Genomic DNA, 57,671 nt, shown 5'->3' with positions numbered 1-57,671 from the left:
CCTAATTTAATTTTAATTATAATTTATCCTCTGACTGGCAAAACGATCGCAAACTCAGTCCCAACTCCTGGCTCGGCATTCACCTCGATAGTTCCACCATGTTTTTCTACCACAATCTGATGGGCAATTGCCAACCCCAATCCCGTTCCTTTCCCGACAGCTTTCGTCGTGAACAAATGGTCGAATATCTGCTTTTTCACTTCTTCTGACATCCCAGTTCCGTTATCAGTAATTGTAACTTTAATGTACTCTTCCCCCATTACATCAGTGGAAATGCTGATGCGGTTGGGCTTGACGGAAATTTCGTTAAAACTGCGTCCTAGATTTGATTCTTCTAAGGCATCGATCGCATTAGCAAGCAAGTTCATAAAAACTTGATTCAATTGACCAGGAAAACATTCAATTTTAGGGAGATTGCCGTATTTAGCGATCGCTTCAATCTGCGGACGGTGTTCATTAGCTTTGAGGCGGTGTTTCAAAATTAAAATAGCGCTATCAATGCCATCGTGAATATTAAAAGAAACTTTGTAGTCTTTGTCGCCCCTGGAGAAGGTGCGGAGGCTAGTGCTAATGCTGGAAATGCGATCGCACCCGACTTGCATGGAATCAATCATCTTCGGTAAATCTGCTAACAGATAATCGATATCTATCTCTTCCGCGTGGTCGGCAATTTCCGATTTCGGTGCATCGGAGCGATACAAATTCAAGTGTTCCATAACATCCTCGAAACATCTTTTAGCTTCGTTCAAATTTCCAGCAATAAACCCAATCGGATTGTTTATTTCGTGGGCGACTCCGGCGACCAAATTACCCAAAGCCGACATTTTCTCGCTTTGTACGATTTGTAATTGTGCTTGCTGTAAATCTTTTAAAGTTCGTTCTAGGCATTGATTTTGCTCTTGCAAAAGCTCATTTGAGCGCTTGCGATCTGTGGCATCAACACCCAAACCAATAATTCCGATCGTCTCGTCATCGTAATTTTTCAACGGCACTTTTGTGACTTCTAAATAGTGTTGTTTTCCGTCAACCAATGTGAGAGTTTCGCTGGAGTAATGGGGCGAATCTTGGGCAAGGCAGGCGGCATCTGAAACCAGGCAGTTCGCTGCATTTTCCCCCAGTATATCTTTGTAATGCTCGACAGCTAGGAAAGCGCTCAGAGGCACGCCCACATCTTGACAAAATGTCTTGTTGAAAAATTGTACTTTACCCTTGGGATTAACCATCCAAATCCAAATCGGAGCGACATCAAGAATCGCTTGCAGCATTTGTTTCTGCTCGGCAAGCTGAGCTTCGGCTCGACTGAATTTTGTTAGCAATCGCTCTAATTTTTGGCTGTAATCCTGAGATTTTTGATATAGCAGAGCATTTTGCAAACTGATGGCTGCTTGGAAACATAGGAGATTCAGCCGTTGCAGACGATCGCGGGTAAAAACTCTTGCGGTTAACCGATTTTCTAGATACAAAATGCCGATTAATTTACCTTGATCGAGAATCGGCCAACACAACAAGCTTTGTGGTTGGTATTTGAGGATGTAGGAATCGGAATCCCAATCAATTTTTTGAGCGATGTCCCGCAAAATCACAGGTTTCAACAATTTTTCAACACAATCAACAATTTTTAGGGGCAGGATATCACTATTTTCATCGAGTGTTGCGGATGATAAGTCGATCGCCCGATCGACACCCAAATTATCGATCGCCCTTGCAGAAGCAATTTCCCATTGATTACCCTTTTGCAAAATCAGCACTCCTTTGTCAACGCCTGTATTTTTGATCGCCAGTTGTATCAGTTTGGCAATTAGTTGATCCAGATCTCTTTCACTAGAAAGCGCTTGACAAGCTTTTAGCAGAGTTGAAAAATTCCCGAAATCTGAGACTGTCGCCGACACAGACGGATTAATTAATGAAGGTACAGATTGATTTTGTTTGACAGGTATTGCGAAAGTTGCTAATGAATCTGTAGCGAGTTTTGCGGGCTGCCCGATCGGTGACAACAATTGAGAATAGGCTTTTTCTAAGTCGTCAATTTTGCCTCGATCTCCCCAGCGGACATAACAATTATAGGCGTCTATCATGTAGACTCTGGCAATTTTTTCTCTTCCCAATGACAGGTAAAACTTAGCAGCTAGTTCGCAAGCAAGAGCTTCTTCATTCAAATATTCGTTAGCGTTAGCTCCGGCAATAGCTCTATCGTAAAATTCCATTGCTTCTATAGTCTTCCCCAAAACACGGAGCCATTCTGCCTCAACCAAATCGAACTTGTGCTGGTGATCGATCGGGGTATGGTGCGCACATTCTTTGAGTTTTTCCTGACTTGTCTCAACGCGCTCAAGGATTTTTTGGCGCTCCATCGGTGTGGCACCGGCATAGATTTCCAAATCTGCCAACGCATCGTAAAAGTTGTGCATCATAGTTACTAGCATTGCAACACAATTATCCAAATAAATTTTATTTGTATCCCCCTCTCGAACTGTTTCGGATTGCGGCTGGAATATATTGCCAATCCGTCGCCTATTTTTGATACATTTTATCCCGATTTATCTGGTTAATTACTATAAATAAAATTCCCTAAATAGGAAGGTTTCATATATTGGTAAATAACTGGCCTCCGTTCTAGTTGGTCGAGAATATCTGTTTGCTTGAGGACTGTTTCGAGCGATGCAATTAACTGCCACTGATGCAACTCGATCGCATTCTGGCAGCACAGCCTCGCGGAAAGCCACGACAAACAGGTAACTGCGAGCGTAGCGTTTTATACTGCGCGTATAAATTTTGCCGGGAAGAGCGAGATTTTTGACCGTTGTGGCGAAACTGCAAGAGTTTGCGGAGGGCTAGTTGCCCGTCTCGATCGCCCACATCCCCGAAAGCGGTTCCATAATAGGTGTAAAATTGCGCGATCGGGAGCTCTCCAGGCATCACCGCAGTCAAATCTACAACATTTACTGTTGCATCCATATCGGCTGATCCCAAGCCAAACATTAGCTGGGAAATAGTTAGTGTATCTATCTTACGGCATAAACAGCAGAATTTTCAATCTCTCGATCTAAAATCCCAATGTTCTGCTACGGAACTACATTTTATACTGGGTCGAGCGGGATCAGAGATGATTACTTGCGTATAAGTTTCTGCGATCAATATTAAATGCGTTATAGCCTTTCTCAGAAAGATCAGGTACGCGAACGGCATAGGGGATATGGCATAGGGCATAGGGCATAGGGCATAGGGCATAGGGCATAGGGCATAGGGCATTGGGCATAGGGCATAGGGCATAGGGCATAGGGCATAGGGCATTGGGCATACCTCACTTTTTTGAGAACCGATATAACCCAATACGGTTCACTTAAGACAGATCTCGCCTAACCCCCCTTAAAAAAGGGGGGGAGAAGAATGCCCTCAAAGTCCCCCTTGCTTTCGGGGGATGCGAGGGGATCTCCGGGGTATAAATAGTGTTAAGTGAACCGTATTGCGATATAACCCAAATCATGAAATCTTCGTCGAATTCTTTCTGATGAAAGTAGTTCTTCCTCACTGTTACTGAATTGTTCAATTAGTTATCGAAATCCTCTACCTTCACAATTTCTGTTTCAACAACTCCCGCACCAGCGCAAAAGCCCTCCCCCGCCACTCCATCGGCAGCAGCGACAATCCCAAACCCGCCCACATTTTCGCCTCAAAAACCGACTTTCCAGCCCGCACCATCCGCCGCCCTTTTGCAGTTTCACCTACCTCAATCAGCCGCAAACCTAGCGCTAATTGAGTTTCTGCAATCCTCTTGAGCCTGACTGTTTCCAACTTCTCGGAATCAAACTCGTAGCTGGTCAAATAGCGCAATTTATCGCTTAAATAGGGAATTGCCCGATCGCATCCTTGCTGTCCTGCGTGAAATCGATACTCCATCAACAGCTCCGGCAAGTAATAGCACCTTTTGCCCGCAATAGCAAGTCTCACAAACAAATCGTTATCTTCGCAATTTTGCCAATTCGGCCGCAGAAAGCCGACTGATTCCAGGGCGCGGCGGCGAAACAAAGTCGCGCCTATTTGCAAACTCTGTCTCACAAAAACTGTGGATAGCAAATCTTCAATAATTCCGGCCGACAATTCGGTGCGGCCCCACCGCTGCGAATTGAGTTTTGTCAGGTTTTCGTCAATATTATTGTGAATGTCGATCGCCCAATGGTCGGTACTGACAAAATCAATATTGGGGTTTTTATCCAAAATAGCAGATGTTCGCTCTAGAAATTGCGCGCTCAGGCGATCGTCATCGTCAAATTTAATAAAATATTCGCCCCTTGCCGCCGCAAAGCCCGATCGCATATTATTACTTTTCCCGATATGCTGCGGGTGGCGAATGTAGCGAATCGGGCGATGGCGTCCCGCCCCGCAAGCTACGACAAATTCCGACATCAACAGCGGAGTGCTGTCCGTCGAACCGTCATCGCAGACAATTAATTCAAAATCCGTATAAGTTTGATCTAGCACGCTGGCGATCGCACTAGCGAGCAAATGCACTCGATTGCAAGTAGGAATGCAAACGCTAATTTTCGGCACAAACTGAGACCATCTTAGATTGTAGATTGTATGTAGATTGTAGATTGCTAAAAATTAAAGTCTTCCTTCTTCCTTCTTCCTTCTTCCTTCTTCCTTCTTCCTTCTTCCTTCTTCCTTCGGTCAACTGTCAACTGTCAACTGTCAACTGTCAACTGTTCCTTGTTGACTTCAATTCAAACGAGCCGTACATTCAAGAATTAACTTTTGATTCACCAAAGCAAAAGGTTGAATTTCCAAAGCGCGGCGAAAAGCTCGAATCGCACTTCTGTATTCTCCCAGAGCAGCGTAGCACAAACCCAGACCGTGCAACGCCCCAAAATGCACCGGATTTAGTTGGAGCACGGTTTCGCAGTCATGGATCGACTTTTTATAATTTCCTTGGGTATAGTGAAGTACGGCGCGCCGGTTCCAAGCTTCAGCAAAATCTGGCGCTTCCGCAATCAGTTTCGTCAGCAAATCCAAAGCGTGCCGAACATCACCCGAATCTAGCGAAACTTGCGATCGCCTGAGAACTTGCATCCCATACTCACCCTTCTGGTTAAACCAAGTGCGCCAGAGTTCTGTAGTAGCCCGATCGCGCACGCTTTCATCAGACTTTTTCAAGTCTTCGAGCAGCGCCTTCATAGATAATTCGTCCATAGGTGGGAGGATTGTTAAACAGGTTTTATCAATCAATTTTATCGCGACAGCGGCAACTTTATTTATCCAACATCCCATGCAAATTTTGATGCTTTCCTCGACTTTTCCCTATCCGCCAAGCCGCGGCGGAACTCAGGTAAGGACGTTTAATTTATTGCAATACTTGAGCCGACGGCATGATGTAATTCTCGGTACTGTGCGATCGCCCGATGTCACCGATGCACAAATCGACGCATTACGAGGGCAAGTTACAGAATTAGCAGTTTTCGAGACTCCTGGAACAGTTTCAACCGGGATATCTGGAAAAATTCGGCGTTTTAGTCAATTTTTGTTATCCGGGACACCTCCCAACGTATTCTCCAGCTACTCTCAAGCAATGCAGAATTGGGCAGACGATTTAGTCACAGCCGGCAAATGCGAAGCTGTTACCTGCGAACACAGCGTTAACGAAATTTATGTGCGCCCAGAATGGCGACAAAAACTGCTGACAGTCGCAAATATTCACAGTTCGGTTTGGGGAACTTGCAGGGAAATGTTAGCCACCGGGACTTCCCAAAACCCCCTGCGCGATCGACTAAATTTACCCCTACTCGCCCGCTACGAAACACGCTACTGTGCCAAATTCTCCCGTATTGTCGCCACCACATCCACAGACAAGCAGCAACTCCTAGAATTGCTGTCGCCACCGAGGCTGCGAGGGAAAGCAGATTTTTTTGAACCCACCATTGATGTCATTCCTAACGGCGTGGATTTGACAGAATTTCCGTATCGCGCGATCGATCCGGGAGGACACACCTTAATTTTTGCAGGCGCCATGAACAATTTGCCCAATATAGACGCAGCCAGGTTTCTTAGTTTGCAGATACTCCCAAAGTTGCAGCAGCGCTATCCCGATGCTAGCCTCAGCCTAGTCGGCGCCTCGCCAGTCCCCGAAGTCCTCTCCTTGGGGAAACTTCCGGGAATTCAAGTCGTAGGCCGGGTGCAAAGAGTGGCAGAATATTTGCATCAGGCTGCTGTTTGTGTGGTGCCCATGCGGATTGGTTTTGGGATAAAAAATAAAACTTTGGAGGCGATGGCTGCGGGAACTCCCGTGGTGGCGAGCGATCGAGGTTTGGAAGGTTTAGCCGTCGATGGTCGCACCCCACCACCGATCGAGGCCTTGCGGGCAAACGAAGTTCAGGAGTATGTTGAAGCGATTACCAGTTTGTTTGAAAATCATCAGCTAAGACAGGAGTTGTCTCTGAACGCGCGATCGCGAATTGAAAGCCAATACACCTGGGATATCATAGGTCGGCAGTACGATCGGCTATTCCAATTTTAAACTCTAAATTCTAAAATCTAAATTCTAAAAATTCGACGATGGAACACAAAATAAACTCCTCAAAAAATCGAGCCAAACCCCCAGAAAATTCCAAAATTGCTCCTGCTCCGACCAGACGCCGCCGCCAAAACCGACGCCCCAAAAAACTGCAAGAGTCCCAGCTTCCGATAGCTGGTACCCCAACTCCCGCCAGATATCCCTGGAAAAGATTAATAGCTAATTTGACCGCCCTCAGCGTCTTGTGTGGCTTTTCCGCTTTGATGGGAGGCGGCGCTTGGTTGAGTTACCAGCTAATTGTCGATCCCAACGGTAACAAATTAGTCTCTCAGTTTGTACCCGGATGGTCGCGCCTGCCTACAGGTAGCAGAGATACGATCCAAACTCTCGATCAAATCAAAGCCAGCATCCGCAAATTGGGATTCATCACTGGCGAACCCCTGCCGCTTCCTATTGAGAAATCGGGCGATAATTTTATTTCCGACTTGCTGTTGCCGGTGATGGTGGAAAGGAATGTTAATGCTTCTACTGTTTGCAAAAATCCTTGCCGTCAAATTGTCGAACTTCGCGTGTACAAGCGCGTGCAACTTCCCGATCGCGATTCCGAAAAAGAGCAGTATTTTCAGCTAGCAAGTTCCGTGAATGTAGAAGGCCCTGCGGAATCTTTTGTGATTGCTTCTTTGGATGACTCTACATCTAACAATCAAGCCTCAAATCAGTCGCTACCGCTGACAGAACTGCGCCGCTTTGACGGAAAAGCCCCCGCCGAGGGCATTTGGTTTAATGTCAGCGGTCAACTGGTGCGGGGCGACAAGAAAATTCCCTACGGACAAGTCGTTCGCTACAACCCCAGCCAAAATCATTTAATCTCGCTGTTGGATTGGGCGAGTGTTGCTGGACAACCGCCGAATTGGCAGCAAATTGTTAAGGGGAAAAACCCGCAATTGGCGATCGACCAAACAATTGGTTTAGAGCCGCAATTTACCATTTATCAAATAGGCCCGCGCAAATTTATCCCGAACCCAGTTCAATTAACCGCGATTTCCTTAGAAGAATTTGCCTTCAATGACGAGACTTATAAAAATGGGCTGCGGCTGGCAAAAAGCGGACTTTGGTCTCCGGGATTAAATGTCATGCGTATTGCTAAGGGGAAAGCCGGCCAGAATTGGCCTGCTGCCGCGCAAGCTCAGCTAGAAACGATCGAATTTCACGCTAAAATTACTCGAGCTCAGGCGATCGCATCTTGGGCCAGTCCCAGCCAACAAGTGCTCGCAGAATTGATCGACGGCCGCTGGAGTCAAGCTTTGCAAGTATTTGAAGCCGATCCTAGCAACACTCACGAAATTGCCACAACCCTCAAAAATGAAGGCGGGCGGATCATGAACCGCGTAGACGCCGCCTTGAGAGTCAACGCATCTGACGCCGATGTCAAGGCTTGGGGCGCGCTGATTGTAGCATCTCAAGACGGAACTCGCGAGGCGATGAATTGGCTCGACCAGCAATTAGATACTGACAGCGAAAGTCGAACTCGTATTCGGAATTTGGTCAATAAACTTGAGGAAGCAGTTTCTGTGGCTCAAACTTTAGAAGACCACAAGAGTCAAATTATGGGTTCTGCTACCGTAATTAGCAGTATCAATCCCACTGAGTGGCTGGAACCAGAACCCAAAAACGAGTTAAAATTGACCGAAGAACAAGTTTGGTATCAGGTGCAGGTAGCGAGTTTTTACGACGGAACCCGCTGGGTTAATCCGCCCTTTACAGATGTAGAAGTCCGCTCTTTTCCTGCTACTCAAGTCAAGTGGCTTTGGGGGCGGCTGGGCTTGCAGGCTGACCCCAAGATTAAGATTGAAGTAGCGATGGCTAACGGTCAACAAAGAGTCGCTGTGGGAACCGTCAAAGCCGTGCAGATTCAAGACGGAAATCTACGCTTGCTAGCGGCGGTTGACAAGCGATCTTGACAGTTGACAGTTGACAGTTGACAGTTGAGGGCGACCTCTACCTGGAAGTCCGAGGATTCGAGTAATGAATAGTCTTGTTTTAATTTCTCCCTAGAAGGAAGAGGCTTTAAACCAATTCTTTCTGGTAATCTGGGATCGAGCATTCGGTAGAAGGAACAGTCCGGGATGCACTCTTGACACAAAGAAACCGGGTTTTTTTACCATTTCTGCCGATCGCAACAGAAGTATTTTCGTAAAAAAACCCGGCTTCCTTCCACCCGTGGGTCCAGAACTAGGAATCAGGAAAATGCTTTCTTCTCCCCCTCCCGCAACTCCGAAAGAGGCGCAATCTCAAAACTCTTCCCCTCCCCACTTATCGCTCTTGGACAACAATGCAGACAAAAATTTTGTTAATTAAATTAACACAAGTTGCACACAAAAAACCCAGAGATGTCAAATCGCGCCCTTTTTAGAGAGTGCTGCAATCATCTGCCGTTTCACCGCTTTAGCCCAAAGCTCAAACTCCAAACTGTTGATATCGTTAATTGTCACTTCCTCAACAGGCTGAGTTGGGGCTTCTTTCTGTGCTGTAGTCTCCATTGTTTTTTTCCTCGTCCAAGAATTGTTAGTAGTCGATCGCAAGCAGTCAGCATCATACCTCTATTTTATCTACTAATTACTGCCATTAATTACACTAAAGGCAGAGATTTGATCGATAAAATGCAGTAAATACATCTAGATAATGCAATTTGCGAATTTAATGTAAGAAAACCCTACAACTATTGTTATATATAGGCTTTTCCTGACATTAAAATTTTACAATTTACATTGTATGGCACTATCAAACCAATGCTTATGTTAGTAAACTTATTTTTAAATGAATGTATTGCCATATACAGCAGAAAATGATTTTATTCAATTTACAGAGTACCGTAAAGGCGATCGGCAGCATCTCCCAGTCCGGGTCAAATAAGCCCTATGGAAACACATATCCGACCCCAACAGCCTCCCGACCGGTCTCGCTCGCTGTCTCGCACTTCGGAACAGTCCGCTAACACAGATCCGGAGTTTCGCACCAGAATCTTCCGGAACATGGACCAACAGATATGAATCTTAGAAAGTATCAGCAGAAAACCAGTTTACTAGATAAATTAACTAATCAAAAAAACTGATCTAGGTACTGCAATTGAAAAAAATAGCTTGGATTCAACGGCTTTTTTATCTTTCAAGATGACCGCCGTCATATCCAAGTTAAAAAACATTACCTAAATTCAATTGCATTTCTTTAATCTGCTTAACACACAACTCAACTTATTAAGGAGAACATCCATGAAGTTTATAAAACTCTTGGTAGCGACAGCATTAATGACGGCTTCTATCAGCCCCGCATTTGCTGCTACTCCGTCAGTTCAAATATTAGGTGCCAGCTACGGCGGTAGCGGTTGCCCAGACCGCTCCGCCAGCGTCAGCGTCAGCCCCGACGGTCAAGAACTCACCATCCTATTTGATAAGTTTGCAGCCCAGGGAAATGTCTCAACAGAAAGGCGTAAAAGCTGCAATCTGAGCATTCCCATCAAAGTACCCCAAGGCTTCCAAATTTCTCTCTACGATGCTGATTACCGCGGCTACGTTGCTCCTAGCACCACAGGCAACTTGCGAGCAGAATACTTTTTCGCAGGAAGCCGCGGCCCAGTTTTTAATCGGAATTTAAGCGGAGAAACTAACTACAATGTGCGAGATAGTTTAGTCACTGTAGCTGATGTTTGGTCTCGCTGCGGCGACAGTGTAAATATGCGGGTGAATGCCTCGATGACAGCCAGTGGTGCCGGCGCAGCCACCGTGGACTCTTTCGATTTGGCTCATCGCGGTTTAGTTTATCACATCAAATATCGCACTTGCCGCTAAACACAGAACCAGCAAAAAAACATAACACCTATGACCTGGTTTCGTAAAGGAACCGGGTTTTTTCCTGCGCTAATCACAACGTTCTAATTAAGATCAAGTTATTAGTATTCGTAGAATGCGTCGCCTGAAAAAAATCCCAAAAACTATCGACAATCCGAGCGCGACGCACCTGACAAACAGGGTTGAGGAAACAAACCCAACACTTCTGATGTAGCAAGACTTTTTCAAATTAGGATCAGGTGCGTCGCTGTAAAATTGTAGATTTTTTTAGGGATTTTCCTTCTTCCTTCTTCCTTCCTTCTTCCTTCTTCCTTCCTTCTTCCTTCTTCCTTCTTCCTTCTTCCTTCTTCTAAAACACAGTACCATCACTTTCAATCTGAATTGGCGGCACTCCACCAGCCCTCAATTCCCCGGCAATTTTTCGCCCAGCCGCCCAAGTTCCCCCTTGCAAAATCTTCACCAGCGGCAATTCTGTCGCACTCAAGTGCAGCTTTTCTCGCATAGCTGCGGCAATTTTATCTAAAAGAATCACAGTTAGCGATCGCCATTCTACTATAATTTCCGAACCAGGCAAATAACTCTGCTCAAAAATAACCACATCTTTTGCCCGCATCAGCCCAATATCCAAACATAAACCGCCGTTGCGGTACTCCGGCAATCCCGTTAACTCATCCAATCCGGCGACGACTAAACCAAGTTCTTGCAGCGGTTCCAACAGCGAATAAGTCAACCACTGCGAGAGTTTGTGAAACGGCACAAATTCATCTGCCAGATTTTCTCCTTGTAATGCCGGATGTCGCCAAACATCGCCTAAATTAACACCAGCAATGGCATATCTTCCCGGCCAAATTTCCCCAAAACCTGTCAAAACAGCCCTCAATACTTCAACAGCCTTCACAGTTTTGACTCCATCAACCAGACTGTCAAGCAAATATTGTGCCAAATTGCCGGGACGCGGATTGTCGCTACCAAACAATAATGGATGCTGGCAAATTGCACTCCCCAAACGCTGCAACAATTCTAATCTGCCTGTTAAACCAATTAGCGGATTGTCTCGACTTACCTGAAATCCGGCTGCTAAGGTTTCTAGTTTTAATTGAGAAAGTCCGCGAGAATCAGCAGAAAAAGGAAAATCGGGATTGCTGGAAAAAATACCTTGACAAAACATCCGAAAAGTGGCTATTGCTAATCCTTCAGAACGGCGGTAAACCTGTCCTGTTTCGGCTTCGCAATACTGCCAATCGGCACCGGCGCCGGCATCGAGCAAAACGCTGATAATTGCTAAATCAAATTTGATCTTAGCTTGTTCTATGAGTGTAAATTGTGCTAACGCTGTATTTAATTCGGCGAGGCGCGGTTGGTTGCCGGCTTCAAAATGCCGCCAGCGACTGTGAAAGGGAATGTTGAAATCGGGATACTGTTGGCGCGTTGTGTCGATTACATAATTTGCTGCTTTGTCGAGTTGGGATAAATCGACGCGGAAGTAGCGCAGTTTATTTTCGGAGGCTAAATTAAAAAGCCGATCGCACTTTTGGCGAATCGCAGCCGGCGTTCTCAGATATTCTACAGCCTCAAGTTCAATATTGTGCAACTTCATACAACCAAACACCGGTAAACATCATTTTCCTTAAAAAAGTCAAACTGACTGTAATCTAAAAGATTATCTAAAATCACATTTCTATCAATTTTGATCAGCTTATATTCCCACTTCGAGCCACTGACTTCACGTTTTATTTGATCGGAAACTATCACCGAATTCTTTTCTGTACCCGGAGATACTATTTTACTTAAATCTTCCAGCCTGTCGGCGATGTTAATATCTTTGCCGTAAGTACAAGAGCGAAATATATACAAATTTCCTTTAGCAATTCCCACCGACAAGCCGCAAGGTATTTGATTGCCGTGAATAAACAGTTTCCAATTTTCGCACAAACTTTCCATTGCCGCTAAGGCTGCGTGAGCTTCTGGGAAAGTCAACAAATGCGAATCGCCAACAATACTCCGAATTGTGCCACCGTATTCTTCGCAAATGGTTTTTTCAAAAGTATCGAAGTTGGTGATCAAATATTCAACGTCTCTAATAGAATTAGATTCTTGATAAGCAATAAAACCTCTCAAATCAGCTTTAATTATTGCTTGATTTTCAACAATTCGCGTTTTATAACTTTGGTCAACTTTGTAAACCTTTTCAGGTTCGCTCATCCCTTTCAAAGAAAACTCATTGACAAAAGATGTTTGCACTTCTGCTTTGTTGAGCGCCAGCCATGCTGCTTGGGACAAATATATTTCATCCGGCGGAGTTACTGATTCTATGCGCGCTGTTAAATTCACCGTATCGCCAAAAATATCTTTATCTTGATGCAAGACATCTCCCAATGTAATCGACACGCGAATAGCCAATCGTTCGTCGTTGGATTTGCTAGATTGTTGCGATCTCAATTCTTGCTGCATTTCTATGGCTGCCATCGCCGCTGCTGTGACGCTGGGAAAAATCATCCAAAAGGAATCACCTTCCCCTTTGATCAGGCTGCCTTCATTTCTGGTGCTAATCTCTGAAATAAAATTTTTATGCTCATTTAACAAACTACTTAATTCCGACTGAACTAATTTTTTAACTCTGGCGGTATATCCGCAAATATCTGTTTTTACGATCACAGTAGAACGCAAATTAGCCATAACCTACCCTGACTGATCAAAAACCAGCAATAAATTTTATTTGGCAAAGACGCGATCGATCGCGTCTTTGCCCTCTCAATCTCCTAAATCGCGTCCGATCGCTTCTGCAAGAATTGTAGCATCTGGCACGGGGTCTGGCGTGTAGTAGCCAGCGGCTTTTTTGGCGACGATTTCGACTTGTGCGTCTGCGGGAATCCAATCTTCGGGAATGGGGATGCGATCGACTACTTGAATGCCAGAATTGATAATTGCATTGTATTTGAGATCGCTCATAGAAACTAAACTGTCAATTCGAGAGATACCCAACCAGTGCAAAACATCTGGCATGAGTTCTTGAAACCGCATATCTTGAACTCCGGCGACACATTCAGTGCGAGTAAAATAGGCATCAGCGCGATCGCCACCTGCCTGCCGTTTTCTGGCATTGTACACTAAAAACTTAGTTACTTCGCCCAAAGCTCTGCCTTCCTTGCGGAAATAAACAACTACCCCAGAACCGCCAGATTGTGCCGTTTGGATGCAAATTTCAATCCCGTGTACCAAATAAGGACGGCAAGTGCAGATATCCGAACTAAACACGTCAGAACCGTTGCATTCATCATGTACCCGTACCGCCAACTGCTTCTGTGGGTCAGAAATATTCGCGACATCGCCAATAATATAAACCGTAGTTCCGCCAATTGGGGGCAATAAAACGTGCAAATCCAGTCGCGTCACCAAATCCGAGAACATACCGCCTGTTTGCTCGAACAAGACACGGCGGAGAACACTTTCTTCAACACCGATCCGCCTCGCAATTCCTGGCAAATACCACACCGGATCGATCGCAATTTTAGTTACTGCTAAATTACCGCCTGCTTTGACTATTTTGCCATCAATTTGCACCCGCCCCTTAGCGATGGCATCTTGTAATTCCGGCATATTCATGTGAGCTTTAGTGACAGCAATTGTCGGTCGAATATCGTATCCCTGCTGAGAAAATGAAGTATAAATTTCGCTAACCAAAGCCCCAAACGGATCGAGAGAAACAATCAAATTGCGATCGCCCCAACTCGGATGTGGCCCAATGTTTGCGGCTGGAGATGTGTTGGTAAAATCGGGGCGGTGATCTGCTTGGAGTGCGCCGGAAGCAACTGCTAGCGCTCGATAAACAGAGTAGGAACCCGAATGAGTGCCGATCGCATTTCGGTGAGACGATTTGCTAAGACTACCAATCACAGGCCCCCGTTTCAGGGGATCGATTTCTCCCCAGTAAATGGGAAGAGGTTTTGTGCCGGATCTGTCTGGATGGGATGTTAAAACTATATGCTTGGGTTTTGACACAGTTTTTGGGCTCTTGCTATAGATTCTGCTGCTAGTTGAAAGCGAAATTGCCATTTGAAGCAGTGATTTATGATAGCAACAGGATTCAGGCTTTGGAACTATTCGGCATAGCAAAACTGGTGGCGCTGACTGGCGCGTTTTTCTCAACAATCTAAAAATTTTGCATTTGTGGTTCAGGGCTGGGGCTGCATTGCTAATATAAAAGCTACATATTTAACCTAATTTTATATAGCAATTTTATTTGATTTGTCAATAATACTTTTTAAAATAACCGCAGAGGACTCAGAACGAGAAAAGAGGGAAACAGGGAAAGAGAAATATTCACAATTCCTGCAAGGGGTGCTATAGTTAGAACTGGTAGCGCTGAATTTTTAAGAAAATACTAACTCACAAATTTAATGTTGCCAAGTACATCTAATTATTTCCTCAAAAATGGTCGCGTACCCGCGTCTATTCTAGAGATGAAATCGATCGCCCCTAACGCTATTACTGTCCCAACTAGACAAGCTGAGAACGGTTTTTGTGCGGTGGATGTGGAAATTGCAGCGGGTACGATCGCCCAAATCATCCCCACAGGTACGCAACCTTTATCCCAACTTCCAGATATCCCAGTTGTAGACTTGCAAGGTGGTTTAGTTTTCCCGTGTTTTGTAGATATGCACACGCATTTGGACAAAGGACACATTTGGGAACGATCGCCCAATCCCGATGGAACTTTTGGCGGTGCGCTCGAAGCAGTGGGGGCTGACGCTCAAAAAAACTGGAATGCAGAGGATGTTTACCAGCGGATGCAGTTCGGGCTCAAGTGCAGCTACGCCCACGGAACCAAGGCGATCCGCACTCACATCGACAGCGCCGGGGAACAGGCAACGGTTAGTTTAGCAGTATTTGCAGCATTGCAGGACGAATGGCGCGATCGGCTAATTTTGCAAGCAGTTTCCCTAGTTTCCCTCGACTATTACCTGACACCCGCCGGCGAAAAATTAGCAGACAAAATTGCTCAAATCGGCGGCATCCTCGGCGGAGTCGCCTACATGAACCCGGATTTAGGCAAACAACTCGATCGCGTTTTCAGCTTAGCCCAAGAACGCGGTTTAAACCTCGACTTCCACACCGACGAAACCGACGATCCAGAATCAGTAACATTGCGGGAAGTCGCAAAAACCGCCATCCGCCATAAATTTAGCGGTCAAATTATCTGCGGGCACTGCTGTAGTTTAGCCGTACAACCGCCGGATTTAGTAACAGAAATAATCGCATTAGTCAAGGAAGCAAATATTGGCATTGTCAGCTTACCGATGTGCAACCTTTATTTGCAAGACAGAGAATCTGGGCGTACACCGCGCTGGCGGGGAGTGACGCTGCTGCACGAACTCAAAGCAGCAGGAATTCCCGTCACAGTTGCTAGCGATAATTGTCGCGATCCGTTTTACGGATTTGGCGACCACGATGTTTTAGAAGTGTTTAATATGTCAGTCCGCATTGCCCATTTAGACAGGCCTTGGGAAGATTGGCCGCGCACAGTCACAACAACACCAGCAGATTTAATGGGATTGCCGAATGTAGGACGAATAGGAGTTGGTTTACCAGCAGATTTGATTTTGTTTAAGGCGCGGAATTTCAGCGAATTGTTATCTAGGTCGCAGCGCGATCGCACAGTTTTGCGGCAGGGTAGAGAAATTGATACAACTTTGCCCGATTACCGCGAACTAGATGATTTGTTGCAAGGAAGAAGACTCGGCGGTTGAAACCGCGTCTATACAAACAAAACCCGGATGGTGCGCGGGTTGAAGAAAACTCTGCGGTTAAAATTATTTTATCTTCTTCATTTTTGTAGACGCGGTTTCAACCGTACGTCCTCGTTTTTGTAGACGCGGTTTCAACCGTCGTCTCATCTTGTCAAGTGACAAAGAATTTGATATAAATATAAACGCTGATGCGATCGAGGATGTTTTAAGTGAAAGCAGTTATTTTATTGTCGGGAGGGCTAGATTCCTCAACAGTTTTATATCAAGCCAAAGCCGACGGCTGCGAATGTTACGCGATTTCCTTTGACTACCAACAAAGACATCGGCGGGAGTTGGAATCAGCAAGGGCGATCGCACTTTCAGCGGATATTAAGGCGCATCAGGTGATAAACTTTGACTTGACGCTGTGGGGCGGTTCGGCTTTGACGGATAATGAGATGGAATTGCCGATCGATCGCAACCTGGCAGAAATGTCGCAAAACATCCCCATTACCTACGTTCCAGCTAGAAATACGATTTTTCTCAGTTTTGCCCTCGCCTACGCAGAAACCCTCGGAGCTCAGCGGATTTACATCGGTGTCAACGCTTTAGATTATTCTGGATATCCCGACTGTCGCCTCGATTACATCCAAGCAATGCAGGAAGTCTTTCGGTTGGGAACCAAGCAGGGAAGGGAAGGAGAAGCTATTAAGATTGTAACACCTTTAATCGAACTTAAAAAAACAGAAATTATTGAATTGGGGAACAATTTGGGAGTACCTTGGGAGCAAACTTGGTCTTGTTATGCAGGCGGCGAAACTGCGTGTGGCGTTTGCGATTCTTGTCGGCTGCGGCTGGCGGCTTTTGAGGAATTGGGGTTGCAAGATCCGGTGACTTACGGTTAAACATGACTTGCGCGCGACGGCCCAGAAACCGGGTTTTTTCGCGTCTACTTCGCTGCCGCTGAATTTACGCCCCAAAGGCCCGACGTTAGATGATTTAGTACGCAGCGACTTCGAGCGAGTAGATTATATAGGCATTAGCTAAAAGATACTTAACTAGAAAATCTCGCCACACTACTCAACCCGCTATTCTTTCGCCCTTTTCCCACAACTTCCCCACCTGTGGCTGCAACTTCACCCAAAACTCGATCGCCCGCCGCCCCATCCAGCAACTGAATTTGAATTTGATCCAAGCGCGGCCCGATCGCCGAAACCACCGTAAGTTCCGCATTGTCGCCGCGCCAAACTTCCCCAACAGCCGGCATTCTTTGCAACTGATAGCTCAAAAAACCTCCGATTGTCTGATATTCGTCAGCTATCGGCAAATCCAAATTCAATATTTGATTCACATCATCTACATTTAACTGCGCTTGTACCAAAAAAGTGCGATCGTCCAATACTTGCACAGCAATTTCTTTACTGTCGGGCGAGTGGTAAGTGCGGCCGATAATTTCCGCTATCAAATCCCTCAGCGTCACTAACCCGGAAATGCCGCCAAATTCATCAACTACGATCGCAATTTCTTCCGACGAACTCTGCATCAAAGGTAGCAATTCCCCCAGCAGCATCATCTCCGGCACAAACCTCACCGCAACCATCCAAGTTACAATTTCTGTGTCGGGAGATAGCAAACCTTCAGCTAGAGGTTTTGCAAGTTGTTTGAAACCAATAATGCCAATAATATCGTCTAAAGAATCTCCCGTCACGGGATAGAGGGAATGGTTGGAAATTGCCATTTCGTCGAGCAAAGTTTGAAAGGTAGCCGTCTTCGGAAGTGCGATAATGTTCGGCCTGGGCACCATCACTTCTTCTACCCAAACTTCGCCAAATTCAAACACGTTATTGAGCAATTCTCGCTCTTCTGCTTCCAAGCCGCTTGATTCGCTGGAAGTAGCTATAATTAATTGCAGTTCTTCGGGAGTAACCGGCCGGTGTTTGAGGTCGTATTCGATTCCCGCAAACCGCAAGAGCGATCGCGTGGATTGATTGAGAAATGACACAAAGGGATTGAACAAACGAGAAATTAATAAACTCGGAGGCCCTAAACTTCTGGCTAGCTGTTCGGAATAAAGTAACGCTACAGATTTGGGAAACAGTTCGCCGAGTACGATTTGCAGGTAAGCTAGCAGGAAAAAAGTTACTATTGATATTCCCAAAGAATGGGCGAGGGCCGACTTGATGTAAAGTGGCAGCGGCAAACTGGCGATCGACATTCGGACTAGCACGGCGATCGTATCTTCCCCAATCCAGCCGAGAGCTAAACTAGAAAGAGTGATTCCCAACTGCATTGTTGAGAGCAATCGCTCGATACTTTTTTGCAAAGATTGAACAGTTAGAGCTGCAATGTCGCCAGCCTCTACTAACTGATTGATGCGCGATCGGCGTACCGTCACCATCGAAAACTCAGCCGCCACAAAAAAAGCATTGATTGCAATCAGCAGCAGCACTGACAGCAACCGCGACAGCACCTCTGTCGGAGTCATCGCGGGTAAATCAGCTATCTCCTGCACTCTCGTCCCTAAAAGTGACACAATGCTCCCTAGAACAACTTTCTCGATCGAACCTGAGAATCGGTCTGGAGGTTTTGCTCCTGATTGTCTTACTTCGCCACTGGAATGCCAGATATTTGCAACTGGAGTTTTTGACCTGGATAATCTGTCAGCGTCAGCGAAACTTCCTTAGCATTTTCCAGCAAAGCGGTGGGAATACTCACCGTACCGTAATACACCTGCCCGTTGGGGGGCAGTTCCGCCGGCAAATCCTCGGCAGTCGCCGAAAGGGCCCGCCCTTGATTGTCAGTGACGTTCAAGAAACTGTAGAGAAACCTCACAGCTTGGGAACCTTCGTTTTTCATGCTCACGTCTAGCAGCATGGAGTTGCTGCGCTGACTGGTGGCGCTTACTTCCAGAGTTACTCCCCCATCGCGACTGTTGAGCGGAAACTTGGCGCTGGCATTTGTCGCGCCCGGTTTTTTGGCTGTGGCTGATTTAGAGCTTGCCTTGTCTGCTTTAGTATTTGCTCCGACCGTTTTTTTGTCAGGATCGCGACCTTCTATCCGCGCTTTGACGGTTTTGAGAATGTCTGTTTCTTTCAAAATGCTCACTTGCTCTTTGCTAGCGGCAGTTCTCTGCTTGCCAGTGCCAGCATTGTTGCTGGGGCGAACATCGGGTTGAGTCGTTCCTTTCAAGGCTTCGCGACCTGTAGTAAATCCCAAAACAGAACTCGTCACACCTGCTCCAAACATCAGAGTGAGCAGAATTAGAGTCAGCACTACTGTTGAATTCACTGCCATTGCCTATAATTTTATGCCGAGGGAATAGAAACTGCTTTGTCCGGTCGAGCCCGATAGCGCAGGTGCGTTCCAGGCGATCGGGACTAAACAGATCTAAAGATTTTGATTTTTGTTCTCTAGTTCTAGCACGGACTGGGAAATTATGTTATAATTGATTTTCAGTTGGATCGAACAAATCGATTTAACGGCAGTTGGCCGAGCGGTTTAGGCAGCGAACTCATAATTCGCCCCAGGCAGGTTCAACTCCTGCACTGCCGATTTTCAATAAATTAGGACGCTCCGCGCGTGGGGCCAAAACCCGGTTTCTTCTCTGATACCAGTTCTGGCTCCCGTGGGGCTAAGCTTTTGCTCATATCGATTGTGTATGGCTATTGAGGGGGAGAGTGGGAGAAGGGGAGAGGGGGAGAGGAATTGACGATTTTTGATTGTCATCAAAATCTACAATTTAAATGCACAAGAGCTTAGAAACCGGGTTTCTACGAAAAATTTGTGACGAGTCACGAAAAATATAGGAAGAAACCCGGTTTCTGAGGCTAGGGGGCGATCGCGATCTCCTGAGATGGATCGCGATCTCTTAAGCTCGCACGCTCACTCCCAAAATTATGATTCCGATCGTTGGTCAACATATCAACCCTTAATCAATTCCACTCCGTAGCGCCCATCGTACTCTTGAACGTAAACCTTAACTTGTTCTTCCTTTGCAGTCGGCAACTTTTTACCCGTAAAATCCGGCTGAATCGGTACTTCTCGGTGGCCGCGATCGACTAATACCGCCAACCAAATTTTCTCCGGCCGCCCGTAATCGTTTACCGCATTCAAAGCCGCTCGAATTGTTCTACCTTTATATATAACGTCATCTACCAACACCACCGTTTTGCCAGTCAAATCGAAAGGAATTTCTGTTTTAGCCGGTGTTCGCATCGCAACTCGATCCAAGTCATCTCGGTAAAACGTAATATCCAAAGCGCCCACCGGTACTTTGACTTGTTCGAGGACTTCAATTTGAGCTGCCAACATTTGAGCTAGCGGCACTCCTCTAGTATGAATTCCCAACAGCACTAACTCCGAGGGAGCCCCTGATTTTTCGACAATCTGGGAAGCGACGCGGGTGAGAGTTCGCCTCACTTCATCCGGGGATAAAATTTTGATAATTTTAGTCATTGCTTGCTGGGAGCTAATGGTTGGCTGTTGGCGAATCGAACAATTTGAGATTTGGGATTTGAGATTTGAGATTTGAGACTGACTTGACAAATGAGACATCTTGCATTCCCAAGCTCTCAAGACTGGAAATTATCTGCGTTGCATCTGTGTTGATCTGCCATTATCTGCGGTTTATGTATCAATCAAAGATTTGTGCAATTGCTCGTCTATGAATCTGGGAGTGGAACGATTTGGGATTTGAGCTTTGAGATTGAATAATTGACTTGATAGATGAATCTGGGGGTGGGAACTACTAACGTCAAAACTTTTTGGGATCTGGCAGACTCCTGTCGGAGGGCTGTATCTGTCTGCGGGTGAGGTCAGCAGTTAGCGGCTCAAACATAATAAGGTATAAAAAAGCAATGATAGTCCCAACCAAATCAGAAAGCAATACCGAGTTAACTTTAATGCTCGGTCAATTTGCTGCGGTGCGATCGCCCGAATCGGCTCTCCTAGCAGCGGTTTGTGTTTGATCACTCCGCGATAGGAATTTGTACCTCCTAGTTGTACTCCCAAGATGGCGGCGTAGACGCACTCACTCCAACCGGAATTGGGACTGGCATCTTTAACTGCATCTCTCTGACAAATCTGCCAAATGTACATCGGTTTGCCAGATATCAAGGCTAAAGTAATCACTGTTAGTCGGCAAGGAATCCATGTCAACACGTCATCTAGTTTGGCGCTAAACCATCCTAAATCAGTGTATGGCGCTTCTTTGTAGCCGACGGTAGAATCTAATGTGCTGGCTGCTTTGTAGGCGATCGCACAGGGGACGATCGCCATCGCCCACATCGAGTTAGGAGCGATCGGCAAATTGGTAACAGTTAATAATAGATGCGGCAGAGCGAACCCAACTAGGGCATAAAATAGCGGTGCTGTCACGCCATCAACGGCATTCTCTGTTACAGTTTCTAACAATGCTCGCAGAATTTCTGGCTCGGATAAGTTTTCAGTATCCCGGCCGACGTAAAGGCTCAACCGTTCTCGCGCTTTGACTAAATCTCCAATATTTAAAGGTGCGAGCACGTCTTCAGCCGCCGCCCTTAAACTCCTACCGGCAAAACAGCTAGCCAGCAAAATGGTCTGTAGGGCAATGCCTAAAATAGGATGCACCCAACTAGCAGCTTGGACGATCGACCAACTGACAGTATAACTGCCTAGAATCAACCCGATCGCTAGTATTGTACCAGCACATCGTAGCAGCAGTTTGTGCCGATCGCCTGCCGGACGATCGCCCGCAGGAGCCATTTTGTCTGCGGGATTATTCCATATACTAAAGACAATTCGAGTATAGCGGTCGATCGCCCAACCCATCGCCTGCACGGGATGCGGCCAACCCCAAGGATCGCCGATCGCATAATCTAATACCGCAGCTAAAATCAAAACAGCAAATTGATCGAGCACCATTATATATTGTGCCAAACTTGATAGTCCGTCCGAGTATGAGCGATCGTGTTTCTAGCACAGCTTTTAACTGTGGCTACCATTGTGGACTTGGATTTTTGATCCCTGATTTTAACTGCTGAGATTACTTTAGTCGCCCAGCAAGTGTACGTTCTGCTCCCAATCAACACCGTCAAAGGGTAGAATCTGAAATTTGGAAACGGCATCTGAGTCAAGACAGCGGACGTTGACATCGAATTGATCGGGATGCGATCGGGGGCGATAGAACGAGTGAATACCACAAATTCGGCAGAAAGTATGTTTGGCAATTCCTGTATTAAACGTATAAGTTGTCAAAACATCTTCGCCACACATTAATGTAAAACGTTCCGGCGGCACAATTAGGTGCAAAAATCCCTTCTTTTTACAGATAGAGCAGTTGCAGTCTGATGCTTCGTGTTTGTCAACCGTGACTGTGAAGCGGACAGCACCGCAATGACAGCCACCGGAGTAGGTAACAAGTGTTTCGTCCATGTGTGCAAGCTGGCGATCGAATAAATGAACTTACCATCTAAATGATAAAGCTAGTTTCTTCCCCAAGAGCCGCTTGCCAACTGCGGACATCATAGTATAAGTCTTCGAGGGAAATACTGTATAGCGCTTCGGCCAGTTTTTTGTGCAATCGGTTCCACAAACTGAATGTTACCCAGTCCTCTGCTTGAGTCGCGTCAGGAGAATGTCGAGGTAAAGGTTCAATAGTTTCCCCTACAGCCTCTAAGATTTGTCCTAAAGAGATTTGAGCGGGTTCGCGGGCCAATTGATATCCTCCCTGGGAACCCCGAACTGATTGGACTAAACCGGCTCGTCGCATTTCAATCAGCAATTTTTCTAGATATGGAGCCGGTAACTCCTGTCGGTTCGCGATCGATTTCACCGATGTCGGGCCAAAGCGAGGTTGCAAACTTAGATCCAGTAATGCTTTGACACTGTAGTGTCCGCGTGTGGTTAACTTCATGGGATTTTCAGATGGGGGCAAATATTCAGCTAGCTGATAGCTGATAGCTTATGCTAGCGAGTTTAGAGATTGCTCGCTTGCCTTGCAGCTACTCCTCAAGAAAGACTGCACGTTGTTAAAAATATTTAGACAATAGTGGTTAACAATTGAGCCGATCGGTGTAATATGGTTTTACGACCAGCTATAAAGCTAAAGTTTCTTGGTCAAACCAAAAACCAACCGAGAAAAAATCCGTACACCAGTTGAATATTTCAGGACTCAGTAAATGGCTAAAAAGAAAAATATCGAACCCCTTGAAGGCGAAGGTCTGATCAAAAAGGTCAAAGACCTAGAGAACCTTACCAAGGAAGAAAAAGCTAGAGCCTGTGGCTACTACACCATTACCAAAAATGGCGTAGAACGGGTGAACATGATGAAATTCCTGAATGCGCTGATTGATGCAGAAGGCATTCAGCTTGACGGGAAGCAAAATGGTAATGGACGTGGCGGACGCTCAGCTAGCTATCGGATTAGCGTTCAATCTAACGGCAACTTACTGATTGGAGCCGCCTACACCAAGCAGATGGAACTTCAGCCGGGAGATGAATTTGAAATCTCTCTGGGACGCAAGCACATTCACCTGCGCCAAATCGATCGCGAAGAAGTATCCTAGGCTTTTACGACTTGCTTTGACTTCTTGCTTGAACTGGTTGGTTTGACTTCAAGCATTGAATGCAGGCAGAGAGTTGGCTCTGAAATTTTTCAGTGCGCCTAAAACAGTATGGCTTCTATAGATGGCAATGGCTCGACAAAAGCCACTGCCACTACTTTATATTTTCCGAGAATACCTATTCTCGCCCCTCGCTATATCCGTTTGGACAAGCGGGGATTTTCCGTGTAACTGTTGAGTTGACAGTTGGCAGTTGGCAGTTGACAGTTGGCAGTTGACAGTTGACAGTTGCTCGAACGAAGAGGGAAGAAGGAAGAGGTTCGAGGGAAGTTCGGCAACGGATTTTATAACGGATTTAACGGATGTCACGGATGAGGTTCGGCAGCGGATTTTATAACGGATTTAACGGATGTCACGGGTGAGGTTTGAGGCAATAAGCAGGTTTGGTTGAGGTGAGAAACTGCACTTCGCCAAGAAAATGGCGGACGTATTCTCAAAATCTAAAATCTAAAATCTAAAATCTAAAATCGAGTGACTGGAAGTAAACAAGCTCGATCGCCCTACGTGAAATTAGAGGCCGAAACAGTTACAGTGAAAGGGAGCAATTAGTCCCCAGCCTATGCCGTTGTCCCGATTCGCGAGCAAAACTTCCCAACAGCCCACAAAAATACCCCTACGCTGCGTTCTAGTAGGCTCTTTTGTGGTGCAAATCGTCGCAGCAGTGGGGATTGTCGGATATCTGTCCTTTCGCAACGGAGAAAGAGCAGTCGAAGAGCTCGCCGAAAAATTGATCGCCCAGACGGGGAAGAGAGTTGAAGAACAACTGACTGGTTTTCTGGAAAATACTCACTGGGTAAATCAACTCAACGCTGAAGCGATCGATCGCGCGGAATTAAACTTAAAGTTAGAACAGCCCCAGCTTCGGGGAGAGAAGTTCCTCTGGCAGCAAATGCGATCGTTTAAAAGCATTCAGTGGATGTCCCTGGGTTCTGAAAAAACAGGAGAATATCTCGGTATTTGGCGCAACCCGATCGACAACAGTTTGCAAATTGTCGCCGCTAACAAGTCTACCAACTCTCATAACATCTACTACGCGACCGACAACAGAGGCACTCGCACCGCCAAATTAAACACAGAAGCGGGAACCTACGATGCCCGCCGGCACCCCTGGTACAAAGAAGCTGTTGCAGCTAATAAACCGATTTGGACGAGCATTTATCAGGGTTTGACTCCGGGGACTCTGTTTATGGCGGCGAGTCAACCGATTCGCGATCGCAATGGTAAATTACTGGGAGTTAGTGCGGTAGATTTTTCGATCTTGGAAATTCAGCAATATCTCGATCGCCTCAAGTTTAGCAAAACGGGGGCAATTTTCGCGATCGAACGATCGGGCTTACTGGTTGCCAGTTCGAGTCAAGAATCATCCTTTAGAAAGATGTTGGGAAAGCAACAACCCCAGCGGCTGAATGTTTTAGACAGCAAAACTCCTGTCATTCGCACCACAGCTAAGTATTTGTACGAACACTTCGGAGGCTTTGGTGAGATTAACCAGCAGCAGCAACTGAAATTTAGCCGAGACGGGCAGGAATATTTTGTGGAAGTGCTGCCGTTTTCTGATAGTTACGGTTTGAACTGGCTGATTGCGATCGTAGTTCCCGAATCCGATTTCATGGGGCAAGTTAACAGAAATACCCGCACTACAATTTTACTTTCTGCGGTGGCGCTCCTGCTATCGACAATTGCCGGAGTTCTGACAGCTAGGTGGGTAACGCTGCCGTTGCTGCGGCTCAACGAAGCAGCTAAAGATATCGCCCAAGGAGAATTCGATCGCACTGTTGCTGTCAGTAGGCTGGATGAAGTGGGCGCATTAGCCCAGTCTTTCAACGAAATGGCAACTCAACTGAAAAAGTCTTTTCAAGCTTTGGCCGAAAGCGAAGCAAAATTTGCCAAGCTGTTAGAAAGTTTGCCCGTTGGGGTGACAGCCCTGACTCCGACTGGTAGCACTGTTTTTATGAATTCGGTGGGAGGAGAGATCACCGGCAAAGGGGCGATGCCCAATACAACCGCAGCAGAACTCTCAGCAACTTATCAGCTTTATGTAGCAGGAACCGATCGACTTTATCCGATGGAAGACTCCCCGTTTGCACGAGCGGTGAGGGGTGAAGAAACGCTGGTTGAAGATATGGAAATTCGCCCGGATGGGAAAAATATTCGCTTGCAAGTGCGATCGGTGCCGGTGTTTGACGCTGGGGGCAATGTTGTTTATGTGATTATTGTTTTTCAAGATATCACCGATCGCGCACAGGCAGAGCAAATATTGGCTGACTACAACCGCACCCTGGAAATTGAAGTAGCCTCGCGCACGATCGAGTTAGCCGAAATCAATGCCCGCTTGGAGATCGAAATTGATGAGCGCCACCAAGCTGCAAAAATTATCCGCAAAGAGCGGGACTTTAACTTCAAGATTATTGAAAATTCTCCGATGTTTTTTGTGGCGATCGACTGTGAGGGTAGAATCCTGCGGGCGAATGACTGTATGCTGCAAGCTGTGGGCTATACTGCCGCAGAAATTATCGGCAAAGATTACTTAGCTATATTTGTACCGGAGGGCGATCGAGCCGGATTGCACTCGATTTTTAAGGGTGTCAAAGCCAGCCCGCAAACGGTTAACGAACACCAACTTATCACCAAGTGCGATTCCCTAGGAGATAGCAGCACCGCGCGTACTTTGTTGGTGGAGTGGCACGGTACGCCCGTTTTGGATGAAAATGGCAATTTTGACTTTCTTTTTGGATTTGGGATTGATATTGGCGATCGCAAACAAGCACAAATAGCCTTGCAAAAAAGCGAAGCTCTATTTCACAAATTAGCAATCACTGTTCCCGGAGAACTTTACATATTCGTGCAGCATCCCGACGGCTCAGTTAAGATGGAATACATCAGTCCGATGTGCCGAGAAATTCAAGAATTAGAGCCGGAGGAAATCAAGAACAACTCTGCTTTACTCTACGAACAAATGCACCCGGACGATCGCCCCAACCACTTCGAGGCCATTGTCAGAAGTGCCACAAATCTCGAACCATTTGCCTACGAGTGGCGGATTGTGACAGCTTCAGGAAAACTCAAATGGCTGCAAGCTCATTCTCGGCCGGAATTGCGCGAAAATGGAGATATCGTCTGGCACGGCATAATACTCGATATTAGCGATCGCAAACAAGTAGAACAACAACTCAAAGAAGCCGCATTAGCAGCAGAAGCTGGAAACAAAACTAAAAGCATCTTTCTCGCCAACATGAGCCACGAATTGCGAACCCCCCTCAATGCCATTCTCGGTTTCGCTCAATTAATGGAACCCAGCACTAATTTAACTTTCACGGAAAAAGAAAATATCAAAATTATTCGCCGCAGCGGAGAACACCTGCTTCAACTGATCGATAGAGTCTTAGCCTTATCTAGAATTGAAGCGGGGCGAATGACAATCTACCCCAAATGCTTTGACTTGTACCGCTTGCTGAGCGACGTGCAGAATATGTTCCAAATTCCGGCACTAAATAAAAAAATAAAATTAATTATTGACTGCTCCTCGGATGTCCCTCAATACGTAGAAACCGATGATATTAAGTTGCGGGAAGTGCTGATCAATCTCTTAGACAATGCAGTTAAATTCACCCAAAATGGCTCAGTATCAGTCACCGTCGGAACGAACAAAGAAGGAACAACAAAACCTGTCAAAGAAGAATTTGTTAATTCATCTGAAAACTTCCAAAAAGTTTTTATTTGGTTTGAAATTGCCGATACAGGAGTTGGCATCGCCCCGGAAGAATTAGATAGTATATTTCAATTGTTCGTGCAAAGTTCATCGGGTAAGACACTTCAAAAAGGTATGGGTTTAGGATTAAGTATCAGCCGCGAGTTCATAAAATTAATGGGCGGCGAAATTACCGCCCAAAGCGAAGTAGGACGGGGTACAGTCTTGAAATTTGACATTCCAGCCGTTACAGCAATCGCCCCCGTTGAAGTCAATAATTTTTCAGAGAGTTCAACTATCATCAAACAAGAAATATTGGATAGTTCTGAAATATTTACGCTTAACTCAAAACCGCAAGTTCCCCCAGAATGGACGAGCAAAATTCAACAAGCAGTCCGTGAGGCTGATTTCGATTTGATTGCTACAACAATTGAGGAAATCCGCAGCGAAAATGAGCTTTTTGCCAAAGTTTTGATGAATCATTTAGATAACTTTGATTATCAAGAAATCCTCGATTTAATTGCAAAAATTGAACTGTAGGGTGGGCAATGCGAACCTTATATCATTCTCAAAAAGTATTGCTAAAAACATTTTTGATGCTGGTTTTCTCAACCATCATGCAATATCAAGGTTCGTAGTGCGGCCGATCGTCCGCTCTTAATTTGCGGACTGTCGTCCGCCCTACAAACCATTTTTGTTATAGTAATCGACAAAACATGATATAATACAATACGGTTCACTTAAGACGATCTAGGCGGTAAAAAATTATGAAAAATAAATACTCTTGTTTGCTTCGTTCCTCTCTTCGGACAATCTTAAGTGAACCGTAGTGTTTCGGATTGAGAGAAAAAGTCCTGAGATGGCATACGTCCTCGCTCAGTTGATTAAAAGACTATTATAATTCAATACGGTTCACTTAAGACGATCCCCCCTAACCCCCCTTAAAAAGGGGGGGGACAAGAAACCTCTCAAAGTCCCCCTTTTTAAGGGGGATTTAGGGGGATCTCCGGGGCATAAATATGTTAAGTGAACCCTATTGTCTTATAATTATCATTATTGATTTGTAGCTAATAATTTAAGGTTTGAGTTGAATTTTGTGAAGCTAGAGTTAACCCCCCCGATCGCCCTTTTGGTAAGAGCAATCGAGGGGGTTAACTATTATTTGTCAAGTATCTGAGGGTATCAAGCAGGGTCTGCTTGAGCTCGTTTTTGTAGCAGGCGGGCAATTTCTGCTTTTTCTACAAGTCCCACGAGAACTCCGTTTTCGCGAATCACGGGGAGCTCTTGGACTTTGAGTGTTTCCAGAAGGGTGACGACTTCGAGGAGGGATAATTCTGGTTTGACTGTGGTGGTAAATTCGATCGGCTTCACGAGCTCTTTAACCAAAACTTGGGGCCAGGTACCGGTGGGGATGGTTTTGATGTCGTCAAGATCGATCGCACCTACCAATTGTCCCGCATCATCGGTAACTAAGAACCGGCGCCATGTGTGAGTGCTACCAATCACGTAGTTGTTGGCAAATTCTCTGAGCGATAAGTTTTCTGGGACGATCGGGCTTTCGGTAGTCAAAGCATCGGCGGCTGTCAGCCCTGCGAGTTCATTTTGGACTGTGGCATATTGTGCAGATTGACCAGCATTTTGCAGCAAGAACCAACCGATTACTAAATTCCAAATATTGCCGAAGATGCCTGTAGCAATAGCGATCCAACCAATTATTTGACCGACGCGGCTAGCAAAGATTACGCCTTTATAAGGGTTGCCAGTAATTTTCCAGACGATCGCTTTGAGGATGTTACCACCATCGAGGGGCAAACCGGGAATTAAGTTAAATAAGGCTAAAGCTAAGTTGATCGAAGCTAAAAGTCCGACGATGGCTGCTGCGGGGCCTGTGAGGGCTGCACCAACGCCGATAACTGTTAACAAACCGGACAAAAATAAGCTAACCAACGGGCCTGCAATCGCTACCCAAAATGCTTCGGCTGGCGTTTTCGATTCTCTTTCCAAATTAGCCAGTCCGCCAAACAGAAATAGCGAAATTGATTTCACGCCAATTCCCTGTTTGATGGCTACCCAACTGTGTCCTAATTCGTGGGCTAAGACGGAAGCAAATAATAGTAAGGCTGAAAATAATCCTAGCAACCACGGCGCTACAGGGCCTAATGTGGGAAACAGGCCAGCTAGTGCGCCGCCGTATTGCCAAGTTACTAAACCCAGAACTAAAAACCAAGATGCGTTGACATAAAAGGGAATTCCAAACAGGTTGCCGACGCGAAATGTACTATTCATATATGACGACCTCTGATATTATGGGCGAGAAGTTTTTTTCTCTGTTTCCTTATAGTAACGAAATGTAACTGAAATGTTAATGCTTCAATTAGGGTGTTATCCGTCTGTAGAGGTTCGGTTTGCTGAATAGTCACCGCCGGCTGCGGTTGTGGCTGCGGGGCTGCTGGAAGTTAAAAATCCCTGTCGAAAAAGCGGAAGTCATCTCTCTCAGGACAGAACATTATATTTATTTTAGTTTTAACTATAAGTTTTCAGTCCGTTCAAACCGACTTTACCTTTGAGACGGGGAATTAATTCCCTGGCGGACTATTGCACCTGTGGCAAGATATCAGTTTCAAGCAATTTTAGCTATAATTACTTACCCTAAGAATAGTTTTGGTGCTAATAATTATGCCAGAATCCTTTTTGCTCGGTCGCCTGCTGCTGCAATTCAACAGCGAAGCGAGCGATATTATTACAAACTTATCGGCTGTGGCTTTCACTCCCGACGGTCATTTGTGGCTGGGTTCTGATGAAACGACTTCGCTCGAATGTTTGTCGCCTGTATCGCCTCATGTTTTTGGAGAACATCAAAAATTTGCGATCGGGGATTTTATCGATTTATCGGACGACGACGAAATCGATATTGAAGGAATTGATTTCAGCAGCAATTGCCTTTGGTTGGTCGGTTCTCACAGCACAAAACGCAAAAAACCTAAAGGTAAAGATTCCGCAGACGATCTCGAAAGATTAGCAACAATTGAGACAGATGTCAATCGCTATTTGCTAGCAAAAGTCCCAGTGAAAGATGGGATTTTGTACAAGTCAATTTCCCATCCTGAAAATCCCAAAATTCAATTGACAGCGGGATGCCTTCAGCGGACAGAAACGGGCAATATACTAACAGATGCGCTCCAAGATGACAGCCATCTCGGCTTGTATTTTTCTGTGCCAATTCCGAGCAAAGAAAATGGTTTCGATATTGAGGGTTTTGCGGTGCGGGGGGAGAGCATTTTTCTCGGTTTGCGGGGGCCTGTGCTGCGGGGTTGGGCGATAATTTTAGAAATAGAAGTTGAAGAGACAGAACCGGGAGTTTTAAGGCTTAAGGAAATTGGGGAAGCAGGGAAATTGTACAAAAAACATTTTGTCGATTTGAACGGTTTGGGTGTGCGAGAATTGTGTTTTAATGGGGAAGATTTAATTGTTTTAGCCGGGCCGACGATGACTTTATCGGGGGCGATGAGGGTTTTTCGGTTGAGGGGAATTTTAGGGCGATCCTCTTCGAGGGCTTCGCTAACGGGCGACAGTATTACTGGGCAAGATGGGGGAAATTTGGAGGTATTGTTTGACTTGCCTTTTAATGTTGGTACGGACAATGCTGAGGGGTTGAGTTTGTTTCCCTATTTGGGGGAGGAGAATTCGTTGTTAGTGGTTTACGATTCGCCGGCTGCGAGTAGAATGGTTGGAGAAAATGCGATTTTTGCAGATATTTTTAGGCTGGGTTCGTAGTGAAAAATTCAGTCCTTAGAATTAGGGACTTGGATTCCTGACTGCGAACCGAAATTTGGTTAATTGTCGATCGCATCTCCTCCCAGGGGCCGACTGTAGCGCTTCAATTCATCAATCAATCGAGTATCATTAGAAGCTGTTCTCGCCCCTGCTTCGGCCGCCCACCGCTTCAAATCTTCAATTTGCGATCGCGCGATCGCAGCTAAAGGTACAGTATCCTCGATCGACCTCAAAACATCCTCCGTCGTCAAATCTCGGCGCTGTCCGTTCACAAAAGTGCCAAAAGCGCGGTACAATCCATCAATCACAACTTGCTCAATTTCCGCACCGCTAAAATTCTCAGCAGACTTCGCCAAAACCTCCAAATCAAAATCGCGCAATCTAGTCGGCCGCAAACGCTGCAAATGCACTTTAAAAATATCTTGCCTTTCTGATTCCGAGGGCAAATTCAAAAAGAAAATCTCATCAAACCTGCCTTTTCTCAGCAACTCCGCCGGCAAAATCCGCACGTTATTTGCAGTTGCGACGATAAACACCGGGCTGGTTTTTTCCTGCATCCAAGTGATCAAACTGCCGAATACGCGGCGCGAAGTTCCCGAATCGCCGTCACCGCCGCTGATAATGTTGCCGAAGGCTTTATCTATTTCATCTATCCACAAGACGCAAGGGGCGATCGCCTCTGCCAATTGTATCATTTGTCGAACGCGGCTTTCGCTTTCCCCGACCACGCCGCCGAACAATCTGCCAGTATCCAAACGCAGCAGCGGCAAACGCCATTCAGAAGCAATAGTTTTCGCCGACAAAGATTTGCCCGTTCCTTGAATTCCTACTAACAAAACGCCTTTAGGATTGGGTATACCGTAGCGACGGGCTTCGTCAGTAAAAGCATCTTGCCGCATCTTTACCCACTGCTTCAAATTCTCCAATCCGCCCACATTTTTCAGGGATTCTCTATAGTTGCAAAACTCTAAAATTCCAGTTTGGCGAATTGCTTGTTGTTTCTCTTCCAAAACTCCGTCAATATCCGACTCGTTAATTTGCTGTTTTGCAGCCAAAGCTTTAGCTAAAACGCGCCCAATTCGAGCGCGGCTCAAACCTTGACAAGCTTTAACTAATTGTTCCTTTGCTAAGCCACCAACTTGCAACTGTTCCGGCTTTTCCACGACATGGGAAATTAAATGATTGATTTCTTGGATGTTCGGCAAGGGGAAATCAATTACTGTTACTTCTTCTTTCAATTCTTCTGGCAATTCTAGCGTGTGAGAAGTGAGGACGATAGTTTTTTTGCTGCGCTTCAATTCCCTGGTTAAATTGCGCAATTCCCGGACTACTGGGGCATTTTTGTCGGTGTACGGAGCTCTCAAAATTGGGTGCAGATCCCGCAGTACAAATATGGTATATTCTTCGACAGCAGTTTTGCTGATGCGATCGAGCGCCGCCATTACCGAACCTTTTCCAGAACCGTTATCTTCCCAGCCGCGCACCATATCCCAGAATAATACTCGGCGCGCGGGTGTTACTTGCAGCGCTACTTGGGCGATTACAGCTTCGACTGGTTCCTCTTCTGCGCCGACAATGTACAGCAGCGAATAGCGGGCGCGAATCATCAAATCTAGTCGCTTAATGAGTGCCTCAAAAGGGTTTTTTTGAGCGCCGTTGATGGCATCTAATTCTCTGGAATGGGGGTAAGTTTCTGTCATTTGATTTGAGATTTTAGATGTAAATTAAAGTTTATTAAATATTTTGTTTGTAGTCACGATTTTAGTCTTTTTCAACGATTTAACCGGACTAAAGGTTTGTAGTCAGGACTTTAGTCCTTGTCAACGATTTAATCGGACTAAAGTCCGTACTACGAACCTTGAAATTATAACAGAATTGTGCAGGGTTGGCTATTTTGCGGCTTTTCTGGCTTGTTTTAGCATATCAATCAGAATGTGGTGGGCATCTTCGGCATCTGCTAAAGTGCGATCGAACTTTACTCTGACTGGCACTGTTTCGTCATTGATTTGAGCGGTTAAATCCATGCCGTTGGCATCAATCGCGAGCATTTGAGCGGATGTCGCCTCTGGCTTGTCGCCGTAGGCTTGAGCGTACAGGACTACGGCGCTAGCGTGGTCTTCGTTCATGTGAGTGCAGATGCGATCGCTAATTTCGGTCGAAAACTGGTCTGACATGGGGATTCCTCATATGCAATATTGCGATCGATTGTACTGCGATTTGCGCGATCGGAGAAAGAGATTGATTCGCAGTTGACAATCAACTTCGCAATTTGCTAAGATGATCGAGTAGCCTTTAGGAAAAACAATCGATCATGAAAGAACGTATTATTTTTCAAAATTTTTATCGAGGCAATATATGCACGTTATCTCCCAATCTGCACTCAGAAAATTCTGGGAAAAGTATCCTGACGCGGAAACAAGTCTGCGGTCTTGGTACAAACTAGCGACAACAGCCCAGTGGTCAAACCTAGCTGAAGTAAAAGCAGTTTTTTCCTCAGCAGATAGAGTGGGTAACTTTACTGTCTTTAACATCAGAGGTAATAACTACAGACTGATTACCTTCATAGATTATGAATTTAAACCTAAAAAAATCTTTATTAGAGCTGTACTTACCCATGAAGAATATGACGAAGATAAATGGAAAAAAGACCCGTGGTATGAATGATAATGTTATCTTCTATTAATAGTGAATAATCTTATGAACAACTCTCTTGCCTATATAGAATTGCTCACAGCGTTTCCCCCGCGACCCATCACTGCGGAGTCAGAATTAATCGCAACTCAAGAAACCATTGACTCTCTATTAGACAAAGGCGAACTAACTCCCGACGAACGCGATTATCTAAACGTACTCGGAACCCTGGTTTATGAATACGAGCAAACTTTAGAACCTATTCCTGACATTTACGGGATAGAACTGTTAAAAGCTTTGATAGTAGAATTTGATCTCCGACAAAAAGACCTCGTTCCTATTTTTAAAACTGAGTCTATTGTCTCTGATATTCTGCGTGAAAAGCGTCAACTTACAACGGAACACATACAAAAACTTGCTGAGTTTTTCTGTGTCTCGCCGGCTGCATTCTTTCCGCTACATCCAGCATCCAAGGATTCCCAACGAATAGAATTAGCGTCTACACAAACATAGTCTACACAAACATAGAATTTACGGCGAATAGAATTCGCGCCTACACAAACAAAGTCCGCCTGCGCCTACACAAACAAAGTCCGCCTGCGCGGACTAAAAGAAAATAACGGAATTTTAACCGCTCACTCTTCAACCCGCGTCGGCGGGTTTTGTTTGTATAGACGCGGTTTCAACCGCCCGGTCTTCTGGTGACTTGGTTGAATTCACCTTTGCTACGGGTAACTTGGCCACAGGTTCCAACACAGCAGGCTGCGATTTTTCCAAAGTAACTACAGGCAATTCCCCGCCATTATCTCCATTTTTGCTCGTTTGATTCCACATCATCATTCCCAGCAAACCGTCAACCAAACCGCCGCCGCTACCGTTACCGCTAACCGCAACATCTGGTACAACTCGCACATGACTATCGCCGATAATTTGCATTAACTGCAAAGCCGTATAACCGGAACCGCCCAAAGCTACAACACCCGCGCGATAAGCTTCAGCTTGAGCATTTCCCTTCACCCGAATCGACTCAGCTTCGCCTTGAGCTTGTTTGACCTGAGAATTCGCTTTTAACTCAGAAATCTTCACGCCTTGTTCGGATTTTACCATCTCTTGTTGAATCTCAGCCAGCGCTGTTTCTCTTACCAATTGTTGCCGCTGAGTTTGTGCTATTTGCTGCACCTCATAAGTCTTACATTGTTCCTCAGCAATTTTGCGATCCGTTTGAGTTTGCATCAACTCTGCGGGTGGCAAAATATCCCCGATTAAAGTATCAATTGCTTGCACGTCGTAGGTACGCAAAGCTGCTTTGATATACTCGGCGGCTTCCGCTTGTCTGCCGCTTCTGGCTGAAAGAAAATCTAATACAGAATAAGCTTGAGCCGAGTTGCGGAAGTAATTGCCGATTGTCGGCTGCAAAACGTGGTCTACTAAATTCTGCATCGAACCGACGCGAGAGATAACTTTCGGAGCATCCAAAGCTCCAACGTGAATGATTTGAGCTACTTCTAAATCGAAGGCAAAACCGTCTTGAGAACGCACGGTTAAAGATGAAAGTTTAGAGTCGTAACTGTGCCGTTCTGTTTTACCAGACCAGTTCAATACAATGTTTGTAGTCGGCACTAATTCTACTTTCAAAATGCGAGTATTTAGCGGATGTTTGCCTGGATAAAGAGGTGTCACCCATACGCCTTTGTTGCCCACATTTACTAAGTTGCCGTGGGTGAAAGCTGCGCCGCTGACATCTTCTGAGGTTTTGCCGACATAGGAAATCACGGCGCCGACATAGCCGATCGGGATTTCAGTCATTGCCACCTGGTCAACCCCGACAAACCAAGGGTTCAAGTTCCACGAACCGGACAGCAGAACCTGTTCCTGCAAACCGCGCCGCCCGCCGGCGGTGATAAATTTTTGCGCGTTTTGGAAGTTGTCGTGATTGGGAATAATTGGGCCGGCAATTTCGCCATCTTGAATCGGAACGCCGTCATAAGTTGTGACAATTCCTACTTTGTCGGGGGCGATTGTGTACAGCTTCAACTGTTCGGCTGTCATGCCGTGTTTTGTAGCATTTCCTGCTGTGATTACGGTAAATAATGCCGTGTTAATTCGATAGCTGCCGCCCGTCAAGATGCCGAGTTGCCGACCTTTTTCGCCGCCTTCTTTGAGGAATTTGCGAGCATCTTGAAAATTGTCGCATTCTGTGATTTTTCCGAGGATGCGCTGTGGCGGATTCGACTCGCCGCCTGCTGCGATAACTAAGCCAATTTCGCCTTGGGGAACTATTGTTAAAGATTCTTTGCGGACGTTGTATTGCAAAGGCCAATAACCCCAGTGCCAACCGGGGGGTAATGTATCAGCTTGATATCCAGCTTCACCGTTTAAGGCAATTAAATCTCCTGGGGGCAAAGATTTGCCGTTGAAGCTAAACTTTTTACTGACAATGCCAACTTCCCGATCGCCAATTACGACTAATCCACCAAAAAATAGCGGTAGCACTAGAATGACTATCATACTGCCGATCGCGATCGGGATAAATCCACCCGCATCGAGCTGCATTGTCTGCACCGGAACAGTGGTGCGCAACTGCCCTAACTGCAAGCTAGAATCAGGTTTTGCTGCTAGCTGAGTCGAGGAGTGATTTGCAGGGGGGATATCGCCAGCAGCTAATACCGGCGAGGGTTTCAAACTGGTTATTACACTGAGGGCTAAAGATGCCGAAATGGCGGCTGCTAACTGTTTTAAAACTCGAACTTTGAGTTGAGACTTGGGCAAAAGTGAATAAAGCATTTTTTTGATATGGGCTAATTTGTTCTATTAGCTCTAGCTTAGCTCTAATCCCAACTTCTGATGTAAAATTTAATGTCTTATTTTTCATTACTTGCAGTCATAATAGTCATATTTATCAGTGAAAATACGGATATAATTTTTCTCGTTTAGGTGAGGGATCTATGATAATTGGTAATTAGTAATTGGCAATTGGCAAGAAAGCAATCGCGCACGGGGGCAAACTCACTTGAGAACTGCTATAAGATTAAAATCAATGATGCAACAAACTGAAAAAGTAAGGACACGGCAATGCCGTGTCCCTACAGATACTCGCCTACAATAAGCAGCGGATAACTCTAGACAAACTGGCCGGTGGGATTTGTTCGCACCCGACGAATCCCAATCACCGACGGCATCGGCGATCGGCGCGAATCATTCGAGATATTGCTCGGCCACAAACTACCACGAGAAACAGTCCGAGTTTGATTAAAAACAGCACCGTTTAAATCCAACATTTCAATTTGACGGCGCAACACAGTACCATCATCGATCGGACAATCTTCCCCCGGATGCTGCACCGCAAGCAACAGCGTATCTCCAACAAAAGTCGGCCCCGTCATTTCGCAGCGGTTCGGGCCGTGAGCAAACGGAACTACAGTTCCCGCATTCGGCCCGGAAGTCGGAATATAAAACAGCCAATTGTTGCCGAAAACACCCGTAAAATCCGAGACATTTCCAGTCTTCGTGTGGTCGATCGCACTTGGCTTACCAACAGCACCCACATCAAAACCGTTGTGCGTAGAAGTAGACATATCAGTCACACCCCAAATATTGCCTTGAGGGTCAAAAGCCAAGTTGTCCACACTCGCAAATCCCGCCCCAGCTACTGTACCAGCTTCTCCACCTTGGGCTAAACGCTGCCAGCGGAAAGTCAAACCAGCACCATCGGCACTATCTTCAATTATTTTGTAAAGTCCTCCCGACTGCTGGGTGCTATTGAGTGCGCTACCGTATTTAGCAACAGTAAAAATGCGAGAATCTGGATAGCCATCGCTTCCCGGTGCGCCGTCAGTATATGCAATAAAAACTTCCTTCGTAGTAGGATTAACTTCCAAATCTTCCGGCCGCGCCGTCGGAGTACCACCAATCAAATTAGCAGCTAAGAAAGCATCAACTAAAACCGCACCTTGGCTGCTGTAGAAATTAGCAAGAGTTTTATTTCTGTAGCCGGGAAGTGCTGTTGCTTCATTAGTTGTATCTACTACAAAAGAACCGCCATCTTCGGTTTGACTTGCAATTCCGCTGCGTTTTGGCAAGCGAGTATTGCCATCTCTTTGAGCTTTGCCAAAACTTGCTAATTCCGCCTCGGCAACTTTTTGGGGACTCACTGGATTGGTTTGGCTATTGATTGTCAGTGGTAGCCATCTTCCCGCACCGTTGCGATTGTATTGGGCGACGTACAAAACGCCGTCTTCCAATAATTTGCTGTTGGTTTTATCTGCGGGATTTGTGACAGTACCGTTGCTGACAAATTTCCAGGTGTGTCCGCCGCGCCGATCGTCCCCCATGTACACTACTAACTTGCGTCCCGCTTCGGCGCGAATAGCGACGTTTTCGTGGCGGAAACGGCCTAAAGCTGTGTGTTTGCGGGGGCGGAAGTTGGGATCTTGGGGATCGACTTCTACCATCCAGCCGTATTTTTCGCCCACTAAGCCGAATTCTTCGCCGGTAGTACCCTTGGGATAGCCGGTTTGGCCGCCGTTGGGTTTGATGTTTTCCTGAACTCCCACGAAGAATAGTTCGCTACCTTGGAAATTTTCTTCGGCGGAGAGGATTGTGCCCCACGGGGTGGTGCCGCCGGAACAGTTGTATGCTGTGCCGATGATGCGGTTGCCGAGTCCGTCGCTGTTGACTGCTGCGAAGACTTGGGTGGCTGCGGGGCCTGTACCTGTGAGATAGTTATTGTCGCCTTGTCTGGTTCCCCATCGGGTGACATCTTTGTATTTATCTGAACGCTGGCTGTTGATTCCGAGGCCGGAAAGTCCGTGAATGCGTCGGTTGAGGGGGTCGCGGGCGATCGCCTGAAAGCGTCCGTCAGCTTGTTTGGTGATGCGGACGATCGAACCACCGAGATTGTACAGGAATTCGCCGAGGGTATCGCGATTTTTTACAGATAAGTCTAGACCGAGGACGGCGCGATCGCTCGCTGGAAAAGATGCCACATCTGACGGGGCTTCGGGCGCAACTTTCGACATCGGGAAAGATATGTATTCGTGGTTTACCCACAGATAGCCGTCGTCATTGCTGCCGCGCAGGCCTACGAAGCCCGTGTAATCGTTGTTGTAGCCAAAATAGTCGGCAGAATCGGGGAAAACTCGATCGCCCCAGCGGAGAATTACATAACGTTCGTATTCCGGCGGCACAACCACATCGTCAACCACGCTGTAACTGGTTAATTTCGTATCCCCTGACGCACTCATCACAGTGCCGATTCCCCCCGGCGCAGTCGGCATGAAACTCGACATTTCTCGATAAATTGGCAGCGGGTGGGGAAGTCTTAGAGGAGTGAAAGATGTTGGAAGTACAGCAACGGCATCGCTGGAATTGATGCCGAACAGTGTTTGAGTTAGCTTAGGAGCAAGCACAGTGGTAGCTGCACTGCTGCCGAAGAAAATTAGCAGTTGTCGGCGAGTTATTTTAGACATAAATTCCTTTTGATCCCAACATCCCTAGTCAGACGAGTCTTTATAGAAATTTACTACTATTAAATTAAGGATAGTTAAACTTCTGGTTAATTAAAGTAGGGGAATATTTTGGTTAAAAACACGTTAAATAAAAACGTTCGTAGTGCGGACTTTAGTCCGTGACCTATTGCGGACTGAAGTCCGCACTACGAACCATTTTTATTATGGTAATCGACCAAACACAATCTCAATCATCTCGAAAAGCCGGATCGTTTTGTCGGGATGCCGATCGACTAGGCGCTGGTACATTAATCCTTTGCGAAGGCCCGGAATTTGCGGGCGAAATATTGGGATCTATGAATCCCAGCAGCAATTTAGCATCTGCAAAATATCTCGTCCACCGTTCGATACTCGCATCTTTCTGCCACTGGCTGCGGGATACTCTCGATCGCAAAACCGGAACTCTTTGCCGGCTGCGATCGGCTGTAACTATCACCGTAACTTCTGTTAATCCTGGATTTTCTTGAAACTCGCGGGCGATCGACAATGTGGCCAAATCTTCCGCCTGCTGCACCAAACTCGCAAAAGATTGACTACCGTCCGAATCTAAGGTAATATAGCTTTCCTTAGTTTCTGCTAAAGATACTGATATACTTGCGGCCAAAAAGACCGTTGCTAAAATAAAGGTTGAACATAAGCGCCGATGCAAACTCATTCTTTTTCAAACTCAATGCTAATACTTGTCAATGATAATAAACAAAATTTAACAGCCGATTAAGCTGTGATTAAAAAACTCAGGACTGACGACGCATTAAGACTAAAGAAACCTGGTTTTTACTGAATCTGCGGGCTGCAAACACGTCTTTTCGTAAAAAAACCAGGTTTCTGACTGCGCCTGCGTCCAGGACTGATAATATTTTGTAGAGTCGGGTTTTCCCCCTGAAGTCAATCCGTTAAATCCGTTAAAAAATCCGCTGCCGAACTTCCTTCTTCCTGCAATGAAACTAACAAAATGCGCGATCGCCCTCGGTAGCAACTTAGGCGACTCCCTCGCCACACTCAAAAGTGCGATCGCAACTCTCAACAATACTCCAGAAATCACAGTAAATTCTTATTCTAGTTGGTATCAAACCGCCCCCGTCGGGCCGCCACAACCCGATTATATTAATGCCTGTGCCATCCTAGAAGTTGCACTAGAACCCGAACAATTGCTAGCAACTTTATTAGAAATTGAAATAAAATTTAATCGGATTCGCCGCGAAAAATGGGGGCCGAGAACCCTCGACCTAGATTTGCTGCTGTATGATGATTTAATCCTAGACACTCCGACACTGACTTTACCTCATCCCCGGATGACCGAAAGAGCTTTTGTATTAGTACCTTTAGCCGAAATTGCGCCGGATTGGGTGCATCCAGTGACGAAAAGTACGATCGCACAACTCCTGCAAACGGTAAACTGTTCAGGAGTGGAAAAAATGAAAGTGTAGAAATTGAGCAAAATTCCGGGCTGCGATCGCCTATGATGTTTTAAATCGGTGCAATCAAACATTATTCACTTATCGCTTATGTCGATCGGTCAAGAACTACCCCAACTCCTCAAACAGCGCCTGTTTTACCAAGGGCGTAAATTCAACTTTGACGTAGCTAGCCTCCGCCTTCCCAACGGTTCCGAAGGCGACTGGGAATGTATTCGCCACCCCGGCGGAGCACTTGCAGTTCCCGTCACCCCCGAAGGTAAACTCGTCTTGGTGCGACAATACCGCTTCGCAGCCAAAGGACGGATTTTAGAATTTCCCGCAGGTACTGTCGAAAGCACTGAAAGCCCCGCCGAAACTATCAAACGCGAAATCGAAGAAGAAACCGGATATCGCGCCGGAAAATGGCGGGAATTAGGCAAATTTATGCTCGCCCCCGGTTATTCCGATGAAATCATTTATGCTTTTTTAGCACAAGATTTGGTCAAATTGGAAAAGCCACCAGCGCAAGACGATGATGAAGACATGGAGACAGTTTTATTCACTCCAGAAGAATTAGAAAAAGCGATCTTAGCTGGCGAACCAATTGATGCGAAATCTATTTCTAGCTTTTTCTTGGCGCGTCCTTTTCTGACTTGAAGCAGACCGTCCTAGACGCAGATAATCTATCTGTAAGGTGCTCTTCGGCGCACCCTACTTATTGTATAGTAGTAAGGTGCGCAGTGCGCACCCTACGGGGAACTGTATAAAGTTAAAATATAAAAAAATGTCTGATTTAATTTTATTTTGGCACCGCCGCGACTTGCGTATTTCTGACAACATCGGACTAGCCGCAGCGCGCCAGCAAAGCCCGAAAATAGTTGGAGTTTTTTGTCTGGATCGCAATATTCTCGATCGCGATGACGTAGCACCAGCCAGAGTCACATACATGATCGGCTGCTTACAAAAACTCTCCTCGCGTTACAGCGAAGCAGGCAGTCAATTACTGATAATTCAAGATGATCCGATTCTAGGAATACCGAAATTAGCAACAGCGATTAATGCTAAAGCAGTATTTTGGAACTGGGATGTAGAACCCTATGCAAAAAAGCGCGATCAGTCCGTATCAAATGCCCTCGAACAAGCCGGAATTCAAGTTCAAAATTTCTGGGATCAACTCCTGCACGCCCCGGACGAAATTCGCACCGGCACAGGGAATCCCTACACAGTTTATACACCATTTTGGAAAAAATGGAACAGCAAACCGAAAGCCCAACCTGTAGAGACACTGCCGATAACTGATCTGGAATTAATGACTGGATTAACCGCAGAAGAACAAGAAATTGCTAACCAAGCAGGAGCAATTGAAACACTGCCAACGCCATCTAGTTTGGGATTTATTTGGGAAAATTCGCTGTTAATAGAACCCGGAGAAGATGCGGCGCGAGCCAAGTTGGAAGATTTTTGCGATCGGGCAATTTACCAATATCAAGAACAGCGCAATTTCCCCGCAATTAGTGGCACATCCGAACTCAGCGCCGCCCTCAAATTTGGTGCAATTGGCATCCGTACTGTTTGGCAAGCTACCCAGATAGTAATGGAAACTTGCCGCAGCGAAGAAGCCTGCAAAAGCATCAGCACTTGGCAACAGGAAATAGCGTGGCGAGAATTTTACCAACACGCCATGTATAACTTCCCAGAATTAGCAGACGGGCCGTATCGTAAAGCATTCAAAGACTTTCCTTGGGAAAACGATGAAAAGCTGTTTCAAGCTTGGTGTAGGGGCAAAACTGGCTATCCAATTATCGATGCGGCAATGCGGCAGTTAAATCAGACTGGTTGGATGCACAATCGCTGTCGCATGATAGTCGCTAGTTTCCTCACCAAAGATTTAATCATTAACTGGCAGTGGGGTGAAAAATACTTCATGCAAAATTTGATTGATGGCGACCTTTCTGCTAATAATGGCGGCTGGCAGTGGAGTGCATCGAGCGGCATGGACCCGAAACCTTTGCGAATATTTAATCCCGCCAGTCAAGCTCAGAAATTTGACCAGGAAGGGGAATATATTCGGCAGTGGGTTCCAGAATTGCGCCGAGTAGACACTAAACTTTTGCTAACAGGAAATATTTCGCCTTTAGAACGCCGACTGCTTCATTATCCCGATCCGATCGTAGACCACAACGAGCAGCAGCGCAAGTTTAAGGAACTTTACAAGCAGCAAAAAATCGTTGACTAAGTAGATGAATTGATTTTTGTTTGTAGTGAGGACTTTAGTCCTTCTTCATCCAAAATTAGAGGACTGAAGTCCTGACTACGAACCGCAGAGGACTGAAGTCCTGACTACGAACCGCAGAGGTATTGCGCACCCGAAACTTAAAAATAATCCACAAGTTATAATAAACTTACATAAATCGGAGGTTGAAATGGTAACGCTGCAATTAAGACAAATCAGTGTACCACCAGGACATAGACTGCTGTTACATGATGTCAATTGGCAGGAATTTGAAGCGATTTTAGAGGAGTTGGGAGAACACCGTGGCTCTAGAATAACTTACAGTCAAGGAACTTTGGAGATTAGGATGCCACTCCCAGAACATGAATTTAATAAAGAGATCATTGGCGATATGGTCAGAATACTAATCGAAGAACTTGAAATTGACTTTGAACCATTTGGTTCGACGACTTTTAAGCGAAAAAGTATGTTACAAGGAATTGAACCTGATAAATCTTTTTATATTCAAAATTACGCTTTAATGATTGGCAAAAAGCGCATCGACTTAACTATCGATCCTGCGCCGGATTTAGCAATTGAAGTCGATTTAACTTCTAAAACTCAATTGGATGCTTACGAGGCTTTGGGAGTTCCTGAAATTTGGCGCTATGAAAATAAAAGGCTTCAGATTAATGTGCTTGAAGATGGGAAATATGTTGAATCGGAATTTAGTCCGATATTTCCCAATCTGCCAATTATTGGAGCTATTTCTCAATATTGCGAACAAAGTCAAACAGCGGGGACAAGTCAAACTCTCCGATTGTTTCGGAAATGGGTTAGAGAGCAAATACAAAATTGATCGCATATCCCCAATTTTCTAACAGCAAACGCCCTAATCTCGTTGGATTTTTAATTTCGTTTTTGGGAAATTGAGAGAGAATAAGGGTGTTGAGCTTGCGATCGATCGCCCACAAAAATCACATAAGTTCCCTTGTCCCCATAACCGGAAAATTCTACATTCCCCGCAGCAGCATTCGCCGGTAGCACGCAGAAACGACCCCTCGGCCCCTGAATCATCAAAGTCGGAGCTCCCGCAGTTTGTACTGCAATTTTCCAGTAAGGTAAATCCTGGGTTACTTCGATGACGTGGTTTGGGCCTTGGGCTACAAAACCGCAGTCGCCGCTATTGTTCGGGCCGCCGGAGACTCCCGAAACTCTCAGCGGTTCGGGAAATCCTGGAGCAATTTGCAGCGGTTGGCTCCGAATAGCTCCGGCATCCGCTAAAATCATTGCTAAGGCTAGGGTTACGATCGAGCCAAAGCGTAGTCTGGGGCGATCGCAGGGATAGCATATCTTCATTTTTATCCTTATTTATCCGAAATTTATCGGAACATAATGGCTTCGGTTCTACTTCTTTGACAGTAGAAGATAATTAGGGGTTCCGAACACGCTAATGTGACTCTTATTAATGTGACCGTCCTAAAATGATTAATGTACAGCTAAACTAACTCCAATTTTTTTTATGAATCCTCAAAATAACTTCAATTGGCAGCAGGCGATCGGATCACTAAAAGCTAAACTAGAGCGATCGCCTCTCATCCAACAAAATCCAGACAGCTATCAAGCCGTCGGAACCTTCTACAATCAATCTCTGGACAAGTTTCAAAGACTCCCCAAAGCGGGGCAGGTGGCAGTCTTTGCCGTCGGAGCGATAATTGTCCTGACTGTCTTCAATAGCATCGTACAGCTAATTTCCGCGCTGATGACTCTTGGCGTTCTGGGAGTGCTAATCTACATAGCGTACAAATTGGCAATTGCTCCTGATTCCTCCAACTAACGACTAACAATAGGAAATTATAAATATGGCTAGCCCAACCGCACCCGGTGATATTAATCAACCCGATCCATCTTGGCAGACACAATCCCAGCAAATGCCACTGCTGGTTCGCCGGTGTGGCGCTTGGGCCGTTGAAATTTCGTTAATTGCAGCTAGCGCCCTGGTTCCCTTCAGTATCGGGGCATTGGTTAACAAAGAAGCTCAAACCGTGCCACTCAATCCCTCGGTAGCAGCAGCATCGGAAACTGTCGCCCGTGTTTTGGCTATCCCCGTGCGCGATCGCAACCCCAGAGTTGCACCCCTAACTAATCTATTCTGGTCGGGGGCACTGCTAGCACCGGCAGTTTTAGCTGCGTGGCAGTTGTTTTTGCTCGCCAGAACCGGTCAAACTCTCCCGAAACGCTGGTTTGGGGTCAAACTTGTCACAGCGTCGGGTGTTCCTCCGGGTTTTCGGCGAGTGCTAATTCGTGAAAGTTTGGGGCGCTGGGGAGTGCCTCTGGGCGTCGCCTACGGCATTTGGCGCTTATCGGGCGCGTTTCCTGATTTAATCATTTTAGGCGGGCTGAGTGGCTTGGCAATCCTCGCAGACGGGGCTTTTGCGTTGCGCTACAAACGGCAGTCGGGGCACGATCGACTTGTGAATACTTTGGTTGTCAATGCTCGATCACACGAACAATCTGCCAATCCTGTCAAAAGTCAAGAATGGACTCAGGAAGATGCCCAAATTGCAGCTTTGGTTTTGACTCCCGAAACTGGGGTGAAGGAAGATCCCAGTTTGTGGAATTGGATGCGCCAACATCCAGGCACAACTTTAGTAATAGTTACCATCGGCAGCGCGGGATTGATTTTAAGTTTGTTTGTTGGCACTCTGATTTACACTCAAAGTCAAGCAAATATGCGGGATTCTCGGCAACGGAATGACGAATTATTTGTGGCTTTAGTGAATAAATTGTCTCCGACTTCGGCTAACGGAACATCGGGCAGGCGATCGGCAATTTTAGCTTTAGGCGCGGTAGAAGACTCCCGCGCCGTACCGCTGTTAGCCGATTTGCTGGCGCAAGAAGACAGCAAGGTCATGTTGGACGCGATCCAGCAAGCTTTAGTTAGTACCGGCCCGAAAGCTTTACCTGACTTGCAACGGCTGAACCAAGCTCTCAGCAATGACCTGGAATCCCTGCGCTACGGAGGGAAGACTGCGGAACGTGAGTTAGCGGCTACCCGTCAGAGAACAGTGCAAAGGGCGATCGGCAAAATTCTCACAGTGTATAGCAGCCAGCTCAACGGCGCGGATTTGAGCCGCACAGATTTAAGTCAAAGTCCTGCCGGCCCAGGTCAGTTTACTTTAGTATTAGACAAAGTTGACTTGTCAGGAATTAAACTCAGAAAAACCAATTTAACCAATGCCAGCTTGCAAGGAATTCGCTTTTATGGAACTGGCGAAGACAGGCGACCGGGTACATTTGACGATTGGATTTCTGACTTAAGCGAAGCTAATTTTGAGGGAGCAAATTTAACCGGAGCATCTTTGAACAGTGCTGTAATGAACCGCACTACTTTTGTGCGTGCTGTCCTGAACAAAGCTAATTTATCAAACGGAATTTTGAATGGAGCTAATCTTAGCAACAGTCTTTTAATTGGGGCAAATTTGCAGCAAGCAATGTTAAAAGATGCAAGCTTTACCGGGGCAGATATCGGCAGCGCGAATTTTTCGGGAGCGAATTTGGCAAGTGCGCGTTTGGGCAAAGTCAAGGCTCAAGGCACTCAGTTATCCTTCACAAATTTGTCTAAATCCGAATGGCAAGGTGCTGACTTATCTGGTGCTGATTTATCCGGTGCAAATTTACAAAATGCCGATTTGAGTTCCGCTAAACTCGCTAACGCGAATTTAAAAGATGCTCGGTTACAAGATGCTAATTTGCGGAATGCAGACGTAAGTTCGGTGGATTTTCGGGGCGCGAATTTAGCGGGAGTGAATTTTCAAGGGACTGTGTTTCTGGGGAAGGCGACTTCGGAGCAATTTATTCAAAGTCCTGTCGGTAGTAAATCAGGTCGATTCCAAGGAGTTAATTTTGCCGATGCTAAGAATTTAGATCAAAGTCAAATTGCTTACATTTGTTTGCAGGGTGGGAGTCATCCGAAGTGCCCGCAGAAGAATTAAGCGATAATGATTATTATCTCTTTTATAGGAGTAACAGAAGCGATGACCGAATTACTGGAACGGGCGATCGCCCGCTTGAAAAGCCTACCAGCTAGTCAGCAGGATACGATCGCAGCAATGATTGTAGAAGAACTTGAAGATGAAGTTAAATGGGATGCAACTTTTGCAAATTCCCAAGATTTACTTGCTAAGCTTGCCACCGAGGCAATGGCTGAGTATCGTGCAGGTAAAACCCAAGAGTTAGATCCGGAAAAATTGTAAAGTCACGCACTACCACTCAATTCCGTAAAGCATTTGCGAGACTACCTAAGCAAGTTCAGGATCAGATCTGTGAAGCATACCGCCAATTCAGACAAGATCCTGGTCATCCAAGCTTACGTTTCAAAAGAGTGCATCCAGAATTACCAATTTATTCTGCTCGGATTAGCAAAAACTATCGAGCAGTTGGACAGCTAGATCAAGATACAATCATTTGGTTTTGGGTGGGTTCACATACAGAATATGACAGGCTGCTCTCTCAGCTATAGCACCACTAGCATCAGCAGTGAGTTGTCATCGGGGATGGGACAGATTTTGATTGCTGATTTTAATCTAAAGAGTGGGGCAAACACAGGGGGATTACCCCTACAAAATGCCAAATATTCGGAAATCAGGTAAGATTATCAGGATCAATCCCTAACTCTCGCAATCGTTCAGCTAGGCGATCGGCGCGCTGAGATTCCTGTTGTGCGCGTTGCGATTCCTGTTGGAGACGTTGCGCTGATTCCTTCACCTGTTCTTCAGGAGTCAAATAACGTTTTCCATCAGCATCGTACCAATACAACCACTCCCTTGTCACCCCAGAATAATTGCCCCTTTCACAGCCAATTCCCAAACCAATCTCTGGCATCCAAACTAGATTTTCTGGCTGTAACTCATAGGAACCATTGACTAACTTATATACTTCCAAACGGGGTTTACGTCGGCGGCGGGAAGAATAAATGACGTAATAAAGTACGCCTAACCTTTGATATTCTTCCAACTTGGCGGTGTATTCCTTGCGAGGAGTCGGGGAAACAACTTCCAGTACAAAACTGGGCATGACCTTTTCCTCCCACACCACATAACTTGGACGCAATTCTTCATCATAAAACCGTTGCACCCCTAAACTCAAGAAGGCATCTGGCACAATCGGAGGTTTTTCGGGGTGATGGTAAAGACCCATATCTATACCAAAAAACCAGTCCATGCGTTCCCCCCAAAGTATGAGCAATATTGCTTTTAGCAATCCTGGGATTAATTCTTGCAGTTCGTTATCCACTGGTGTTTCATCTGAGTCTGGTAGTTCGTCGGCTGAGGGCCAGTGCTTCGGAAAGTTGTAATCTAACATGGCGGCTTTTCTCGAAACTCACTAATATTATAGCATTCACTTGTTTTGTGTTTTTTGGGAATTTGGTTGAGATTTTAACGAACCGCGAAGACGCGAAGGAAGAGAATCAAAAAGAAGAAGATAGATCAAATCGTGTTCGGTGGCATTTTTATTGTTTGTCTCTTCGGACACTTGAAGCTGTCGGACACAATCTAAGCCACTTAATTTGAAATAATTTTTGTAAAGATCGGCTGAGAGTTGCCCGATCGCCTATACTAAGCTAATCATTCGGTTCTAATGGGGAGCAGCCATTAGAGGAAACGGGGAAAGTTCGGTGTAAGTCCGGCGCTGTCCCGCAACTGTAATGAAAGCCATGTCGCTTTCTAAGTCAGGATGCCCGCCGATGTGTTTGTTTACATAGTTTCATCTGCGAGGTTCAGCGTGAAGGCCAGAAATCGGAAATTAGTCAGCCTGGGATTGATGGCTGGCTTAAGTTGTTATATTGTCCTCGGTTCGGCAACCCCCGCCGCAGCTATGCACATTTCGGAAGGTTTTTTGCCGGTGCAATGGGCGGCGTTTTGGTGGATAGTGGCGTTACCTTTTTTTCTAGTTGGTTTGCGATCGATCGCCCGGATTACAAAAGAACACCCGGAACTTAAACTGCTGTTAGCTTTGGCGGGTGCGTTTACTTTTGTGCTTTCTGCTTTAAAAATTCCTTCGGTAACGGGCAGTTGTTCTCACCCGACGGGTACTGGTTTGGGTGCGATTTTGTTCGGCCCTTCGGTGATGGCTGTACTCGGCGCTTTAGTGCTGCTTTTTCAAGCGGTTTTGTTGGCCCACGGCGGCTTGACAACCCTGGGAGCAAATATGTTTTCGATGGCGATTGTTGGCCCTTTTGCTGCGTATTTTGTCTATCATTTGCTGTTGCGAACTGGTAGTCAGCGGGCGGCAATTTTTTGTGCTTCGGCTTTGGCAGATTTGCTGACTTATGTGATGACTTCGATTCAATTAGCATTGGCTTTTCCCGCAGCAAGCGGCGGTTTTATGGCTTCGTTTCTCAAGTTTGCTAGCATCTTTGCTATTACTCAAGTACCCCTGGCGATTAGTGAGGGATTGCTGACTGTATTAGTCTGGAATTGGCTGCATTCCTACGGAAAGCCAGAGTTGGAAACTTTGAAATTATTGAGACAGGAGTCATAAAGTCGTGAATCAAAAACCTACAAAAAATCAGCAAGCTACCGCGCGACAAAATTGGTTATTGGTTGGCGCTGTGGTTGTTCTTGCTGTTATTCCTCTGGTATTTGTGCGGGGTGAATACGGCGGCGCTGATGGCCAAGCTGAAAAAGCAATTAGCGAAATTCAACCGGGGTATGAACCTTGGTTCAATCACTTCTTTGAACCGGCGAGCGGCGAAATTGAAAGTTTGCTGTTTGCGTCTCAAGCGGCGATGGGGGCTGGCGTAATTGGCTACGTGATTGGGTTGTATAAAGGCCGATCGCAATCTCAGCAGAATTCCGATCGCAAAACCTTGGAATGAACCATCAAATTGATAGTCTGGCTTATACAAATCGCTTGCGCGGTTTGCCGCCCTCTCACAAACTATCATTTGCGATCGCCCTTTTAATCCTGTCTCTAGTTTCCCATGCAGCGGTGCAGTTGTCGATCGCCCTGTGGTTGACAATCTGGATCGTCGTTTATGCGGGAATTGCGGCGAAACTCTATCTGCGGTTGCTCTCGCTACCGTTGATGTTTTTGCTGACGAGTTTGCCTGCTTTGGCGATGGGTGCGGTTGCGGGCGATCGCATCCCGGAAATTCAGTGGGATATTTGGCAAGGTTGGGGAATTAGCATCGGCACTTTTTATATCTATGTGAGTCGCACTGGAATATACCAAGTGAGCTTGCTGTTTGCCCGCGCCTTCGCATCCACAAGCTGTATGTACTTCATCCTGTTGACAGTACCATTTACCGAAATATTGCAGATTCTGAGACAATTACGCTGTCCAGAGTTAGTCACAGAACTGCTATTACTAATGTACCGCTTTATTTTTAGCTTATTGGCGATCGCCGACGAACTTTGGACAGCCCAAAACTCCCGCTGCGGCTACCGCACTTGGAAGCGGGGAATGCACAGTTTAGGCATTTTAATCGGTCAATTGCTGCTGCGAACTTTAGAAAATTACCGTCAAGTTTCCCTGACTTTAGCCTCGCGCGGCTTCAACGGAGAACTCCGCGTTTGGAATTCCTACCCTTACAAACCCTCGCGCAGATATACATTTGAAGCCGTGTTTGGCTGCACAGTTTTAACCCTGTTAAGTATTGTCAGGATACCGGGCATTTGAAACCGCGTTTGTACAGAATCGGCGGTTAAAACCGCGTCTATACAGAATCGGCGGTTGAAAGAAGAATCGGCGGTTGAAACCGCGTCTACACAGACAAAACCTGCCTCCGCAGGTTAAAGAATCGGCGGTTAAAACCATCTTATTGTCTTTAGTCCGCGGAGGCGGACATTGTTTGTGTAGACGCGGTTTCAACCGCCGTCTCATCTCGGACTTTGTGTAGATGCGGTTTCAACCGTACGTCCCATCTTTGTGACAAAACCATAATATGACTTTTATGAACTAAACCAATGAATTATATGAATTGACCTTACTAGAAATCTATTGAATAATAGCAATCAATAGCTACTCAGTAGGAATCATCTCATGAACAAACAGCAGTTAAAAAAAATAACTTATTTTATCACCACATTATTCACCGTATTTCTGGTCACAGTCACTCATGCAGCCGCCCAACAACTACCATTTTACTGGGAGAATATCAACGTCCTAATCGACGTTCAGACCAACGGAGATATGTTAGTCACCGAAACCCAAAAATATGTATTCACAGCCGACTACAACACTGAACGATATCGCTACATTCCTTTAGATAAAGTCGATGAAATCAAAGATGTTACAGTTGCCGAAAACAATCAAACCATTGCTAGTACAACTGGGATTGATGAAAACAATCAGCTGTGGATTCGTTGGCAACATCAATTAAAAGCGCCAGAATCACATACTTTTGTTATCAAATATCGTGTTGTAGGTGGATTGCAGCTAGATGGCGAGAATACTCAAGTTTATTGGAAAGCCATTGCAGCCGATCGCAAAGCCCCGATTAATGCTGCAAAGGTTAGGGTGCAATTACCAGAAGCTTTGTCAGGTAAAGTTCTCTCATTTACGAATTTTGGTACGGCAGCCATTCCTCGCAAAGTAGATGGTAAAACATTTGAATTTATGGCAAGTCAGCCTGTTCTACCGGAACAAGAATTAGAAGTGCAAATCGCATTTCCCCAGCCTATTCTGAATATACCTCAACCTGGTTGGCAACAAACTGGCAACCAATCTCAATCTACTTCGGAAAAAAAAGGCTTTCCCATAATTTTTGTAGTGTTTTGGTTGGTATTTGTGGGGTTTTCCATTGGCGGTGGCGGCAGTGTTAGCGTTGGTAGCGTTGGTGGCCTTGGTGGCGGTGGTAGCAACTATGACAGTGGCGGTGGCGGCGGTGGTGGCGGTGGTGGCGGCGGTGGTGGTGGTGGTGGTGGCGGTGGTGGCGGCGGTGGTGGTGGTTAATATTAACGGGACTTACGCATCACAACCAAAGAAACCGGGTTTTTACTTAATCTGTGGGCTGTAACGAAGTATTTCGGAAAAAACCCGGTTTCTGAGCACCAGTTGATATATTGATATCACCCAAATTGAGGAGACTGCACGTGCCGTTTCCCTACAAATAATCGGGCGATGGTTACATTTTTAATCGAGGAAGATTGATTATTTTATGGTAGGGAAACGGCATTGCCATGTCCGAATTTGCTTGATTTTCAGATAAACCGATCGCACTCCCTACAAAATCATATTCCAAATATGACTTTTATGAACTCAATTAATGAATTTTATGAATTGACGTTTAAAGAAATTAGTTGAATACTGATCGTAGATAACAACTCTTCTGTACATCTTAGATTAAAGCAGGTAGAAAAACATGATTAAATTAGTAAGTTTGTTTCGCAAACTTTTACCCTTAACACTATCTGTAGCAACAACGATCGCAGCAGCCGGCGCGATCGCCCCACCAGCATCCGCCCAAACCAATCCGCCACCACCCCAAGCCCAAGAAGTCCAAGTAGCCCCGGCTGAAGGAATCAGCATCCCAATGTGGATCTATCCCATCGGAGGACTTATAGTATTTTTTATCTTCGTACCTAAGATTGGCTGGATTTTGGGGCTAATTGCGATCGGCGAACGAGAAGTGGGAATTGTCACCAAGAAATTCTCCAGCAAAAACTTGCCATCCAGTAGATTAATTGCCCTCGATGGCGAAGGAGGTTTGCAAGCAGACACCCTTCCTCCCGGCTGGCATTTTGGTTATTTCCCCTGGCAATATAGCATTAAAAAAGAACCAGTCGTTGTCGTTCCTCAAGATGAAATAGGTTTAATTATTGCCAATGACGGAGCAACAATTCCTTCCGATCGCATTTTAGGAACAGTCGTCGATTGCGACAACTTCCAAAATGCCCGCAAATTCCTCACCAACGGCGGAGAAAAAGGACGGCAGCTAGCCATCATCACAACGGGAACTTATCGGATCAATACAGCTATATTTGAGGTCATAACTTCAGCGAATGCCGCTCAAAAGGGTATGCAGTCGTCGGAATTTAAAGTATACAAACTTGCTCCAGAGCGCGTGGGAATTGTGACCATACTAGATGGCGTTCCCATTGATGAAGGTGAAATTGCCGGCCCCATAATTCCAGGTCACAACAATTTCCAAAAAGCGCAATCCTTCATCAAGGGTAGCGGGCGCAGGGGCTTGCAAGAACAGATAATTCTATCGGGTTCGTGGAACCTCAATCCCTGGTTTGTGCAAGTTGAACAGGTAGAAATGACCGAAGTGCCGATCGGTTATGTAGGCGTAGTAATTTCCTTTGTGGGGGAATCGCAAAAAGATGTAAGTGGGGAAGCTTTTACCCACGGAAATCTGGTCAGCAAGGGCAATAAAGGCGTGTGGGTCGAGCCGCTTTATCCAGGCAAACATCCCGTAAATACAAAAGTGATGAAAGTCGAACTTGTTCCCACAACCGATGTAGTTTTAAACTTCACATCACGGTTTAGTGGAGAACACGGCTATGACTCCAAATTAAGTGCGATGAAATTGCTTTCTTTTGACGGATTTGGCTTTGAATTAGAAATTTTTCAAATCATTCATGTCGGTACTTTAGATGCACCGAGAGTGATTTCGCGGCAAGGTTCAATGCAGAATCTAATTGACCAAGTGCTGCGTCCAATTGTGGGCAATTACTTCCGCAATTCGGCTCAAGAATATACGATACTCGATTTTTTGATCGCCCGCAGCGATCGCCAAGCAGAGGCCGCAGAACACGTTCGTCAGGCATTGCGCGCCTATGATGTGCAAGCGGTGGACACTCTGATTGGTTTGATTTCGCCACCAGGGGAGTTGATGCAAACGTTGACCGATCGCAAAATTGCTCAGGAACAGGAGAAAACCTACGAAGCGCAGCGCAGTTCGGAGTCCCAGCGTCAAGAATTGGTGCGTGCAACTGCGATCGCGGACATTCAACATGAAGTGGTGGGGGCAGAACAAGGCGTGAAAATTGCTCAATTGACTGCTAGCGCTGCGATCGAACACGCCAACGGTCAAGCAGAAGGAATTCGCCTGATGGGACAAGCAAAAGCCGATGCTTATCAAGTTGGTGTCAGTGCTTTGGGCATCGAAAGTTACACGATGTTGCAAGCTATTCAGGCGATCGCAGATGGCAGCGTTCGCGTCGTACCCGATGTCGCAGTCAACGGTAGCGGCGGCGGTGGCGGTTTACTTGACGGTTTGATGGCAACATTCATGCGGAATGAAACCACCAAAAATGGAGACAAAGCAGAAGAATTACCTGTACTTAATGGACAAAAATCGGAGCCTCTTGTTGTGAATTATGTCGCTGATTTTACCAATAGCAAAGATTAATTCTGTATCAGTGAAGTCTCGTAGTTACCCAAGTCTCCGAATCATTCACCAGTTGCTAAATTTGAAGTTGTTGCTGAGAATTATCTTGATTCGATCCTTGGTTGATTCTCCTATATTTGAGTTAAACGGTGCAATTTGTAGAGAGGTATTAATTCCTCTCTTGATTTCTTTAGTCAATGCTAAAACTTGGTCATTCATAAAACTACAGGTGAAAAATGATGAAATTTATAGTTCAACACAAACACATGAATGCACCAAAGTTGATGATAGTTGCTTTAAGTGCGATCGCCCTAGCATTATCGGTCAATGGATTATCTGCGAAAGCCGCAGAAACGCAACCAGGAAACAGTAGAAAAACATTTGGTGATTGGTGTCGCGAGTATGTTTCTTTGAGTCCAGAAACTAGACATACTGTTGAAGCGCTTTTAGAAAAAGCAGGGACTGTTGACTGCGATGCAGCTAATCAGAAACTTTCGAGTTTCGCCTATCTCGTCCTCAGTAGCAATGAAATCACAGATGTCAAACCATTACAATCCTTGACTAGGCTGACTTGGTTAGACCTTAGCGACAATCAGATCACCGATATCAGACCATTGCAATCATTGACTAGAATGGTTCGGCTAGAACTCAAAAACAATCTTCTCAGCGACATTCAACCCTTACAATCATTAGCTAACCTGACTCAAATAAACCTAGATAGCAATAAAGTTAGTGACATCAAACCATTACAATCTTTGACAAAACTGACTAAGCTCGACCTCAGCAACAATCAAATCAATGACATCCAATCATTGCAATCTTTGACTAACTTGACTAATCTCGTCTTCAGTGACAATAAAATCATTGACATCCAATCATTGCAATCCTTGACTAATTTGACTGAACTCACCCTCAGAAATAATCAAATTAGTGACATCAAACCATTGCAATCCTTGACTAAGCTGACTGATCTCACCCTCAGTAATAATAAAATCAGCGATATCCAATCATTGCAATCCTTAACCAACTTGACAAAGATTTACCTAGACACAAATCAAATCAGTGATCTTAAACCATTACAATCCTTGACTAACCTGGAAGAGATTTACCTCAACAACAATCAAATCAGCGATCTTAAACCATTGCAATCCTTGACCAAGGTATTTACCCTTAACCTGGACAACAATCAAATCAGCGATATCCAACCATTACAATCCTTGATCAAGCTAATTAATCTGTTCATGAGTAACAATAAAATCAGCGACATCAAGCCATTGCAATTTGTGACTAGCCTGACATCGCTTAACTTGGAAAAAAATCAACTCACTGATATCAAGCCATTACAACCTTTGGCCGAGCTCCGTTATGTTTACCTCAGCGGAAATCCTATTTCTCCTAAGACTTGTCCTCTTCAGGAAGGGTCTATCTGTATTTGGGAATCATTAAGTTATCCTTAAGTCCGCAAACTTGACATTTCTGAAAACTAGAACCACAAAATTATGACATTTATAGTTGGAGAAAAACACATGAATTTACAGATCGCAATTACTTGTAGTACACTCATCGCTGTAGTATTATCTGGAAACGGACTTTCAGTCTTAGCAGCAGAAACGCAACCCGCAAACAAAACATTTGGTGATTGGTGTCGGGAAAAAGCTGCTTTGAGTCCAGAAACTCAACATACTATTGAGCTGCTGTTGCAGGAAGCTGCAACTACTAATTGTGCTGAAGCTAATGAGAGGCTTTCCACTATCGAGGAACTTCAACTAGACGAAAATAAAATCAGCGACATCAAACCATTGCAATCCTTGACTAAATTGACTTATTTGTCCCTCATGAATAATCAAATTAGCGATATTAAACCATTGCAATCCTTGACTAATCTGATTAATCTCCGCCTCGCCATGAATCAAATCAGCGACATCAAACCATTGGAATCATTAACTAACTTAACCGAGCTTTTGATCAGCCACAATCAAATCAGCGATATCAAACCATTGCAATCGTTGACCAAACTGAATACGCTCTTCCTAATGAACAATAAACTAACTGATATCACACCATTACAATCGTTAATCAAATTGAATTGGCTTGAACTTGAAAATAATCAAATTAGCGATGTTAAACCATTAGAATACTTGACTAACTTGACTGTTCTCGGTCTCAAAAACAATCAAATCAGTGACATCAAACCCTTAGAATCTTTGACTAACTTGTATCAAATCAATCTCAGCGGAAATGCAGTTCCCCTCCTAAGATTATCTAGAAATGAAACTTCCTCCCAAATTCCAAAACAGCAACCAGAACAAATTGGAAAAACATTTGGTGATTGGTGTCGCGAAAAAGCTTCTTTAAGTCCACAAGCTCAACACACTATTGAGGTGCTGTTGAAGCAAGCTGACATTGATGAGTGTGATGCCGCTAATCAGATACTTTCGAGTCTTACAGAACTCTCCCTCAGCGACAATCTAATCAGCGACATCACACCCTTGCAATCCTTGACTAACCTGACTTCGCTAGGTCTCAGCGACAATCTAATCAGCGACATCACACCATTACAATCCTTGACTAACCTGACTTCGCTAGGTCTCAGCGACAATCAAATCAGCGACATCACACCATTACAATCCTTGACCAAACTGACTTCACTCAGCATCACTAAGAATAAAATCAGTGACATCAAACCCTTGCAATCCTTGACCAAACTGACCGAGCTTGACCTTAGATACAATCAAATTAACGACATTAAACCCTTGGAATCCTTGACTAACTTGACTGAACTCAACCTCGGTACTAATCAAATCAGCAACATCCAACCATTACAATCCTTGACTAAGCTGACTGAACTCGAACTCAACGACAATAAAATCATCAACATTACACCTTTGCAATCCTTAACTAACCTGAATCAACTCTTGCTGAACAAGAATCAAATCACGGACATCAAACCCTTGCAGTTTTTGACTAAACTGACCTGGATCTTCCTCAGCGACAATCAAATTAGTGATACCAAACCCTTGCAATCCTTAACTAGCCTGATTGAACTCGGTCTCGGCGGAAATCCGATCGAACCCAAAACGTGCCCCCTGAAGCCAGAATCTATCTGTAGTTGGGGAACACCATTTGTGTTCTAAAAATTGACTGTTCAGCAAAACAGCCAATTTTGATGAAACTCCTGTGGGGTGGGCATCATGCTCGCCCAGAACATACAAATATGACTTTTATGAACTTAATTAATGAATTTAATGAATTGACTTTAACCGCAATCTCTTGAATAATGATTGTAGCTAACAAGTTTTAAGTGAAAATCATATAAGGATAAAAACGGGTGCATCTCACTTTGGCAAATACATCAAATTGAAAGTTTACCGTTGAGATAAGCACAGCGAAGAGAAAGGATAGAGGGAACGCTCTCAATCTTCCATTGCGCTCCTGATATTTTCA

49 protein-coding genes, 1 tRNA gene, 1 pseudogene and 1 riboswitch are annotated in these 57,671 nt (G+C 45.5%); of the genes and pseudogenes, 27 read left to right on the top strand and 24 right to left on the bottom strand.

Annotated features, from left to right (window positions below):
- Positions 1 to 23 precede the first annotated feature (23 nt).
- From QUB52_RS29235 to QUB52_RS08525, 6 genes and pseudogenes are all read right to left on the bottom strand, one after another.
- Positions 24 to 1,265, bottom strand: coding sequence for a PAS domain-containing sensor histidine kinase (locus tag QUB52_RS29235; protein WP_442923184.1), 1,242 nt, complete (start codon positions 1,263 to 1,265; stop codon positions 24 to 26).
- Positions 1,266 to 1,427: 162 nt separating this feature from the next.
- Positions 1,428 to 2,075, bottom strand: a pseudogene (locus tag QUB52_RS29230) (GAF domain-containing protein); the annotation flags it as partial.
- Positions 2,076 to 2,664: 589 nt separating this feature from the next.
- Positions 2,665 to 2,955, bottom strand: coding sequence for a hypothetical protein (locus QUB52_RS08540; RefSeq protein WP_265240021.1), 291 nt, complete (start codon positions 2,953 to 2,955; stop codon positions 2,665 to 2,667).
- Between the two features lie 615 nt (positions 2,956 to 3,570).
- Positions 3,571 to 4,548, bottom strand: a complete 978-nt coding sequence (locus tag QUB52_RS08535; protein WP_265240022.1) for a glycosyltransferase family 2 protein — start codon at positions 4,546 to 4,548, stop codon at positions 3,571 to 3,573.
- Complete coding sequence (locus QUB52_RS08530; RefSeq protein WP_265240023.1) at positions 4,535 to 4,672, bottom strand: hypothetical protein; 138 nt, start codon at positions 4,670 to 4,672, stop codon at positions 4,535 to 4,537. Before QUB52_RS08530 ends, QUB52_RS08535 begins: the two co-directional genes overlap by 14 nt.
- Positions 4,673 to 4,716: 44 nt before the next feature.
- Entirely contained in the window at positions 4,717 to 5,187 is a 471-nt protein-coding gene (locus QUB52_RS08525; RefSeq protein ID WP_265240024.1) for a tetratricopeptide repeat protein, read from the bottom strand.
- Positions 5,188 to 5,263: 76 nt separating this feature from the next.
- Between QUB52_RS08525 and QUB52_RS08520 the strand changes: the two genes are divergently transcribed.
- Together QUB52_RS08520 and QUB52_RS08515 are read left to right on the top strand one after the other, a co-directional pair.
- The gene (locus tag QUB52_RS08520) at positions 5,264 to 6,508 is read left to right on the top strand and encodes a glycosyltransferase family 4 protein (protein WP_265240025.1); all 1,245 of its coding nucleotides are present in this window, start codon (positions 5,264 to 5,266) and stop codon (positions 6,506 to 6,508) included.
- Between the two features lie 38 nt (positions 6,509 to 6,546).
- Positions 6,547 to 8,466, top strand: a complete 1,920-nt coding sequence (locus QUB52_RS08515; RefSeq protein WP_265240026.1) for a hypothetical protein — start codon at positions 6,547 to 6,549, stop codon at positions 8,464 to 8,466.
- 432 nt (positions 8,467 to 8,898) lie between these two features.
- Here the strand turns inward: QUB52_RS08515 and QUB52_RS08510 are convergent, their stop codons facing one another.
- Entirely contained in the window at positions 8,899 to 9,045 is a 147-nt protein-coding gene (locus QUB52_RS08510) for a hypothetical protein (protein ID WP_265240027.1), read from the bottom strand.
- Between the two features lie 729 nt (positions 9,046 to 9,774).
- Between QUB52_RS08510 and QUB52_RS08505 the strand changes: the two genes are divergently transcribed.
- Positions 9,775 to 10,350, top strand: coding sequence for a DUF4360 domain-containing protein (locus tag QUB52_RS08505; RefSeq protein WP_265240028.1), 576 nt, complete (start codon positions 9,775 to 9,777; stop codon positions 10,348 to 10,350).
- Between the two features lie 349 nt (positions 10,351 to 10,699).
- Here the strand turns inward: QUB52_RS08505 and QUB52_RS08500 are convergent, their stop codons facing one another.
- From QUB52_RS08500 to QUB52_RS08490, 3 genes are all read right to left on the bottom strand, one after another.
- Positions 10,700 to 11,947 carry a URC4/urg3 family protein gene (locus QUB52_RS08500; RefSeq protein WP_332973033.1) on the bottom strand — a complete coding sequence of 416 codons (1,248 nt, stop codon included), beginning with the start codon at positions 11,945 to 11,947 and terminating at the stop codon, positions 10,700 to 10,702.
- Positions 11,944 to 13,026, bottom strand: coding sequence for an adenylate/guanylate cyclase domain-containing protein (locus tag QUB52_RS08495; protein ID WP_332968936.1), 1,083 nt, complete (start codon positions 13,024 to 13,026; stop codon positions 11,944 to 11,946). The genes QUB52_RS08500 and QUB52_RS08495 overlap by 4 nt, the downstream gene beginning before the upstream one ends.
- A 75-nt stretch (positions 13,027 to 13,101) precedes the next feature.
- Positions 13,102 to 14,349: a GTP cyclohydrolase II gene (locus QUB52_RS08490; protein ID WP_332973032.1), complete on the bottom strand. Its 1,248-nt coding sequence runs from the start codon at positions 14,347 to 14,349 to the stop codon at positions 13,102 to 13,104.
- Positions 14,350 to 14,747: 398 nt separating this feature from the next.
- Between QUB52_RS08490 and QUB52_RS08485 the strand changes: the two genes are divergently transcribed.
- A complete protein-coding gene (locus QUB52_RS08485; protein WP_332973031.1) occupies positions 14,748 to 16,097 on the top strand; it encodes a cytosine deaminase in 1,350 nt (449 codons plus the stop codon).
- Between the two features lie 209 nt (positions 16,098 to 16,306).
- Complete coding sequence (gene queC / locus QUB52_RS08480) at positions 16,307 to 16,981, top strand: 7-cyano-7-deazaguanine synthase QueC (RefSeq protein WP_332973030.1); 675 nt, start codon at positions 16,307 to 16,309, stop codon at positions 16,979 to 16,981.
- Positions 16,982 to 17,130: 149 nt separating this feature from the next.
- Here the strand turns inward: queC and QUB52_RS08475 are convergent, their stop codons facing one another.
- Both QUB52_RS08475 and QUB52_RS08470 read right to left on the bottom strand, forming a co-directional pair.
- On the bottom strand, positions 17,131 to 18,609 hold the full coding sequence (locus QUB52_RS08475) for a hemolysin family protein (protein WP_332973029.1): 1,479 nt from the start codon (positions 18,607 to 18,609) through the stop codon (positions 17,131 to 17,133).
- Positions 18,610 to 18,677: 68 nt separating this feature from the next.
- The gene (locus tag QUB52_RS08470; protein WP_332968944.1) at positions 18,678 to 19,370 is read right to left on the bottom strand and encodes a hypothetical protein; all 693 of its coding nucleotides are present in this window, start codon (positions 19,368 to 19,370) and stop codon (positions 18,678 to 18,680) included.
- A gap of 185 nt (positions 19,371 to 19,555) precedes the next feature.
- Between QUB52_RS08470 and QUB52_RS08465 the strand changes: the two genes are divergently transcribed.
- Positions 19,556 to 19,628: transfer RNA gene (locus QUB52_RS08465), tRNA-Ile, on the top strand.
- Between the two features lie 369 nt (positions 19,629 to 19,997).
- On the opposite strand, the gene pyrR is transcribed toward QUB52_RS08465, so the two are convergent.
- The 4 genes from pyrR to QUB52_RS08445 all read right to left on the bottom strand — a co-directional run bounded on the left by pyrR (position 19,998) and on the right by QUB52_RS08445 (position 22,968).
- The gene (pyrR, locus tag QUB52_RS08460) at positions 19,998 to 20,531 is read right to left on the bottom strand and encodes a bifunctional pyr operon transcriptional regulator/uracil phosphoribosyltransferase PyrR (RefSeq protein WP_265240037.1); all 534 of its coding nucleotides are present in this window, start codon (positions 20,529 to 20,531) and stop codon (positions 19,998 to 20,000) included.
- A 366-nt stretch (positions 20,532 to 20,897) separates the two neighbouring features.
- On the bottom strand, positions 20,898 to 21,977 hold the full coding sequence (gene cbiB / locus QUB52_RS08455; RefSeq protein ID WP_332973028.1) for an adenosylcobinamide-phosphate synthase CbiB: 1,080 nt from the start codon (positions 21,975 to 21,977) through the stop codon (positions 20,898 to 20,900).
- Positions 21,978 to 22,103: 126 nt separating this feature from the next.
- Positions 22,104 to 22,487 (bottom strand): GFA family protein, encoded by a 384-nt coding sequence (locus QUB52_RS08450; RefSeq protein WP_265240039.1) that lies wholly within the window; start codon positions 22,485 to 22,487, stop codon positions 22,104 to 22,106.
- 37 nt (positions 22,488 to 22,524) lie between these two features.
- Positions 22,525 to 22,968 carry an Rrf2 family transcriptional regulator gene (locus tag QUB52_RS08445; protein WP_265240040.1) on the bottom strand — a complete coding sequence of 148 codons (444 nt, stop codon included), beginning with the start codon at positions 22,966 to 22,968 and terminating at the stop codon, positions 22,525 to 22,527.
- Between the two features lie 265 nt (positions 22,969 to 23,233).
- On the opposite strand from QUB52_RS08445, the gene QUB52_RS08440 reads away from it, so the two are divergent.
- The 3 genes from QUB52_RS08440 to QUB52_RS08430 all read left to right on the top strand — a co-directional run bounded on the left by QUB52_RS08440 (position 23,234) and on the right by QUB52_RS08430 (position 27,905).
- A complete protein-coding gene (locus QUB52_RS08440) occupies positions 23,234 to 23,620 on the top strand; it encodes an AbrB family transcriptional regulator (protein WP_106150812.1) in 387 nt (128 codons plus the stop codon).
- A gap of 250 nt (positions 23,621 to 23,870) precedes the next feature.
- Positions 23,871 to 24,014 (top strand): hypothetical protein, encoded by a 144-nt coding sequence (locus QUB52_RS08435; protein ID WP_265240041.1) that lies wholly within the window; start codon positions 23,871 to 23,873, stop codon positions 24,012 to 24,014.
- Positions 24,015 to 24,317: 303 nt separating this feature from the next.
- Positions 24,318 to 27,905, top strand: coding sequence for a PAS domain S-box protein (locus QUB52_RS08430; RefSeq protein WP_332976156.1), 3,588 nt, complete (start codon positions 24,318 to 24,320; stop codon positions 27,903 to 27,905).
- Positions 27,906 to 28,547: 642 nt separating this feature from the next.
- Here QUB52_RS08430 and QUB52_RS08425 read toward each other — a convergent pair.
- Positions 28,548 to 29,651 (bottom strand): site-2 protease family protein, encoded by a 1,104-nt coding sequence (locus QUB52_RS08425; protein ID WP_265240043.1) that lies wholly within the window; start codon positions 29,649 to 29,651, stop codon positions 28,548 to 28,550.
- Positions 29,652 to 30,041: 390 nt separating this feature from the next.
- On the opposite strand from QUB52_RS08425, the gene QUB52_RS08420 reads away from it, so the two are divergent.
- On the top strand, positions 30,042 to 31,139 hold the full coding sequence (locus QUB52_RS08420) for a DUF3616 domain-containing protein (protein WP_265240044.1): 1,098 nt from the start codon (positions 30,042 to 30,044) through the stop codon (positions 31,137 to 31,139).
- A 59-nt stretch (positions 31,140 to 31,198) separates the two neighbouring features.
- Here the strand turns inward: QUB52_RS08420 and QUB52_RS08415 are convergent, their stop codons facing one another.
- Together QUB52_RS08415 and QUB52_RS08410 are read right to left on the bottom strand one after the other, a co-directional pair.
- Positions 31,199 to 32,839, bottom strand: coding sequence for an AAA family ATPase (locus QUB52_RS08415; protein WP_332968951.1), 1,641 nt, complete (start codon positions 32,837 to 32,839; stop codon positions 31,199 to 31,201).
- Positions 32,840 to 33,028: 189 nt separating this feature from the next.
- Positions 33,029 to 33,313, bottom strand: coding sequence for a DUF2470 domain-containing protein (locus tag QUB52_RS08410; RefSeq protein WP_332973026.1), 285 nt, complete (start codon positions 33,311 to 33,313; stop codon positions 33,029 to 33,031).
- 181 nt (positions 33,314 to 33,494) lie between these two features.
- Here QUB52_RS08410 and QUB52_RS08405 point away from each other — a divergent pair, with 181 nt between their 5' ends.
- Both QUB52_RS08405 and QUB52_RS08400 read left to right on the top strand, forming a co-directional pair.
- Positions 33,495 to 33,803: a type II toxin-antitoxin system HigB family toxin gene (locus QUB52_RS08405; protein WP_265240047.1), complete on the top strand. Its 309-nt coding sequence runs from the start codon at positions 33,495 to 33,497 to the stop codon at positions 33,801 to 33,803.
- 33 nt (positions 33,804 to 33,836) lie between these two features.
- On the top strand, positions 33,837 to 34,283 hold the full coding sequence (locus tag QUB52_RS08400) for a helix-turn-helix domain-containing protein (RefSeq protein WP_265240048.1): 447 nt from the start codon (positions 33,837 to 33,839) through the stop codon (positions 34,281 to 34,283).
- 129 nt (positions 34,284 to 34,412) lie between these two features.
- Here QUB52_RS08400 and QUB52_RS08395 read toward each other — a convergent pair whose 3' ends face one another.
- From QUB52_RS08395 to QUB52_RS08385, 3 genes are all read right to left on the bottom strand, one after another.
- Positions 34,413 to 36,554, bottom strand: coding sequence for an SPFH domain-containing protein (locus tag QUB52_RS08395; RefSeq protein ID WP_265240049.1), 2,142 nt, complete (start codon positions 36,552 to 36,554; stop codon positions 34,413 to 34,415).
- 335 nt (positions 36,555 to 36,889) lie between these two features.
- Positions 36,890 to 39,238, bottom strand: coding sequence for a PhoX family protein (locus tag QUB52_RS08390; protein WP_332973025.1), 2,349 nt, complete (start codon positions 39,236 to 39,238; stop codon positions 36,890 to 36,892).
- 226 nt (positions 39,239 to 39,464) lie between these two features.
- Positions 39,465 to 39,881 (bottom strand): hypothetical protein, encoded by a 417-nt coding sequence (locus QUB52_RS08385; RefSeq protein ID WP_265240052.1) that lies wholly within the window; start codon positions 39,879 to 39,881, stop codon positions 39,465 to 39,467.
- Between the two features lie 334 nt (positions 39,882 to 40,215).
- Here QUB52_RS08385 and folK point away from each other — a divergent pair, with 334 nt between their 5' ends.
- The 4 genes from folK to QUB52_RS08365 all read left to right on the top strand — a co-directional run bounded on the left by folK (position 40,216) and on the right by QUB52_RS08365 (position 43,745).
- Complete coding sequence (folK, locus tag QUB52_RS08380) at positions 40,216 to 40,704, top strand: 2-amino-4-hydroxy-6-hydroxymethyldihydropteridine diphosphokinase (protein ID WP_332973024.1); 489 nt, start codon at positions 40,216 to 40,218, stop codon at positions 40,702 to 40,704.
- A gap of 78 nt (positions 40,705 to 40,782) precedes the next feature.
- Positions 40,783 to 41,331, top strand: a complete 549-nt coding sequence (locus QUB52_RS08375; RefSeq protein WP_265240054.1) for an NUDIX hydrolase — start codon at positions 40,783 to 40,785, stop codon at positions 41,329 to 41,331.
- Between the two features lie 127 nt (positions 41,332 to 41,458).
- A complete protein-coding gene (locus QUB52_RS08370; protein WP_332973023.1) occupies positions 41,459 to 42,910 on the top strand; it encodes an FAD-binding domain-containing protein in 1,452 nt (483 codons plus the stop codon).
- 187 nt (positions 42,911 to 43,097) lie between these two features.
- A complete protein-coding gene (locus tag QUB52_RS08365) occupies positions 43,098 to 43,745 on the top strand; it encodes a Uma2 family endonuclease (protein ID WP_332973022.1) in 648 nt (215 codons plus the stop codon).
- A gap of 50 nt (positions 43,746 to 43,795) precedes the next feature.
- Here the strand turns inward: QUB52_RS08365 and QUB52_RS08360 are convergent, their stop codons facing one another.
- Positions 43,796 to 44,245, bottom strand: a complete 450-nt coding sequence (locus tag QUB52_RS08360) for a hypothetical protein (RefSeq protein WP_265240057.1) — start codon at positions 44,243 to 44,245, stop codon at positions 43,796 to 43,798.
- 163 nt (positions 44,246 to 44,408) lie between these two features.
- On the opposite strand from QUB52_RS08360, the gene QUB52_RS08355 reads away from it, so the two are divergent.
- From QUB52_RS08355 to QUB52_RS29225, 4 genes are read left to right on the top strand one after another with little or no spacing between them, the layout of a single operon-like run.
- On the top strand, positions 44,409 to 44,723 hold the full coding sequence (locus QUB52_RS08355) for a hypothetical protein (protein ID WP_265240058.1): 315 nt from the start codon (positions 44,409 to 44,411) through the stop codon (positions 44,721 to 44,723).
- 25 nt (positions 44,724 to 44,748) lie between these two features.
- A complete protein-coding gene (locus QUB52_RS08350; protein ID WP_332973021.1) occupies positions 44,749 to 46,881 on the top strand; it encodes a pentapeptide repeat-containing protein in 2,133 nt (710 codons plus the stop codon).
- Positions 46,882 to 46,887: 6 nt separating this feature from the next.
- Positions 46,888 to 47,142, top strand: a complete 255-nt coding sequence (locus QUB52_RS08345) for a hypothetical protein (RefSeq protein WP_332973020.1) — start codon at positions 46,888 to 46,890, stop codon at positions 47,140 to 47,142.
- Positions 47,136 to 47,408, top strand: coding sequence for a type II toxin-antitoxin system RelE family toxin (locus QUB52_RS29225; RefSeq protein ID WP_442923182.1), 273 nt, complete (start codon positions 47,136 to 47,138; stop codon positions 47,406 to 47,408). The genes QUB52_RS08345 and QUB52_RS29225 overlap by 7 nt, the downstream gene beginning before the upstream one ends.
- A 122-nt stretch (positions 47,409 to 47,530) precedes the next feature.
- Here QUB52_RS29225 and QUB52_RS08340 read toward each other — a convergent pair whose 3' ends face one another.
- A complete protein-coding gene (locus QUB52_RS08340; RefSeq protein ID WP_332973019.1) occupies positions 47,531 to 48,250 on the bottom strand; it encodes a Uma2 family endonuclease in 720 nt (239 codons plus the stop codon).
- A gap of 251 nt (positions 48,251 to 48,501) precedes the next feature.
- Positions 48,502 to 48,648, top strand: a riboswitch (cobalamin riboswitch).
- A gap of 61 nt (positions 48,649 to 48,709) precedes the next feature.
- Between QUB52_RS08340 and QUB52_RS08335 the strand changes: the two genes are divergently transcribed.
- The 7 genes from QUB52_RS08335 to QUB52_RS08305 all read left to right on the top strand — a co-directional run bounded on the left by QUB52_RS08335 (position 48,710) and on the right by QUB52_RS08305 (position 57,361).
- Positions 48,710 to 49,429: an energy-coupling factor ABC transporter permease gene (locus QUB52_RS08335; protein WP_332968978.1), complete on the top strand. Its 720-nt coding sequence runs from the start codon at positions 48,710 to 48,712 to the stop codon at positions 49,427 to 49,429.
- A 4-nt stretch (positions 49,430 to 49,433) separates the two neighbouring features.
- Positions 49,434 to 49,766: an energy-coupling factor ABC transporter substrate-binding protein gene (locus QUB52_RS08330; protein WP_265240061.1), complete on the top strand. Its 333-nt coding sequence runs from the start codon at positions 49,434 to 49,436 to the stop codon at positions 49,764 to 49,766.
- Complete coding sequence (cbiQ, locus tag QUB52_RS08325; RefSeq protein ID WP_332973018.1) at positions 49,763 to 50,569, top strand: cobalt ECF transporter T component CbiQ; 807 nt, start codon at positions 49,763 to 49,765, stop codon at positions 50,567 to 50,569. Before QUB52_RS08330 ends, cbiQ begins: the two co-directional genes overlap by 4 nt.
- Before the next feature lie 363 nt (positions 50,570 to 50,932).
- On the top strand, positions 50,933 to 51,844 hold the full coding sequence (locus QUB52_RS08320; protein ID WP_332973017.1) for a DUF2207 domain-containing protein: 912 nt from the start codon (positions 50,933 to 50,935) through the stop codon (positions 51,842 to 51,844).
- A gap of 409 nt (positions 51,845 to 52,253) precedes the next feature.
- Positions 52,254 to 54,248: an SPFH domain-containing protein gene (locus tag QUB52_RS08315; protein ID WP_332973016.1), complete on the top strand. Its 1,995-nt coding sequence runs from the start codon at positions 52,254 to 52,256 to the stop codon at positions 54,246 to 54,248.
- Positions 54,249 to 54,493: 245 nt separating this feature from the next.
- Complete coding sequence (locus tag QUB52_RS08310) at positions 54,494 to 55,684, top strand: leucine-rich repeat domain-containing protein (RefSeq protein WP_332973015.1); 1,191 nt, start codon at positions 54,494 to 54,496, stop codon at positions 55,682 to 55,684.
- A 69-nt stretch (positions 55,685 to 55,753) separates the two neighbouring features.
- A complete protein-coding gene (locus tag QUB52_RS08305; protein WP_332973014.1) occupies positions 55,754 to 57,361 on the top strand; it encodes a leucine-rich repeat domain-containing protein in 1,608 nt (535 codons plus the stop codon).
- The last annotated feature ends 310 nt before the right edge of the window (positions 57,362 to 57,671 follow it).

Source organism: Microcoleus sp. A6-C6 (assembly GCF_036705955.1).
Lineage (GTDB): Bacteria > Cyanobacteriota > Cyanobacteriia > Cyanobacteriales > Microcoleaceae > Microcoleus.
This window is presented reverse-complemented; position numbering and strand designations above follow the sequence as displayed.

What these genes read in the sequence shown, in the direction of transcription:
- QUB52_RS29235 (WP_442923184.1), bottom strand. Translation starts at nt 1,265, where the DNA reads ATGCTGCAAGCGATTCTTGATGTCGCTCCGATTTGGATTTGGATGGTT.
- QUB52_RS08540 (WP_265240021.1), bottom strand. Translation starts at nt 2,955, where the DNA reads ATGGATGCAACAGTAAATGTTGTAGATTTGACTGCGGTGATGCCTGGA.
- QUB52_RS08525 (WP_265240024.1), bottom strand. Translation starts at nt 5,187, where the DNA reads ATGGACGAATTATCTATGAAGGCGCTGCTCGAAGACTTGAAAAAGTCT.
- QUB52_RS08520 (WP_265240025.1), top strand. Translation starts at nt 5,264, where the DNA reads ATGCAAATTTTGATGCTTTCCTCGACTTTTCCCTATCCGCCAAGCCGC.
- QUB52_RS08515 (WP_265240026.1), top strand. Translation starts at nt 6,547, where the DNA reads ATGGAACACAAAATAAACTCCTCAAAAAATCGAGCCAAACCCCCAGAA.
- QUB52_RS08510 (WP_265240027.1), bottom strand. Translation starts at nt 9,045, where the DNA reads ATGGAGACTACAGCACAGAAAGAAGCCCCAACTCAGCCTGTTGAGGAA.
- QUB52_RS08505 (WP_265240028.1), top strand. Translation starts at nt 9,775, where the DNA reads ATGAAGTTTATAAAACTCTTGGTAGCGACAGCATTAATGACGGCTTCT.
- QUB52_RS08500 (WP_332973033.1), bottom strand. Translation starts at nt 11,947, where the DNA reads ATGAAGTTGCACAATATTGAACTTGAGGCTGTAGAATATCTGAGAACG.
- QUB52_RS08495 (WP_332968936.1), bottom strand. Translation starts at nt 13,026, where the DNA reads ATGGCTAATTTGCGTTCTACTGTGATCGTAAAAACAGATATTTGCGGA.
- QUB52_RS08485 (WP_332973031.1), top strand. Translation starts at nt 14,748, where the DNA reads ATGTTGCCAAGTACATCTAATTATTTCCTCAAAAATGGTCGCGTACCC.
- QUB52_RS08470 (WP_332968944.1), bottom strand. Translation starts at nt 19,370, where the DNA reads ATGGCAGTGAATTCAACAGTAGTGCTGACTCTAATTCTGCTCACTCTG.
- pyrR (WP_265240037.1), bottom strand. Translation starts at nt 20,531, where the DNA reads ATGACTAAAATTATCAAAATTTTATCCCCGGATGAAGTGAGGCGAACT.
- cbiB (WP_332973028.1), bottom strand. Translation starts at nt 21,977, where the DNA reads ATGGTGCTCGATCAATTTGCTGTTTTGATTTTAGCTGCGGTATTAGAT.
- QUB52_RS08450 (WP_265240039.1), bottom strand. Translation starts at nt 22,487, where the DNA reads ATGGACGAAACACTTGTTACCTACTCCGGTGGCTGTCATTGCGGTGCT.
- QUB52_RS08445 (WP_265240040.1), bottom strand. Translation starts at nt 22,968, where the DNA reads ATGAAGTTAACCACACGCGGACACTACAGTGTCAAAGCATTACTGGAT.
- QUB52_RS08440 (WP_106150812.1), top strand. Translation starts at nt 23,234, where the DNA reads ATGGCTAAAAAGAAAAATATCGAACCCCTTGAAGGCGAAGGTCTGATC.
- QUB52_RS08425 (WP_265240043.1), bottom strand. Translation starts at nt 29,651, where the DNA reads ATGAATAGTACATTTCGCGTCGGCAACCTGTTTGGAATTCCCTTTTAT.
- QUB52_RS08420 (WP_265240044.1), top strand. Translation starts at nt 30,042, where the DNA reads ATGCCAGAATCCTTTTTGCTCGGTCGCCTGCTGCTGCAATTCAACAGC.
- QUB52_RS08415 (WP_332968951.1), bottom strand. Translation starts at nt 32,839, where the DNA reads ATGACAGAAACTTACCCCCATTCCAGAGAATTAGATGCCATCAACGGC.
- QUB52_RS08410 (WP_332973026.1), bottom strand. Translation starts at nt 33,313, where the DNA reads ATGTCAGACCAGTTTTCGACCGAAATTAGCGATCGCATCTGCACTCAC.
- QUB52_RS08405 (WP_265240047.1), top strand. Translation starts at nt 33,495, where the DNA reads ATGCACGTTATCTCCCAATCTGCACTCAGAAAATTCTGGGAAAAGTAT.
- QUB52_RS08400 (WP_265240048.1), top strand. Translation starts at nt 33,837, where the DNA reads ATGAACAACTCTCTTGCCTATATAGAATTGCTCACAGCGTTTCCCCCG.
- QUB52_RS08395 (WP_265240049.1), bottom strand. Translation starts at nt 36,554, where the DNA reads ATGCTTTATTCACTTTTGCCCAAGTCTCAACTCAAAGTTCGAGTTTTA.
- QUB52_RS08390 (WP_332973025.1), bottom strand. Translation starts at nt 39,238, where the DNA reads ATGTCTAAAATAACTCGCCGACAACTGCTAATTTTCTTCGGCAGCAGT.
- folK (WP_332973024.1), top strand. Translation starts at nt 40,216, where the DNA reads ATGAAACTAACAAAATGCGCGATCGCCCTCGGTAGCAACTTAGGCGAC.
- QUB52_RS08375 (WP_265240054.1), top strand. Translation starts at nt 40,783, where the DNA reads ATGTCGATCGGTCAAGAACTACCCCAACTCCTCAAACAGCGCCTGTTT.
- QUB52_RS08370 (WP_332973023.1), top strand. Translation starts at nt 41,459, where the DNA reads ATGTCTGATTTAATTTTATTTTGGCACCGCCGCGACTTGCGTATTTCT.
- QUB52_RS08365 (WP_332973022.1), top strand. Translation starts at nt 43,098, where the DNA reads ATGGTAACGCTGCAATTAAGACAAATCAGTGTACCACCAGGACATAGA.
- QUB52_RS08360 (WP_265240057.1), bottom strand. Translation starts at nt 44,245, where the DNA reads ATGAAGATATGCTATCCCTGCGATCGCCCCAGACTACGCTTTGGCTCG.
- QUB52_RS08355 (WP_265240058.1), top strand. Translation starts at nt 44,409, where the DNA reads ATGAATCCTCAAAATAACTTCAATTGGCAGCAGGCGATCGGATCACTA.
- QUB52_RS08350 (WP_332973021.1), top strand. Translation starts at nt 44,749, where the DNA reads ATGGCTAGCCCAACCGCACCCGGTGATATTAATCAACCCGATCCATCT.
- QUB52_RS08345 (WP_332973020.1), top strand. Translation starts at nt 46,888, where the DNA reads ATGATTATTATCTCTTTTATAGGAGTAACAGAAGCGATGACCGAATTA.
- QUB52_RS08340 (WP_332973019.1), bottom strand. Translation starts at nt 48,250, where the DNA reads ATGTTAGATTACAACTTTCCGAAGCACTGGCCCTCAGCCGACGAACTA.
- QUB52_RS08335 (WP_332968978.1), top strand. Translation starts at nt 48,710, where the DNA reads ATGGCTGGCTTAAGTTGTTATATTGTCCTCGGTTCGGCAACCCCCGCC.
- cbiQ (WP_332973018.1), top strand. Translation starts at nt 49,763, where the DNA reads ATGAACCATCAAATTGATAGTCTGGCTTATACAAATCGCTTGCGCGGT.
- QUB52_RS08320 (WP_332973017.1), top strand. Translation starts at nt 50,933, where the DNA reads ATGAACAAACAGCAGTTAAAAAAAATAACTTATTTTATCACCACATTA.
- QUB52_RS08315 (WP_332973016.1), top strand. Translation starts at nt 52,254, where the DNA reads ATGATTAAATTAGTAAGTTTGTTTCGCAAACTTTTACCCTTAACACTA.
- QUB52_RS08310 (WP_332973015.1), top strand. Translation starts at nt 54,494, where the DNA reads ATGAATGCACCAAAGTTGATGATAGTTGCTTTAAGTGCGATCGCCCTA.
- QUB52_RS08305 (WP_332973014.1), top strand. Translation starts at nt 55,754, where the DNA reads ATGAATTTACAGATCGCAATTACTTGTAGTACACTCATCGCTGTAGTA.